The following is a 56649-nucleotide window of genomic DNA, read 5'->3' as shown; positions in this document are numbered from 1 at the left end:
TCGGGGTTGAAGGCCTTGGGGTCAAGGAAGGCGTCGTCGATGCGCCGGTAAATCACGTCCACCGGCTTGGGCCCATCGGTGGTGCGCATGAACACCTTGAGGTCGTGGACGAACAGGTCGGCACCTTCCACCAGTTCCACGCCCATTTCCCGGGCCAGGAACGCATGTTCGAAGAACGCGCTGTTGAAGCGGCCCGGCGTCAGCACCACCACATTGGGGTTGTCCAGGCGGCTGGAGCTCTTGAGGGTCTTGAGCAGCAGGTTGGGGTAGTGGTCCACCGGCGCGATGCGCTGCTTGGCGAACACCTCGGGAAACAGGCGCATCATCATCTTGCGGTCTTCGAGCATGTAGCTCACGCCGCTGGGGGTGCGCAGGTTGTCTTCGAGCACGTAGTAGGTGCCGTCGCCGTCGCGCACCAGGTCCACGCCCGAAATATGCGAGTAGATGTCGCGGTGCAGGTCCAGGCCGACCATCGCCTTCTGGTAACCCTCGTTGCCCAGCACCTGGTCCGCCGGAATGATCCCGGCCTTGATGATGCGCTGGTCGTGGTAGATGTCGGCGAGGAACATGTTCAGTGCGTTGACGCGCTGGATACAGCCGCGTTCGATCACGCTCCATTCACTGGCGGGGATGCTGCGGGGGATGATGTCGAAGGGGATCAGGCGCTCGGTGTCTTGCTCGTCGCCATAGAGGGTGAAGGTGATTCCGGCGCGGTGGAACAGCAAATCGGCTTCACGGCGACGCTGGGCCAGCAGTTCCGGCGGCGTATTCGCCAGCCAGCGGGAGAAATCCTGATAATGCGCACGGCACACGCCATCTGCGTCATTCATTTCATCGAAGAAACATCGAGCCATTCCAGTACCTTGTCAGTGCCGAGGGACGCTTGGGTGGCACTGCCGTTTCAAAAAACGCATTTTTATAAGGGCCGTGGCTAAGGGTGCCAACGGGCCTGGTCCTTACTTTCTTATGGGGTCGGCTCTGGGTCGGGGGGTAACGAATGCTCCTGTATCCGGGCAGATGAAAGGATAAAGCAATGCCTGTGCCGGAACCGTACATTCCTTGTAGTGAGCGCGCTTGCCCCGCGCTGGGCTGCGCAGCGGCCCCAGAAAGCGAGGGAGCGCTGCGCACTCCAACGCGGGGCAAGCCCGCTCACCACAAGGGGGCAGCGCCTGGCAGGCGCCCCGACTTGGTGCATGAACAAACTTGAACTTCACCTACCCCCGATTCTTCTAACGGGACTCGAACCTGTGTGGAGCACTGTCGTGCCCAGAATCATCTCGCCCAACACGCCGGAGTCGGCCCTGACCGACCACAGCGAACACAACGCCAAGATCTTCGGCTCGCCCAAGGACCGCCTCGATTTCTACCGGCGTGAAATCCAGTACGAAACCACCATCCTCGCCAACCGCACTGACGCCTACCTCACGGCGCAATCATTCCTGGTGATCGCCTTTGTGTCCGGCATGGGCAACCTCAACCCGGAGTGGGGCAAGCTGTTCACCCTGGTGGTGCCGGTGTTCCTGGTCTCGCTGGGCATTCTCAGTTCCCTCAATGCCTGGCCGGGCATCCGGGCCGCGTATGAAATCATCGACCACTGGCACTACAAGCAGAGCGAACTGCTGCGCAGCGAGCCGGTGATGGGCATGGCCTACGATGAATCGCCGCTGTTCTCCGAAATGGAGTCGTCCCACAAGGGCTACCGCAAGTCGCTGCTGTTCTCCATGCGGGCACCGTGGCTGTTCATGGTGTTCTGGCTGGTGCTGGGGATCTACGCGTTCTATATCCAGGTCGACAATCCGATCCGGTGAGCAATCGGACGGAACTTCGCCGGTCAGCCCGGCGCCTTACCTTCAGGCCCTGCTGATTTCCCACCGGCCTAAATTGAGGTGACCCATGAGCACAAGCAAAGACCCCCAACTCGATAACCGTAACGATCCGGCCATCGACGGCGGCGAACCGGCCCCGGGTACCGCTGCAGAAGCGCCGAAGGACCCGGTTCCAGCCAAAGACCCCAAGGCCAAGGAAAACGACTACAGTCCAGACTTCAAGCCCGAGCGCGAGCCCAAGCCTGAAACCGATGCTGATATCGACACCCAAGGCGGCTAGAGGAGACGGTCATGTCCAAAGAACTCGACGAAGAACTCAACGATCCGGGCAATGAAGACCCGGGTTCCCTGATGGATGATGCAGAAGTGCCGCTCAACGACCTGGATGAAGCGGCAGACGTTGGCAATACCGAGCGTCAAGACTGAGCGTTCGCCTTGGCTCGTCGTTCATACCACACCAGCATCGGCTGGGTACTCAGGCCATGAACGACGATGCTCAGGGCAATCACTGACAAGGTCAGGTTGACCGCCACCGCGCTGCTGGTGCCGATCAAACCGTGGTTGAGCGCGTAGAACAGGTAGTAAATGCTGCCGATCCCGCGAATACCAAACCACCCCATCAGCCCGCGCTGCCGCAGATCGATCAGGCGGCCCCAGGGCATTGCCAGCACGCCCATCGGGCGGATGACGCAGAACAGCAACGCCGCCACCGGCAGTGCACGCCAATCCCAATGGCTCGCCAGCACGATGCCCAGCACCGTCACCAGGAACACCTCCATTGAACGCTCCACCAGGCTGCCGAACGAGAGCATGTCGCCCATCATCACGCCGGCGGCGATCTGTGTGTCTTTCAGTTCGCTGACATCGCCTTGCAGTGCGCGTTCTGGCTCAACCTCCAGGTGGCCCACCACCGGCAGCGCCAGATGCTCCGACGGTGTCTGCGAATTCCCGGTGGAGCGGAACTCCGCCTGGCGCAGACCAAGCCCCGCCGCAAACACCGACAGGAAGCCATAACCGCCCACCGCCTCGGCGACGACGTAGGCCAACGCGATCAGCGCCAGCGTCAGGTAGTCATTGGGCGAGAGCGTGCTGTCACTGTTGGTGATGCGCATCCACAGTGTCACACGGCCAATGCCGCGGCCCATCCAGTAGCCGATCAGTAACCCGGCCGGCACAGCCCAAAGCAGATTCTTCAGCACCCAGCCGCCCAGCCAGTCCCCGTCGAAACCGCCGTGCTGCATGAACAGCAGGGCAAAGATCACAAAGGGGAAGGCCGTGCCGTCGTTCAAACCGGCCTCACCGGACAGGCCAAAACGCAGCGCGTCATAGTCCTGGGCGTTATTGACCTGCACCAGGCCTGCCAGTACCGGATCAGTCGGCGCCAGGATTGCGCCCACCAGCAGCGACACGCCCCAAGACAACGCAAACAGGTAATGCAGCGCCAGGCAGATGCCGAGGATGGTCAGCAGCATCACCGGCCCGGCCATGCCAAATGCAATGCGCCAGGTCCGGTGCTTGAGCGGCAGGCGCAGTTTCAACCCGCTGACGAACAGCGAAAACAACACCGCGACTTCCGTCAGGTGTTCCATCCAGCGTGCGGAGTTCTTGATATCCAAGTGCAGCAGGTCGACGCCCAGCGGGCCGATCCCCACACCCAGCAGCAGGCACACTGCCGAAGTGGTGACTGGCATCCAGCGCAGGTAGGAGGAGGTGAGGGCAAGGGTGAGCAATACGGCGCCCAGAACGGCCATCCATAGAATAAAAGTCATCGAGCGTGTACCGAGGCCGTGGTCTGTTCAGGTTGGAGGACCGTGGCCGGTCACGGGTTCAATGTGATTGGATCAACTGCGAACCGATGGTTTTCAGGCGAATCATGTCCATCAACTGCCGCAACCCCGGCTGCGACTGGCGCCGGCTCGGGTAGTACATGCACAGGGGTTCACCCAGGCAGGCCCAGTCGGGCAGCACCTCCACCAAGCGCCCATCCTTGAGTTCCCGCTCGACGCGGTTGGACAGGCAGTAGGCAATGCCCACGCCTTGCAGCGCAGCGTTGACGATGGTCTCGGTGTCGGCCGCGCTGAAGTGGCCGGGCACATCGATACGCTGCTGACGCGCGCCGTTACCCAGCTCCCACTTGAAGGTGGTCTTGTCGCCCAGGTACATGCGGATGCAGGCGTGTTGCAACAGGTCTTTGGGCACCTGGGGCATGCCACGGCGAGCCAGGTAGGCGGGGGACGCGACCATGATCCAGCGCAACTCACCGGTCAGCGGCACCGCGACCATGTCCTGGGGCACGGTGGCGCCGTAGCGGATACCGGCGTCGTAGCCCTCGGCGATGATGTCGATCATCTGGTCTTGCACGATCAGGTCCAGGCGCAGTTGCGGGTAGGCGGCGCAGAAATCCCCGAGGATTGGCGCCAGCAGCAACACCGCCGCATCCCGTGGCACGTTGAGGCGCAGGCGGCCGATGGGGGCTTCGCGATACAGCTCCAAGGTGTCGAGGCCGTCCTTGATAGTGGCAAAACCCTGGGTGAGTTTTTCTGCCAGCAGCGAGCCGGCATCGGTGGGCTCCACGGCCCGGCTGGTGCGATACAGCAGCTTCACCCCCAGGCGGGTTTCCAGGTTACGCATGGTGTGGCTCAACGCCGAAGTGGTCACGCCCAGTTCGTGGGCGGCATGGCGGAAGCTGCGGCGGCGGATGATGGCCATGAACACGTTGAGATCAGCCAGTTCGGAACGATTGAAGGCAGCCATTTCAAGTCTCTAATGCAGGAGTTCGGCTGCATGCGGCGTTGAGCCCGATTCAACCGTGGATGACTTAGAGTAATTGTTTTTCTAAGCATTATTGCCGCCCACAGGATTTTTTTATGCACGTTGAGACCATCAGAATTGCCGGCATTGACCAAGCGGTCTCGCGCATCGCCCTCGGCACTTGGTCCATGGGCGGGCACCTGTGGGGCGGGGCCGATAACGAGCAGGCCATCCGCACCCTGCGGCATGCGCTGGCCATCGGCATCAATTTGATCGACACCGCACCTGTCTACGGGTTTGGCCTCTCTGAGGAACTGATCGGCAAGGCCCTGCGCGGCGTGCGCCACAGTGCGGTGATCGCGACCAAGGCCGGCCTGCAATGGGACAGCGGCAGCGCCCGGCGCAACGCCACGGCCCAGCGCATTCGCAAAGAAGTCGAAGACTCCCTGAAGCGCCTGGAAACCGACTACATCGACCTGTACCAGATCCACTGGCCCGACCCCTTGGTCGCCCAGGAAGAAACCGCCGATGAACTGGAGCGCTTGCGCCGCGAAGGCAAGATTCTGGCCGTCGGTGTGAGCAACTATTCCTCTGCGCAAATGGACGATTTCAGCCAGCACACTGCGCTGGCCACGGTGCAGCCGCCCTACAACCTGTTCGAACGCGCCATCGACAGCGAGATCCTGCCGTACGCCAAGCAGCATGCCCTGGTGGTGCTTGCCTACGGCCCGCTGTGCCGGGGCTTGCTCACTGGCAGCATGCACTCGGCCACGCGCTTTGCCGGTGATGACGTGCGCAAGCTCGACCCCAAGTTCAAGGCGCCACGCTTCGACCAGTACCTGGCCGCTGTTGCCGCGCTGGACCTGTATGCCCGTGAGTGCCACGGCAAGTCGGTGCTCGCCCTGGCCCTGCGCTGGGTGCTCGACCAGGGCCCAACCATCGCGCTGTGGGGCGCCCGGCGGCCGGAGCAGTTAAAAGGCTACCAGGAGGCCTTCGGCTGGCACCTGACCCCTGAAGACCTGACGCATATCGACCGTATTCTGGCCAGCACGATAAAAGATCCGATCGGCCCGGAATTTATGGCCCCGCCCAAGCGTTAACGACCTCTTTGGACCATAAACGACACGGCCGCAAACTTACCCATTGAACGACTGTTCAGTTTGAACTATGTTGACCGCATCCGCCCGTTTGCCACTCGACGGGTTCGCGCTGTTTCTTCTTGAACAAGAGGCTCTGGCATGCGGTTTTCCCCCTTCGTCGATCGAATTGCAGGGCAGGGCGTCGCCGCCTGGGACATCCACCACGCGGCCTACCAGGCTGCCAGCCAGGGCGAAGACATCATCATCCTCAGCGTCGGCGACCCGGACTTCGCCACGCCAGGTTTCATAACCGAGACCGCCGTAAGTGCCCTGCGCGAAGGCGACACCCACTACACCGAGATCCCTGGCCGCCCGGCACTGCGCGACGCCATTGCCGCGCGCTACAGCAAGACCCTGCAACGCCCATTGGATGCCGCCAACGTCATCACCGTCGCCGGTGCGCAGAACGCATTGTTCGTGACATCGCTGTGCCTGTTGCAGGCCGGTGACGAGGTGCTGGTGCTCGACCCGATGTACGTCACCTACGAGGCCACGCTCAAGGCCAGCGGCGCAACGCTGGTGCGTGTGCCGTGCTCGCCGGAGTCGGGCTTTCGCCTGGACGCGCAGTTGCTGGCTGCGGCGATCACACCCCGCACACGGGCGATTTTCTTCTCCAACCCGAACAACCCGACCGGCGTGGTGCTGAACCCGCAGGAGTTGCAAGCCATCGCCGACCTGGCCGTCGCCCACGACCTGTGGGTGGTGGTGGATGAGGTCTATGAAAGCCTGGTGTTCGACGGCGAATACCACAGCCTCGCCGCACTGCCGGGCATGGCCGAGCGCTGCGTGGTGATCGGCAGTTTGTCCAAGTCCCACGCCATGACCGGTTGGCGCATCGGCTGGATCATCGCTGCGCCGCAAATGGTCGCCCATGCTGAAACCCTGGTGTTGAGCATGCTCTACGGGCTGCCCGGCTTTGTAATGGAGGCTGCGACCGCTGCAGTGCTGGCCCATGACCAAGTGACCCAGGGCATGCGCGAGATTTATCGGCGCCGGCGCGACCTGGTGGTGACGGGGCTCAGTGCTTGCCCAGGCATCAAGGTGCAAACGCCGCAAGCCGGGATGTTTGTGCTGGTGGATGTGCGTGATACCGGCCTGGGCTCGCTGGATTTCGCCTGGCGTTTGTTTCGCGAAGCTGGGGTGTCGGTGCTGGACGCCGCCGCGTTCGGCGAGCCCGCCCAGGGTTTCGTGCGGTTGTCGTTCACCCTCGGGGAAGCGCGTTTGGCCGAAGCCTGCCAGCGCATCGCGCAGTTCGTCGCCAAGCTGGCCGGTGAGCCGCGTATCGCCGCAGCACCCAGAATCGAGGTGGTGCAACCGGCGCAAGCAAAGAAGATGATCGAGGTCATCGACCTGCATAAACGCTTCGGCAATATCGAGGTGCTCAAGGGCATTTCGCTCACGGCCCACGAAGGCGATGTGATCTCGCTGATCGGCGCCAGTGGATCGGGCAAAAGTACCCTGCTGCGCTGCATCAACATGCTTGAAGTGCCGGACCAGGGCAGCATTCATGTAGACGGCGAGAGCATCAAGCTCAACTACGGCCGCCCTGGCGCACCGCTGGTGGCGGACGCCAAGCAACTGGTGCGCATCCGTTCGACCCTGGGCATGGTGTTCCAGAACTTCAACCTGTGGCCACACCGCACCGTGCTGGAAAACCTTATCGAAGCCCCCACCCAGGTGCTGCGCGAAAGCCGCGCCGAAGCCATCGAACGCGCCGAAGCCTTGCTCGACCGCGTCGGCCTGGCCGCCAAGCGCAATGAGTACCCGGCGTTCCTTTCCGGTGGCCAGCAACAGCGTGTGGCGATTGCCCGCGCGCTGGCCATGCGGCCCAAAGTCATGCTGTTCGACGAACCCACCTCGGCCCTCGACCCGGAACTGGTGGGCGAAGTACTGCGGGTGATCCGCTCCCTGGCCGAGGAAGGCCGCACCATGATCCTGGTCACCCATGAAATGGCGTTCGCCCGGGATGTGTCGTCGAAAGTGGCGTTCCTGCACCAAGGCATGATCGAAGAAACCGGCTCGCCGGATGCGGTGTTTATTGACCCACGCAGTGAGCGTTGCCGGCAGTTCGTCAACGCGCATCAAACTCGCTAACTCCAGAAAAAGACGGGGCAAAAATCATGAAATCCAAGCGTATGGCAACGTGGTTGAGCAGTGCAGTGTTGATGGTGGTCGCAGGTTTCACCTGGGCAGCAGACAAGCCCATCGTGTTTGCGGTGGCGGCCGAACCCTATCCGCCCTTCACCGTGAAGGGCGGCAATGGCCAGTGGTCCGGCTTTGAGGTGGACCTGATCCACAAGCTCTGCGAAGGCATGAAAGCCGAGTGTCAGATCAAGGAAGTGGCGTGGGACGGCATCATTCCCTCGCTGCTGGCGAAGAAGATCGACGTGATTTTCTCCTCGATGTCGGTGACCGATGAGCGCGAAAAACAGATCGCTTTCAGCCGTGCCTACTACGACTCCCTGCTGGGTGTCGCCGGGCCCAAGGGCAGCGAAGTCGAGATCTCCCCGGCGGGCCTCAAGGGCAAGTTGATCGGCGTGCAGATCTCCACCGTCAGTGCCAATTACCTGAAGAAGTACTACGAAAACATCGCCGACCTTAAGTACTACGACACCCAGGAATCGGCCAACGCCGACCTGATCGCCGGGCGTATCGACTACATGATGGCCGACGACACCGCCATCGCTATGATGGTCAAGACCCCCGAAGCCAGCGGCCTGGCGCACATTGCCAGCGTGCCCTACGACCCGATCATCGGGCGCGGCGTCGGCGCCGGTTTGCGCAAGGAAGACACCGCGCTCAAGGCCCGGCTGGACAAAGCCATCGGCGAGTTGCTGGTGAGCAAGGACTATGACGACCTGTCGCAGCACTATTTCGGTTTGTCGGTGAGCCCGTGCAAACGCAGCGATACTCCGGCGTTTGTTAGCAAGACCTGTGACAGCCCGTACCAACAAGTCGCCCAGAAGAGCGAATGATGTTCGACCTTCTCAGCTTTGGCGAACAAGGGTGGGGCAATGCGCTGCTCAAGGGGTTATGGATGACCCTGCAGATCTCCGCCGGCGCCTTCGCGGTCGGCTTGCTGATTGGCCTGGTGGTGGCGTGCGCCAAGCTCAGTGCGCCGCGCCCCATCGCGCTGCTGATGCGCGGCTACACCACAGTGTTTCGCGCGGTGCCGGAGTTGCTGCTGATCCTGCTGCTGTATTACGCAGGCTCCATGGGCCTTAACGCGTTGATGCTGTGGATGGGCTTCGAGCAAGTGAATATCAGCGGCCCGCTGGTGGCGATCCTGGTGCTGGGCCTGGTACAGGGCGCCTATGCCTCGGAGATTTTCCGCGCGGCGATCCTGGCGATTCCCCACGGCCAGATCGAAGCGGCGCGGGCCTTCGGCCTCAGCGGGCTGGGCCTGTTCCGGCGGGTGACGCTGCCGATCATGGCGCCGTTCGCCCTGGCAGGCATGTCCAACCTGTGGATCAACCTGATCAAGGACAGCGCCTTGATCAGCGTGGTCGGCACCAACGAATTGCTCTATACCGCCAAGCAGGCGGCCGGCTCCACGCGCCAGTACCTGCTGTTCTACCTCACGGCCGCCGCCTTGTATTACCTGGTGACGCTGGCTTCCAACTACCTGTCCGGGCGCCTGGAGCGACGTATCCGTCGCTGGATGCCGGTTGTCGAGTGAGCGGCCCATGCCTGAATGGATAAGTTATTACGCCGGCTTGATCGCCAAGGGGTTGCAGACCACCTTGTCGTTGCTGGTGGTGTCGGCGGTGCTCGGATTTGCCCTGGCGGTGCTGGTCGCGCTGGCGCGGTTGTCGCGGCGCAAGTGGCTGGCGCGCGGGGCGCTGGCCTACACCAGCGTGCTGCGCGGCACGCCGCTGCTGATCCAGATCTACATTTTCTACTACGGCCTGGGCAGCCTGTTCGCGCAGTTCCCGATGATTCGCGGCAGCTTCCTGTGGCCGTACCTGCGCGACGGTTACTGGTACATGGTGTTTGCCCTGGTGCTGTCGGTCGGCGCCTATGTGGGCGAGGTGATTCGCGGCGGCCTGCTGGCCGTGCCCAAGGGGGAAATGGAAGCCGCCTCGGCCTTCGGCATGACCCCACGCCAGGCGCTGCTACGGGTACGGCTGCCACGGGCGATGCGCCTGTTGCTACCGACCCTGGCCGGGGAAACGGTGATGCTGCTCAAGTCCACCGCGCTGGCCTCGACCATTGCCGTGGTCGACCTGCTGGGTGCGGCCAACGTGGTGCGCGCGCAGACCCTGCAGATCTATCAGCCATTGCTGCTGGTGGCGGGGGTCTACCTGTGCCTGACCTTCGTGATTGAAGCCGTCTATGCGATTGCCGAACGGCGCGGCACGCCACTGCGCAGGTCGGCCGGATGAAACAGGACGGCTCGCTGCAAGGGATTGCCCTGTGTTCCCTGGCCTACGCATTCCTGGCGCTGCAGGATGCGGTGATCAAATGGCTGGTGGCCGATTACTCGGTGTTCACCATTCTGTTCTGGCGCAGCCTGGTGGTGGTGTTCGCCTGCGTGATGGCGGGGCGCATGGGGCTGTTGCGGCGCGCGTGGACGTCGGTCAGCCGCCGCTTGCTGATCATTCGCGGGCTGTTGTCGTTGCTGGCGTGGTTGCTGTACTACACCGCCGCCAAGGACCTGAGCCTGGCGGAAATGACCACGCTGTATTTCTCCGCGCCGATCATGGTCACGCTGCTGGCGGCGCTGATCCTCAAGGAGCGCGCCAGTCGCGGCCAGTGGATCGCGCTGATCATCGGTTTTGTCGGCGTGGTGATCGCCTGTCGCCCCAGCCATCTGCTCGATCCGGTGCCCATCGCGCTGACATTGGCCGCCGCCTTGTGCTGGGCGTTTACCTATATCCAGTTGCGCCAGGTCGACCCGAGCACCTCGGTACTGGAGCAGATGCTGATCACCAACATGGTGTTTGTGCTGTGCATGGCGGTGACCTTGCCCTGGACCCATACGCCATCGCCCACGCCGGCGTGGCTCGGCATGCTGGCGGCGGGCCTGGTGGGCGGTATCGGCCAGTTCCTGTTGTTTGCGAGTTTTCGTCGGGCCACCGCGACGTTGCTGGCGCCGTTCGAATACACCGGGTTGATCTGGGCGTTCCTGCTCTCAAGCCTGGTGTGGGGCACGCTCATGGAAGGTTCGCTGATCGTCGGCGCGGTGTTGATCGCCATCAGCGGTACCCTGGCCATGCTCAGTGCGCGGCACCCGGTGTCACAGGATGTGGTCGGCGCCGAATGCGCCGTGACGCAACCCCTGTACCCAGCAGCGGCAGATGTGCAGGCCGTTGGCGGGGCTGAAGGTGCCGGGGTTGAGGCACCCCTCGAGCCAGAGTCCGTCGAGCATCGCCGATAGGCCAATGGCCGCCAGGTGGCTGTCGTGGATCACCAGGCGTTCGCTGCGGGCCAGGTCGTCCAGCAGTTGTTGGATCAATGCCAGGTAGGCGTGGTAGCTGTTTTCGTGGGACTGGTTCACGTGGGGCGAGTGGCGGATCAGGCTCCAGAACACCACCCACACGCCGAGCAGGTCGGGGTCCATGACCCTGGGCGAAAACGAGGCAGTGAGGAAGGCGTCGAGCCGTGCGGCGGCGCCATCCGCCAGCTCGACCTGTTCCCACAGGGCGGTGGTCAGCTCGTTGGCGAGCTTTTGGTAGGTCTCGGCGATCAGCGCGTCGATGCTGCCGAAATGGTGGTTGAGCAACCCCACTGACACCCCGGCTTCGGAGGCGATACGCCGCACGGAAATCCCGGCGTGCCCGTCACGGGCCAGGCAGGTGAGGGTGGCGGCAATCAGCAGGTCGCGGCGCTCGTCGGGGTCGGCACGGCGCAGTTTGGAAGGTTCGACAGTCATGGACAGGCCTTTGAAGAAACACCACAGCGCTCAGGTTAGTTGAACACGTGTTCAATCTCTACCGATTAATTGATGAGAGGAGGGCAAGGCATGGCAAAAGACCTTTCGTGGCAGGAAACCGGCGACGCCGGCAATGCGCTGCACGTCGGCGCCTGGCGTTTCGACGGTGACGGCAGCGGGCCCAGGGTGCACCTGCAAGCGGGTGTGCATGCGGATGAAATCGCCGGCATGTTGGTCCTGCATCAGTTGTTGCCGCGCTTGCAGGAGTGTCAGGACCAAGGCCGCCTGAAGGGCAGTGTCACGGTGGTGCCCCAGGCCAACCCATTTGGTATCGGCCAGTTCCGTCAGGGCCGTTTGCTTGGGCGTTTCCATGAAGCCACCGGGCAGAATTTCAACCGTGCCTTCGACCATTCCCTGGCCATGGAACGCCCAGCCAGCAACCTGGCGCAGTGGCAGAAACGCCTGGTGCAACTGGCCGTCGAGGCCGACCTGGTACTGGACCTGCACACCGATGACGAGGCGTTGCCGTACCTCTACATCCATCGCAGCTTCTGGCCCGACCAAGGCCTGGCGCTGGCGGCGGCGTTGCAGGTGGACCTGGTGATTGTGTGGGACGAGGGCGGCGATGGCTCCTTTGAAGAAACCATCATCAACCACGCATCGCCGCAACTGGCGGCCACCCTGGAGCTGCGCGGGCAAGCAGACGTCAGCGACGCCCTGGCGCAACAGGACGCCGCTGGCCTGTGGGCCTGGTTGTGCATCAATGGCGTGATCGATGAGGTGGCGAGCATCGCCGAATGGCCAGGCGACGTGGTCGACATGGGCTGCATGGAAACCCTTCTCGCGCCCTGTGCCGGGGTGCTGGTGTTCGAGAAAGGCTTGGGTGATTACGTCGAAGAAGGCCAGCGTTTTGCGCGCATCATTGGCCGCCCCGGTGACCCCGCTTCGGAAGTGACCCTGCACGCAGCCCAGGCCGGGCGCATGGTCACCGCCCACCGCGAACGCCTGGTAGCCCAGGGCGCGGTGGTCGCCAAGTTCACCGGCACGCGCTTATCCGAAAGCTACAGCGGCGGCGTGCTCGACCCGTAGCGGCGCCTGCGAATGCAGCCATTCACGCGGGCTGGTGCCGATCTTGCGCCGAAACGCACGGGCCAGCGCCGAGGGGCTTTCGTAGCCGACTTCATCGGCAATCAGGGCGATGGGCCGGCCTTCACGCAGGCGTTTCTGCGCCAGGCTCACGCGCCAGCTCAGTACATAGTCGGCTGGGGTCTGGCCGACTACCTTATGGAAATGCGCGGCAAAACTGGCGCGGGACATGTTCGATTCCGCTGCCATTTCCTGCACGGTCCACGGGCGTTCGGGATGGTTGTGCAGCAGGGTCATGGCCCGCGCCAGGCGCAGGTCCGCCAGGCCCGACATCATGCCGGTGGTCATGCTGTGATAGGCCATCATGTGGCGCAGGAACTGGATCACCATCAGCTCGAACAAGCGGTTCATCACCGCCTCGCGGCCACAGTGTTCGGCAAAGGCTTCACTGAACAGCCAGTCCAGCGTACCGGCGATCATCGGGATCTGCTTGAGCGGCATCACGATGGTGTCGGTCAGCGCTACGGACAACGGGTTATCCAACCCACCGTCAAAACGCAGGGACGCCGCCACCACCTGGGCACGGTCAGCCTTGGTCGCCAGCAGGCGATGGGGCAGGGGACGCGGCACCAGCACCAGGCTGGGCTCGGGAATACGCAGGGTGGCGTCGGGCATTTCCAGGCTGGCCTGGCCGTCCTTGAGCAGATAGACCCGGCCCCGCTGCTGCACGTCGCGGGTGTCGAGGGCGCCGTGCAGGGGCCCACTATGAAAGGTATCGGCACCGATGCCGAAGTGCACCAGCAGTGTGGACAAACGATCCATGACTCACCTGAATTGAAAAAGCGACCTTGTTTAGACGATCTGCGCCATATCGTCGACTATTAGCCTCCATTTGTAAAACATGCTTCGGCATCATGGCCTCACGTTCAACGCCTTGAGCGCCAACCCCAACGGAGCAAACGTCCATGAAAACCTTCAAGTTCTCCCGCGTCGCCGCCGCCCTGATCACCGGTGCACTCGCCCTGGGTGCCAGCACCGCCAGCTTTGCCGCCCCGCAAAAAGCCACGGTGGTGCTGGTGCACGGCGCGTTCGCCGATGCATCCAGCTGGAACGGCGTGATCGCCGGTCTCAAGGCCGAGGGCTACCCGGTAGTCGCTGTGGCCAACCCGCTGCGCAGCGTCAAGACCGACTCGGACTATGTGGCCGACATCGTCGAACACACCCCGGGCCCGGTGATTCTGGTCGGCCACTCCTACGGTGGCTCGGTCATCACCAACGCCGTGCATGGCAGCAACAAGGTCAAGGCCCTGGTCTACGTGGCCGCCTTCGCCCCTGAAAAAGGCGAAACCGCGTTCGAACTGTCCGGCCGCTACCCCGGCGGCACCCTGGGCCCGACCCTGGACAAACCCGTGGTCTCCAAGGACGGCGTGACCGACCTGTACATCCAGCAAGACAAATTCAATAGCCAGTTCGCCGCCGACGTGGCAGCCAAGGACGCCCAACTGATGGCCGCCGGCCAACGCCCGATCACCGAGGCTGCCCTCAAGGAACCGTCCGGCGACCCGGCCTGGAAAACCGTACCGTCCTACTTCATATACGGTTCAGCCGACAAAAATATTCCCGAGGCCGCGCTTAAATTCATGGCCGACCGCGCGGGCTCCAAGGAAACCGTGGATGTGAAAGGTGCGTCGCACGTGGTGATGGTGTCGAACCCGGCGCGGGTGGTAGCGATCATTAACGACGCGGCCAAGGCCAACGCGCAATAACCCATCACTGTAGGCGCTGGCTTGCCGGTGATGCAGGCGGCACGGTGCAACAGGCAGACCGAGTCGATGCCATCGCAGGCCAGCCAGCGCCTACATTTGAACCGAGAACGGCTTGCCATATCGGTTGCTGCCTAACGGATAGGTACCCAGTTCACTGATCAAACCGCGACCCCATCCCCCTCAACCGCCGCATGGCACTGTCCAAATGCGCCCGCGCACTCGCCGGATCACCCTCACGCATCTGCTCATACGCCACCTGCGCCACCGCCGGGTCAATCGGCTTGAGCGCCTGCCCACTGGCCATGGCCTTCAATTGCACTTCAGCCGCGCGCTCCAGGTAGTACAAATCATCCCAAGCCTCGGCAATATTCGGCGCAGCCACCATCACCCCATGATTCTTCAAGAACAGAATATCGGCATCGCCCAACGCCGCCGCAATGCGCTGGCCCTCGCGGTTATCCAGGGCCAAGCCGTTGTAGGCCTCATCCACTGCCGTGCGCCCATAAAACTTCAACGCCGTCTGCCCCAGCCACAGCAAGGGCGGCCCTTGCAGCAGGCACAGCGCGGTGGCGTTGGGCATATGGGTATGAAAGGCGGCCTTGATGCGCGGCTGGCATTGATGCAACGGGGCATGGATATAAAACGCCGTGGCTTCCGGCGTGCCATCGCCGTCGATCACATTGCCGGCAAAATCACACACCAACAGACGGGATGCCGTGATTTCCTCGAACGCATAGCCGAACGGGTTGACGAAAAACAAGTCGTCATGCCCCGGCACCGTCGCCGAAAAGTGATTGCAGATACCTTCTTCCATGCCATGCAGCGCCGCCAGTTGCAGGCACGCGGCAAGCTCCACCCGCGCGTCGATGGCGGCAGGCGTGTCGAGGTTGAAGCGCCCGGCACGCGGGCCCAGGGAGGAGGGCGTGAACGTATGGGCCATGGTTCACCACCCCAGGGACTTGAACAGTTCGGGCACGCCGTCGAGGGTCGGCAAGATGGCATCCGGGGTGTAATCGGCGAGCAATTGCCGGCCGGTGCCCCGGTCGATCCACACGCAACGAAACCCCATGTCCCGCGCGGCGGCGTGGTCCAGGTGCGGGCTGGCGCAGATGTGCACCACCTGGTCGAGGGTCACGCCGAGCTGCCCATGGGCATGGTCGAACAGGCGACGGTCGGGCTTGTAGGCCCCCGCCTGCTGGGCGGTGATGACCCGGTCGATATGGCCACCCAATTGCGCCACATTGCCGGCGATCACGTCATCGTCGGTGTTGGAGACAATGCACAGCTTGTAGCCTAGCGCCTTGAGCTGCTTGAGGGTATCTACTACCTCTGGAAACGGAGGCATGGCACTGATGCTGTCGGTGAGGATCGCACCGTCCTGCGCGTTGGCCGGCAGGCCCAGTTCCTCCAAGGCCAACTGCAAGCCCAGGCCGGCGAGGGTGCGGAAATTACGGTGCGGTGGGGTTTGCTCCAGGGCGTGTTCGTGGTGGTCGTAGACGCTGATCAGGGTTTCAGGGTCGACCTGATGCCCGCCTTTTTCATCGAGGATCCGGTCGACGGCGGCGCGCAGGCCTTCATCCCATTGGATCAGGGTGCCGTAGCAATCAAACGTCAGCCACAGCGGGCGAGGGGAGTGTTCGAGCGGCATGGGGCACCTTTAACAAAGAGTGGGCGAGCGCTTGAGCATAGGAAACCTGGTGGTCAGTTGGAAATTAAATTAACCTCTGTATCACAGTTGAATTATCGATATGTAGGTCGCCGCCATGTTTGATCTCGAACTCCTGCACACCCTGGTCTGCGTGGTGGATGAAGGCAGTTTCACGCGTGCCGCCGAGCGCGTACACCGCACCCAATCCACCGTGAGCCAGCAGATTCGCAAGCTCGAAGAAAGCGTCGGGCAAGTGCTGTTGGTGCGCGACCGCTCGGGCCAGCAAGTCAGCGCCACCGAGCACGGCGAGTTGCTGACCCATTACGCGCGGCGCCTGTTGAACCTGTCCCGGGAAGCCCGCGACGCCCTGAACACCGAGGCCAGCGTGGTGGCGGTACGCCTGGGCGTGCCCGAGGATTTTGATGCGACGCGCATGGCGTCGGTGCTCTCGGGTTTTGTCCGCGCACGCCCCGAAGCGCGCCTGGAGACGGTCAGCGGCATGAGCACCGACCTGCGCCGGCAGCTGGACAGTGGTGAAATCGACATCGCCTTGGTCAAGCGCGAAGCCGGCAGCGGCGAATGCCATGCCAGTTGGCCGGAGCCGCTGGTGTGGGTGTGCGGCCAAAGCCAGGACCTGCAGGCCGAAACCTTGCCCCTGGCACTGTTCCCCCAAGGCTGCATCTACCGCCAGCGTGCCATCCGCACCCTCGACAAGGCCCGGCGCAGTTGGCGCGTGGCGTTTGGCAGCCATAGCCTCACCGGCATCCAGGCCGCGGTCACGTCCGGATTGGGGATCAGCATCCTGCCGAAAAGCGCCGTGCTGCCCAGCCACCGGATCTGCACGGAGCTGCCGCCGATACTGCCCTCGGAATTGGCGCTGGTCAGCGGTGCGGAGCGGTTGAGTGCGACCCACCGAGGGTTGATCGAGTGTTTGCGCGAAGACATTTCAAAGACTCTCTAACCGCTCCAGCAACAGGCGCTCCAAGGTGTCCGCCGGCAACGGCCGACTGAACAGATACCCCTGGATCTGATCACAGCCGGCCTCTTTCAAGAACGCCAGTTGTGCCTGGGTTTCCACGCCTTCGGCCACCACCCGCAGGTTGAGGCTGTGGGCCAGTTCTATGATGGTGCGGGTAATCGCCGCGTCCTGGGGGTTGCTGGTGACTTCGCGGATAAACGCGATGTCGATCTTCAACGTGTCGATGGGAAACCGCCGCAGGTACGCCAGGCTCGAATAGCCGGTGCCGAAGTCATCGATGGAGATCTTCACACCCATGGCGTGCAGGCGTTGCAGGCTGGCGATGGTGTGCTGGGTGTTTTCCATCAGCGAGCCTTCGGTCAGCTCCACTTCCAGCCAATGCGGCTCGACCCCGGTTTGCGCCAGGGTGTGGGCGATATCGGCAATCAGGTCGCCTTCGATCAATTGATGGCCGGAGACGTTCACCGAGACTTCCACCGCACCGATGGCGCCGCGTTGCCATTCGGCAATCTGCTGGCAGACCTGTTCGATCACCCAGCGCCCCACGGGCACGATCAAGCCGATGTTTTCCAGGATCGGCACAAACACCGCCGGGGACACCGCGCCGTAGTCCGGCCTTTCCCAGCGCAGCAGCGCCTCCAGCGCGCATATGCGGCCAGTGGCAACCTCGACCTTGGGCTGGTAATGCACGGTGAATTCCTCACGCTCGACCGCCAGGCGCAAGGCGTTTTCCAGGTCCTGGCGGGCCAGGTCATGCACATTCATGCCGGTTTGCTGTGGCTTGAGTTCGCGTGAAGGGTCCGCGCGATCGCCGCGCGCCTTGAGCCGTAACAGGTTGCGCACCCGCAGCCACAACTCGACACGCTCCACCGGTTTGCTGATGAATTCCTCGGCACCGGCCTCCAGCCCGCTGACCCTGGCGCTCGGTTCACTGAGGGCCGACAGCATGATGATCGGTATGCCCGCCGTGGTTTCATCGCCTTTGAGCTGGCTGGCGACTTCGTAGCCGTCCATGCCCGGCATCATGATGTCCAGCAGGATCAGGTCGGGTGGCCGCTGCGCCACCAACTGCAGGGCCTCTTCACCACTGCCGGCGGTCAGGGTCTGGTAGCCCTCGTGTTGCAGCAGGGTTTCCAGCAGCTTGCGCACCTGGGGTTCATCATCAACGATCAACAGCGTTGCGGGTTGGCTGGCCATGGAGAGGACTCATAGGAGAGGGCGGATGGACTGTTGCAGCAAGGTATCGATCACCTGATACAGCTCTTTGTAGCGCAGTGGCTTGATGATGTACGCGTCGCAACCGGCGAGCCGGGTTTTTTCGCGGTCTTCTTTCATCGCCATGGCCGTCAGGGCGATGACCGGGATGTGCGCGGTGAGTGGGTCGCGCTTGAGCAGGGCGGTGGCGGCCAGGCCGTCCATGCCCGGCAGCTGGATGTCCATCAGGATCAGCGCCGGTTGCTGTTCGCGGGCCAGGGTCAGGCCGGTCTCGGCATCGGGCGCCCACAGTACGCTGTGACCCGCATTCACCAGCAACAGGCGCGCCAGGCGCATGTTGGCTTCATTGTCTTCAACGATCAGGATGTTGGCCATTCGGCCTCCAGGGCGCGGTGCAGCGGCAGCCAGACCACAAACCGTGCGCCCTGGCCTTCGCGGCTGGCCACGGCGACGCTGCCGCCATGCAGGTCGGTCAGGCGCTTGACCATTGCCAGCCCCAGCCCCGTGCCTTCGAATTTGCGTGCCAGGCTGCTGTCGATTTGGCTGAACGCCTTGAACAGCTTGTCCATATCGTCTTCGGCAATGCCGATCCCGGTGTCGCTGACGCTCAGCTCAAGGAATTGTCGATGGGGGCCGGCGGGCAACTCAAAGGTGTACACCGGCCAGTCGCCGGGGATCTGCCCGACCTGTTCGCGGGTTACCTGGCGCACGGTCAGGGTCACTGAGCTGCCGTGCTCGCTGAACTTCACGGCGTTGGCCAGCAGGTTGTAGACGATCTGCTTGGTCTTGCGCAGGTCCAGCGCCAGGCAACCGAGGTCCTCGGGGCTTTCCAGCTTCAATTGGATGCGTTGCAGGGCTGCCTTTTCGCGCACGATCAGCAGGCTGTTGGCCAATAATCCCGCCAGTTCCACCGCTTCCAGCTCCAGCGCCATCATCCCGGCCTCGACCTTGGACAGGTCGAGGATGTCATTGATCAACGACAGCAGGTGCTGGCCACTGGTGAAGATGTCGCCGATGTATTCGCGCTGGGTCTCGCTCATGTCGCCAACCAGGCCGTCCTTGAGCGCCTCGGAAAAACCGATCACCGCATTCAAGGGGGTGCGCAGCTCGTGGGACATGGTCGCGAGGAACTCGGACTTCATGTGGCTGGCGTGCTCCAGCTCCAGGTTCTTTTCTTCCAGCGCGCGCTCGAAGCCCTTGCGCTCGGCTTCCTCCTGCTTGCGCGCGGTATTGTCGGTGCCGATCAGCAGGTAGCCGATGATGGTGTCATGCCGGTTGCGCAGGGCGGTCACCGAGACCATCGCCGACAGGCGACTGCCGTCCTTGCGGATGTAGGTCAGCTCGTAGATGTCTTCAATGCCCCGGGAGGCCTTGAATACCAATGCCTCGAAACCCGGCGTGATCGGCGTGTCCAGCTCCAGGCTGAGGGCAGCGGCGCGGGTGATCAGTTCGACAGGGTCGGAGATGTCGGCAGGGGTGATGCGGTTGACCACGTCGGCGGCGGCATAGCCAAGCATGCGTTCGGCGCCGACGTTGAAAATCTGGATCACGCCTTTCTCGTCGGTGGCGATGCTGGAGAAGTAGGCGCTGTTGAAAATCGCGTCTTGCAGGGCGCCGGTCTTGAGCAGGGTTTTCTGCCGTTTGAATTCGACGATTTTTTCAGCACGCGACTGCGGTTCGGGTAACGGTGTGTCCATCGCTTGGGCGTTCCGTGACGTTCAGGCCCGCCGTCGTCATTGGGCGAGGGCGCAGAGCATGCTCACAGAAGATCGCTTGGGGGCGATGAGGAGGAGATGAGGTGCTTGGACAATAGCAGAGATTGTGGCGTTTTGATGGCGGGGTGCGGGTTATTTCCCTCCGAACGGATATCTGCGTGCAAATAATCAGGGTTTTCGGAGTTACGCTGGATGAAACGTTTCATCTAGCGATAAATGGTCAACGCAAGCGCTTGCGTAATGAAATGTTTCTACATTAGAGTCGGGCCACGCAATGACAAAAATAATAAAACCAGGAGCTCATTCATGAGCCTTGAACCCTTGCTTGAGATGCAGGGCATCAGCAAAACCTTCAACGGTTTGCGCGTGCTCAAGACAGTCGGCCTGAAGGTCTACCCCGGCGAAATCCATGCCTTGATGGGGGAGAACGGCGCCGGCAAATCGACGTTGATGAAGATCCTCTCCGGCGCCTACCAAGCCGACCCCGGTGGTGAAATCCGCATTGCCGGCCAGCTCATCCCCACCTTCGACCCCGCCACCGCCAAAGCCCTCGGCATTGCCGTGATCTACCAGGAATTGAGCCTGTGCCCGAACCTGAGCGTGGCCGAGAACATCTACCTGGGCCGCGAACTGCGGCGCGGCTGGACCATCGACCGCAAGGGCATGGAAGCCGGTTGCGTCGAAGTGCTGCAGCGCCTGGGTGCGGAGTTCACCCCGGCAACGCGGGTCAGCAGCCTGTCGATCGCTGAGCGCCAACTGGTGGAAATCGCCCGCGCCTTGCATGCCCACGCCAAGATCCTGGTGATGGACGAACCCACCACGCCCTTGTCATCCCGCGAGACCGACCGTTTGTTCGCGTTGATCAAGCAGTTGCGCAGCCAGGGCCTGGCGATCATCTATATCAGCCATCGCATGGCCGAGATCTATGAGTTGTCCGACCGTGTGTCGGTGCTGCGTGACGGCCAATACATCGGCGAACTGACCCGCGAGGCGCTGTCGGCCGAAGTGCTGGTGAAAATGATGGTGGGCCGCGACCTGTCCGGTTTCTACAAGAAGGAACACGCCGCCTATAACCCCGGCAACGTGGTAATGCGCGTGCGCGACATGGCCGATGGCAAGCGCGTACGACACTGCAGTTTCGACTTGCATGCCGGTGAAGTGTTGGGCATTGCCGGGCTGGTCGGGGCAGGGCGCACCGAACTCGCGCGCCTGATCTTTGCCGCCGACCCGCGCACCTCGGGCAGCCTGGAAGTGGTCGGCAAGCACGTCACGCACTTGCGCACGCCGGCAGATGCGATTCGCGCCGGCGTCGTCTACCTCACCGAAGACCGCAAGGCCCAGGGCCTGTTCCTGGACATGAGCGTGGCGGACAACATCAATGTCTGCGCCTGTGTACCGGATGCTTATGCCGGCGGTGTGCTGGATCGCGGGCATGCCGCGCAGCGCGCCACCGACGCGATCAAGTCGCTGTCGATTCGGGTGGCCTCGGGCAAGGTCAATGTGGGTGCCTTGTCCGGTGGCAACCAGCAGAAGGTGCTGTTGGCCCGGCTGCTGGAGGTCAAGCCGCACGTGTTGATCCTCGACGAGCCCACACGCGGCGTCGACATCGGCTCCAAGTCCGAGATCTACCGCATCATCAATCAACTGGCCCAGGCCGGCGTCGGCATCGTGGTGATCTCCAGCGAGCTGCCGGAGATCATCGGCACCTGCGACCGCGTGCTGATCATGCGCGAAGGCCAGTTGGTGGCTGAAGTCGGCGGCGCGTCAGGCCAGGTTATTTCCCAGGAACGCATTATTGACCTCGCCACCGGTGGCGATCAGGTGGTTGCCCATGGCTGAGTTGACTATTGCAACAACAGGTAAGGCTGAACGCGCACGCGAGTTGATGCGCACGGTGGGCATGCTGCCGGTGCTGATCCTGCTGCTGGTGGGCTTTGCCCTGGCCAGCGAGAACTTCCTGACGGTGCAAAACCTGTCGATCATCACCCAGCAGGCCTCGGTGAACGTGGTGCTGGCGGCCGGGATGACTTTTGTGATCCTCACGGCGGGTATCGACCTGTCGGTGGGCGCGATCCTCGCGGCCTCGGCCGTGGTCGCGCTGCAGGCCTCGATGTCGCCGCAGTTCGGCATGTTCGGGATTGCTGCCGGTATTGGCTTTGGCTTGCTGCTGGGCTTGGTTAACGGTGGGTTGATCGCTTTCATGCGCCTGCCGCCGTTTATTGTCACCCTCGGCGCGCTGACGGCCATGCGTGGTCTGGCGCGGCTATTGGCGGATGACAAAACCGTATTCAACCCGGACCTGCCGTTTGCCTTTATCGGCAATGACTCGGTACTCGGCGTGCCCTGGCTGGTGATCATTGCCGTGGCGGTGGTGGCGCTGTCGTGGTTCATCCTGCGCCGAACAGTGATGGGCGTGCAGATCTACTCGGTGGGCGGCAACCCGGAAGCGGCGCGCTTGTCTGGGATCAAGGTGTGGAAAGTGCTGCTGTTCGTCTATGCCATGTCCGGTGCGCTGGCCGGGTTGGGCGCGGTGATGAGCGCGTCGCGGCTGTTTGCTGCCAATGGCCTGCAACTGGGGCAATCCTACGAGCTGGATGCGATTGCCGCGGTGATCCTTGGCGGCACCAGTTTTACCGGCGGCGTCGGCACCATCGGTGGCACGTTGATTGGTGCGCTGATCATCGCAGTGCTGACCAACGGCCTGGTGCTGTTGGGTGTGTCGGATATCTGGCAATACATCATCAAGGGCATCGTGATCATTGGCGCAGTGGCGCTGGATCGTTATCGCCAGTCCGGTGCGCGGACCTGAGTTCACTCCTACAACAATCACAAGAGAGACCCGCATGAACCTTAAACGTATCTTTCCCGTCATTGCCTTGGCTGCCTTGATGTCCCAAGCCGTCGAAGCCCGTGAGTTGAAGGCCCTCGGCATCAGCATGGGCTCGCTGGGCAACCCGTATTTCGTGACCCTGGCCGACGGCGCCACCGCCCGCGCCAAAGAGTTGAACCCCAGCGTCAAGGTCACCTCGGTGTCGGCCGACTATGACCTGAGCAAGCAGTTTTCGCAGATCGATAACTTCATCTCGTCCAAGGTCGACCTGATCCTGATCAACGCCGTCGACCCGTCTGCCATGGCCTCGGCGATCAAGAAAGCCCGTGACGCCGGCATCGTCGTGGTGGCCGTGGATGTGGACGCCAAGGGCGTCAACGCCACCGTGCAGACCGACAACGTCGAGGCCGGCAAGCTGGCGTGCCAGTACCTGGTGGACAAGCTTTCCGGCAAGGGCAATGTGATCATCCAGAACGGCCCGCAAGTCACCGCCGTGACCGACCGCGTCAAAGGCTGCAAGGCCGCGCTGGCCGCCGCGCCGGATATCAAGGTGCTGTCCGATGACCAGGACGGCAAAGGCTCCCGCGAAGGCGGACTGAACGTGATGCAGGGCTACCTCACCCGCTTCCCGAAAATCGATGGCCTGTTCGCGATCAACGACCCGCAAGCCATCGGCAGCGACCTGGCGGCCAAGCAGCTTAAGCGCAGCGGCATCATCATCACTTCGGTGGACGGCGCACCGGACATCGAGAACGCGCTGAAAACCGACTCGCAGATCCAGGCATCGTCCAGCCAGGACCCGTGGGCGATGGCGCAGACCGCAGTGAATGTGGGCAATGACATTCTCAACGACAAAGCCCCGGCCGAAGCGGTTACCCTGCTTACGCCAAAATTGATTACCCGTGACAACGTTGCGACGTACAGCGGTTGGTCGAGTAAACATTGATCTAGCCAGAGGAACAGCGTCGTGGTCACCATGGATGACGTGGCAAGCAGGGCGGGGGTGTCGACGTCGACGGTGTCCCACGTGTTGAACGGCACCCGCAAGGTCAGCCCGGCCACGGTGCAAGCGGTGCAGCAAGCGATCCAGGCATTGGGCTACATCCCCAACACCCTGGCGCGCTCGCTGGCCCGTTCGAGCACCAGCACGATTGGCGTGGCGATTTCGGCGCTGTCCAACCATTACTTCAGCGAGACGGTGCACGCGATTGAAACCGAGTGCGCCAAGCACGGCTACATGATGCTGTTTGTCGACACCCACGACGACCCGGTGCAGGAGCTGCGGGTGGTCACGGCGCTGCACCATCGGCGGGTGGACGGAATCTTGCTCGCACCGTCCACCGGCTCCAGCGCGCTGGAGTACCTGCGGGCCAACGAGGTGCCCACGGTGCTGGTGGACCGCATGATGAGCGAGCAATTCGATCAGGTCGGGGTGGAGAACACACAGTCCACCCAGGCCCTGGTCACGCACCTGATTGAACACGGTCACCGGCGCATCGGCTTTATTGCCGGGCGAGCGGGGCTGGGGACTACCGATGAGCGCGTCGCCGGTTACCGTGCAGCATTAGCGGCGGCGGGCCTGGCGTTTGACCCGCAGTTGCTGGTCAACGGTGGCTCCAGCAGTGAGCCGGCACATGCGGCTACGCGGCAGTTGCTGGCCTTGACGGCGCCGCCCACGGCGATCATGGCGGGCAATAACCTGATGACACTTGGCGCCATGCATGCCCTGCGCGATGCGCGGATAGACGTGCCGGCGCAGATGGCGCTGGTGGGGTTTGATGATTTTGACTGGGCGGACTTTTTCGTGCCGCGCCTGACCTTGATCGCGCAGCCGGTCCAGGCCCTTGGCGCCCAGGCCGTGAACCTGCTGTTGCAACGCATGGCCTTGCCCGGCGCGCCGACCCACAGCGTGCGCCTGGCGCCGAGCCTGCAAGTGCGTAATTCATGTGGCTGTATTGGATTGGAATGACCCACGTATGAGCAACCCCGTATCCCTCGGCATCGACCTCGGCACCTCGGAACTCAAGGCCATCCTCATGGACCTCGACGGTACGGTGTTGGCCCATGCCGGCGTGCGCCTGAATGTATCGCGGCGCCACAGCGGCTGGTCCGAGCAGGCACCGCAAGACTGGTGGCAGGCGTGCGTGCAGGCGCTGGCCGAATTGCGCGGGCACGAGGCGTTTACCCGCGTGGCCTGCATTGGCCTGTCCGGGCAGATGCACGGCGCAGTATTGTTGGACGCGGATAACCGCGTGTTATACCCGGCCATCTTGTGGGACGACTCCCGTGCCATCGCCGAGGCCGAGCAGTTGGGCGCAGGCTTTGCCGACGTCACCGGCAGCCTGCCCATGGCCGGCCTGACCGCGCCGAAGCTGCTATGGCTGCAACAGCATGAGCCAGAGGTGTTCAAGGCCATCGATTGCGTGCTGTCGCCCAAGGACTATCTGCGGTTGTGCCTGAGTGGCGAGCGCATCAGTGAGATGTCCGATGCAGCCGGCACCTTGTGGCTGGATGTGGCCCGGCGTGAATGGTTCGCCCCCCTGTTGCGCGCCACGGGCCTCTCGCCCGCGCAGATGCCCCGGCTGGTCGAAGGCGGCGCCGCAAGTGCCGTGCTGACGGCGCAGGGGTTAGGCTTGCCGCCCTCGGTGGTCATCGCTGGCGGCGGTGGTGATAACCCGGTGGCGGCGGTCGGTATCGGTGCGATCAATGCGGGGGATGGATTTATCACCCTTGGCACCAGCGCGGCCATTGTGGCCATCACCGACCACGCTGCCGGCAACCCGGCGAGCGCGGTGCACAGCTTCTGCCATGCCTTGCCCAACCGCTGGTACACCATGGGCGCCATGCTGGCCGGCGCCAGTTGCCTACGCTGGGTCACGCGGCTGACAGGCACCCTGGACGAGCAGACATTGCTGGACCAGGTGCAGACGCAATTACCGATAGAACAGACCGTGCCGCTCAGTACACCCTTGTTCCTACCGTACCTGGCCGGTGAACGCACACCCCATAACGACCCGCTGCTGCGCGGTGGCTTCATGGGCCTGGGCCACGACTGCACACCCGCGATGCTCGGTTATGCCGTCATGGAAGGCGTGGGGTTCGGCCTGCTGGACGCGTTGCGCGCCGTGCAATCGGCCGGCGCCGACGTGGGCGCGTGCGCACTGGTGGGCGGTGGTGCGCGCAGCGGGTATTGGGCGCAGTTGCTGGCGAATATCCTGCAACGCGAAATCTTCACCCTGCACGGCAGTGAACTGAGCGCCTGCATTGGCGCCGCGAAGCTCGGGTTTTTAGCGATTGACCAAGGAGAGGCTCTGGTGCAAGCGGGGATGCCAGTGAAGGCGCGGTACCTGCCGGACGCCAGGCAGCAAGCCGTGTTGGAAGCGCGCTACGGCAAATTCCAAGGGCTGCTGGCCGCAGCCAAGGCACTGCACGACTGAGCAAGGAGGCTTTACAGGCGGGCTTGCCTGCGATGGCATCTCCACAACGAAACCACGATGCGAAGCGAGCCGCTCTTGATGTTGCTCTTGATCTGCTTTTGATGTGCTTTTGATCTAAAGCGCCCCATCAAACACGCTGGCCGGAATCTGACAGGGATTTGGGGGGTAAACCGGCAGGGATGCCGGTTTAGCCGCCCCGCGCCATGGATGGCGCGTGGCGGTGGCCCCCCAAATACCTGTCGGATTACGGGCACACCGAGCCTAGGCGAGGTGCCGAGTGTTGGGGCAAGAGCCTTTTGCTTACTTTTGGGCTTTTCAAAAGTGAGCCGCTGTAAGAGCGGAACCATAAGCAGCCGTTACCCAAATAACGGATATGTACACCGCACCACCGCCTTCGCAGGCAAGCCAGCTCCCACATTTTGGATCGCGGGGGTAACAGTTAGATTGTGGTGGCTGACAGGCCGCTTTCGCAGGCAAGCCAGCTCCCACATTTTGGATTGCGGGGGTGACAGTTAGATTGTGGCGGCTGTCAGGCCGCTTTCGCAGGCAAGCCAGCTCCCACATTTTGGATTGCGGGGGTGACAGTTAGATTGTGGCGGCTGTCAGGCCGCTTTCGCAGGCAAGCCAGCTCCCACATTTTTGGATCGTGGGGGTGACAGTTAGATTGTGGTGGCTGACAGGCCGCCAGCGGGCTTAAGTCCAACACCCTACCCAGGACTATGCAGACACCAGTCCACCCAAGACAGTCAACAGCGTCGTATTGCCCTTGAGCACCTGGCCATGCTCAAAACAAATCCACCCCTCATTGAACCCATCCACCATGCGCATACGTGGCATCGGGTTCTGCGCACCTTGCGAACGCAGCAGGGTTTCCCAGGTATCACGCGCGACCACCTCGGCGCGAACGTCGCGGCCCAGCAATTGCGCCAGGGTAAACGCGATATCGTTCGGGCTCACCCATTGGCCCTCAAGCTCCACCACACGGTGACCGGCCCAATCCTGTTGCAATAACTGCGCAGCCACCGTGCCGATATCCGCCGTGGCGACCATTGGCACAGCCTTGTCCAGCGGTTGCAGGAAGCTGTGGATCACCCCGGTTTCACGGGCGCTTGTCACGTCGTACAGCGCGTTCTCCATGAACCAGGCCGGGCGCAGGAAGGTCACGGGGATGTCGAGGGTGCCCAGGGCGTGCTCCATCAAGGTCCGCTGGGTCAGCAGGTTGAGCGGCTCGGCCTGGGCACCGATGGTCGACAGGCACAGCACCTTCTGCGGCGCGGCGGCCTGCAGGGCCTGGGTGACCGCACTGATCACAGCGCGGGCTTCGGGAAAGCCGGGCTGAGGGTCGAAGCCGGGTGGCGGCAAGATGAATACCCCGGTCGCACCCTTGAACGCGGCGGTCAGCGCCTGGGCGTCTTCCATGTGGGCGAATACCACTTCGCAACCCTGGTCAGCCCAGTAGGCCGCCTTGCCCGCATCGCGCACCACGGCGCGAACGGGCTGGCCTGCCTTGATCAGATTGTGCGCCAGGGCGCCGCCGACTTTGCCTGTGATTCCGGTAATGACATACATGAGCTGCTCACCTGTTGGTCCAAAGAGTGGAGCCAGGATAAAGACCGCCCAGTGGTGACAGAATACCTATTCAGGCATTGCGCTGATGACTCGAAATCACGAATCCCCCAGGGGCGGCAAGCGCCGTTTCACCGGGGTTTTCTTGACGATGGCCGTGTTGGTTTCGGCATAGGCGTTCAGTTTATCGAGCAGGCTGTCCAGGTGATCCATGGTGCGCACATGCAGGCGCGCGATAAAGCAGTCGTCACCGGTGACTTTGTCGCACTCAGTGAATTCCGGGATCGCCTGGATCTGCCGCTCCACCTCATGCAATTTGCCGGGCAATGGGCGGATGCGCACGATGGCCTGGAGCAGATAGCCGAAATGCTTGGGGTCGATGTCGACGGTGTAATGGGTCAACACGCCGCGCTCTTCAAGGCGGCGCAGGCGTTCGCCGACACTGGGTGAGGACAGCCCGGTAATCCCGGCCAAGGCCTTCAGGGACAGGCGCGAGTCGTCCATCAAAGCCGCGATCAGTTGCTGGTCGATGGTGTCAATCATGGTGTTCACCTAATAAGTAAAGGCAACCCTGGCCTTTGGCCTTTTTTAGTCGCTGGAGCCGGTCCCAAGCAGATTGCCATAATTGAGCCTCACTTGAGGAGCCTCATACATGGACACATCCATCCGTCGCGGGTCGTGGGAAATGATCGCCGCCATGCTGATCTCGGGCACCATTGGCTGGTTTGTACTGGTGTCAGGCGTGTCGGTGATCGAAGTGGTGTTCTGGCGCTGCGTGATCGGCGGGCTGACGCTGTTGCTGGTCTGCGCGTTGCTCGGTTACCTGCGCCTGGACCTGCTCAGTTGGGCCAAGCTGGGCCTGGCGATGCTCAGTGGCGTGGCGATTGTCGGCAACTGGTTGCTGCTGTTCGAATCCTATTCGCGCGCATCTATTGCTATCAGCACGGCGGTGTACAACGTGCAGCCGTTCATGCTGGTGATGCTGGCGGCGGTGTTCCTGGGTGAAAAGATCACCGTGCAGAAACTGGCGTGGCTGAGCGTGGCGTTCCTGGGAATGTTGGCGATTGTGACTGCCCATGGCGATCAACAGACCGGCGACGATTACCTCACAGGCATCGCGTTGGCGTTGGGCGCAGCCTTCCTGTATGCGATTGCGGCGCTGATCATCAAGCGTCTGAAAGCAGTGCCGCCACATTTGATGGCGTTGATCCAGGTGACCACCGGCGCACTGTTACTCGCGCCGCTGGTGCCGTGGAATAGCCTGCCGGTCACGACCAATGCCTGGGCGGCACTGGTGACGCTCGGCGTGGTGCATACCGGCCTGATGTATGTCTTGCTGTACGGCGCGATCCAGAAGTTGCCGACAGCCCTGACCGGCGCGCTGTCGTTTATCTACCCGATTGCGGCGATCTTCGTCGATTGGATCGCCTTCGGGCATCGCCTTGGCTGGCTGCAATGGCTGGGGGTGGTGGCGATCCTGCTGGCGGCCGCCGGGTTGCAGCGGGGCTGGTGGTGGCCCCGCTCCCAGCGTGTCAGTGCGTACCCTGGAAAATGATGTTTTCCGGGTTGAAATGCTCCACCACGCTGCCCGGCTGCGGCAGGCCGAGGATATGCCCCTTGATTTTGCCCACCACGTGCATCTCGCAGGGTTTGCAGTCGAACTTCAGGGTCAGCACTTCATCGCCGTGGATCAACTGCATCGGCGCGACCTTGGTCTTCACGCCCGTGACCCCCTTGGCCTGTTTAGGGCACAGGTTGAACGAGAAGCGCAGGCAGTGCTTGGTGATCATCACCGGGACTTCGCCGGTTTCTTCGTGGGCTTCGAAGGCAGCGTCGATCAGCTTCACCCCGTGACGGTGGTAGAAGTCGCGGGCTTTCTGGTTGTAGACGTTGGCCAGGAACGACAGGTGCGCGTCCGGGTAGACCGGCGGCGGCGAAGTCTCGGCCTTGCGGCCACCGCGTGGGTGAGCGGCGACGCGGGCAGCGGTCAGCGCCTCGATCACTTCGCGGCGCAGGGCCTTGAGCTGTGAGTTGGGGATGAAGAACGCCTGTGGCGCATCCAGCTGGATATGGGTCGCGTGGTACTCGGTGGTGCCCAGTTGGCCGAGCAAGTCGCGCAGGGTGTCCAGCGCCTGTTCCGGCTTGTTGGCCACGCCGAACGGGCCGGGCAGGGTGATGCTGGCGCTGATGCCTTCTTCGCTGGTGGCGGTGACGTCCAACTGCGCTTCGCGCAGACGTGCTGTCCAGGTCAGGCCGATACGGCGCTCGGATGAGGTCTTGAGCAGCGCCTGTTGCCAGTTGTGGTCCAGGTTACGGTTCAGCGGGTGGTTCGGGCGCAGTTGATGCAAGCCCGCCGGCATTTCATTCGGCTCGACGCGGTAGCGGTAGCGCTTCTCGCCGTCTTCCTCGAACTCGCCTTTAGGCTCGGCGATATTGGCGCGGAAACCCACCACTTCACGCTTGACCAGCACGTTGAGGCCATCGCCGTTGGACAGCGGCTCATGGGTGACCACCTGCAGGTCGCGCTTGCCGGCTTTTTCCACCACACCCACCGGCAGGCCGGTGAAGGTCGGGGTGTCGAAGGCGCCGATGTCGACCTTGCGGTCAGTCACGAAATAATCGGTGCTGCCACGGTGGAAGGTCTTTTCCGGGTCGGGCAGGAAGAAGTGCGCGGTGCGCCCGCTGGAAGCGCGGGCCAGGTCCGGGCGGTCTTCAAGGATCTCGTCGAGGCGCTGGCGGTAATAGGCGGTGATGTTCTTCACATAGCCCATGTCCTTGTAGCGGCCTTCGATCTTGAACGAGCGCACCCCGGCTTCGACCAGCGCGCGAATGTTGGCGCTCTGGTTGTTGTCTTTCATCGACAGCAGGTGCTTTTCAAAGGCCACGACGCGACCTTGATCGTCTTTGAGCGTGTACGGCAGGCGGCAGGCCTGGGAGCAGTCGCCACGGTTGGCGCTGCGGCCGTTCTGCGCGTGGGAGATGTTGCACTGCCCCGAGAACGCCACGCACAGGGCGCCGTGGATGAAGAATTCGATGGCGGCATCGGTTTCGTCGGCGATGGCACGGATCTCTTGCAGGTTCAGCTCACGGGCCAATACCAACTGCGAGAAACCGGCCTGGTCGAGAAACTTGGCGCGGCCCAGGGTACGAATGTCGGTCTGGGTGCTGGCGTGCAGCTCGATGGGCGGGATATCCAGTTCCATCACGCCCAGGTCCTGCACGATCAACGCGTCGACGCCGGCGTCGTAGAGCTGATGGATCAGCTTGCGCGCGGGTTCCAGTTCGTTGTCATGCAAGATGGTGTTGATCGTGGTGAACACGCGCGCGTGGTAACGGCGGGCGAATTCCACCAGTTGAGCGATGTCGCTCACATCGTTGCAGGCGTTATGGCGCGCGCCGAAGCTCGGGCCGCCGATGTACACGGCGTCGGCGCCATGCAGGATAGCCTCGCGCGCGATGGCGACATCGCGGGCAGGGCTGAGCAATTCCAGGTGATGCTTGGGCAAGGACATAGTTTTTTTAGTCAGGCTTGTCACGGTTGAGGCGCGCATTGTAGCTGTGAAATGCCTGACCGGCACCCACTCAGGCCTGAGCGGCCATCGCGGTGACTTCCACGCGCATACCATCGACCGCCAACGCCGCCACGCCAACTGCCGCGCGCACGGGCCAGGGCTTGGCGAAGAAGCGTTTGTAGACCTCGTTAAAGGCAGCGCGGTCGGCCATGTCGGTCAGATAAATGGTCAGGTGCATCACCCGGTCCATGGAGCTGCCGGCCTTTTCCAGGGCGACTTTCAGGGCTTGCAGGGTGCATTCGCTTTGCAGGGTGATGTCGCCCAGTTCCAGGCTGCCATCGGCGCGGGTCGGAATCTGGGTGGACACCAGGATGCCGTTGAAGCCGATCACGTCCGAAGAGATCGAGTCGGCATCGGGGTCCGGGGTGTAGTGCAGGTCGTGGTTGGCCATGGGCGCCTCTCGTTGGCAGGTTCAGAAAGGCGCCCATGGTCCCCGAAAAATACCGCAGGGGCAAACTACGCCCAGCGGCGGAACAGCACGCTGGCATTCACGCCGCCAAAGCCGAAGCCGTTGGACAGCGCGTATTCAATGGGCATCGGCCGGGCTGCACCGCGCAGCAGGTCCAGGCCATCCGCAAGCGCGTCGGGGACTTCCAGGTTGAGGGTGACCGGGGCGACCTGATCGCGCAGGGCGAGTACGGTGAAGATGGCTTCGATACCGCCCGCAGCGCCCAACAGGTGACCGGTGGCGGATTTGGTCGAGCTGATCGCCGGGCTGCCGTTAGCGCCAAATACCGTCCTGATCGCCGCCAGTTCGCCTTTATCGCCCACTGGTGTGGAAGTAGCGTGAGCGTTCAAGTACTGCACCTGGTCGGCATCGATACCGGCCTGACGCAAAGCCTGCAGCATCGCGCGGCGTGCGCCGTCGCCGTCTTCCGGGCCGGCGGTCATGTGATAGGCGTCGGCGCTGGTGCCGTAACCCACCAATTCGGCAATCGGCTGTGCGCCGCGCGCCAGGGCGTGCTCCAGGTCTTCGATCACCAGGATGCCGGCGCCTTCGCCCATGACAAACCCGTCACGTGCCTGGTCGAATGGCCGCGAAGCCTGCGCCGGGCGGTCATTAAAGTCACTGGACAACGCCCGCGCCGCCGCAAACCCAGCCAGGCTGACGCGATGGATCGCCGCTTCGGCGCCCCCACACACCGCCACATCGACTTCACCGGCCCGAATCATCCGTGCCGCGTCACCAATCGCCTGCACGCCTGCCGCACACGCGGTCACCGGCGCGCCCAGCGGCCCCTTCAAACCGTAGTTGATCGACACATGCCCGGCGGCCATGTTGCTCAGGAAGGAGGGGATGGTGAACGGTGACAACCGCCGCGGGCCCTTGCTGTCGGTGGTGCGCACCGCATCGGCAATTGCCGGGAAGCCGCCGACGCCCGAGGCGATGATGGTGGCGGTGCGTTCCTGCGCTTCGGCGGTAACGGGTGCCCAGCCGGCCTGTTTCAAGGCTTCATCTGCCGCCGCCAGGGCGAACAGGATGAAGCGGTCCATCTTGCGCTGCTCCTTGGCCGCCAACAGCCGGTCGGGATCGAACCCGGCTTGCGGATCCTGCTGCACGCTTTGCACCTGGCCGCCGATGCTCACGGCCAGGTCTCCGATCAGTTCTTCCGGCAGGCGACGAATGCCCGACTGCCCGGCCAGCAGGCGTTGCCAGGTTGACTCCACGTCAGCGCCGAGCGGCGTCAGCGCGCCCATGCCTGTCACAACGATGCGTTTACTCATGATCAATCGACTCCGGTTGCGTTGAGGGAACAGACCCTATGGACGTCACTATCATCATGAAAGTAACATGGCATCACGTAAATAGGCACCGGCCCAAGGAAACGCCCATGCAACGCAAGTCCCTCACCCGCGACGAATGCCCCATCGCCCGCAGCCTCGACCGGGTAGGGGAGTGGTGGAGCATCCTGATCATGCGCGACGCGCTGCAGGGCCTGCGCCGCTTCGATGAGTTTTCCCGCAGCCTGGGCATCGCGCCCAATATGCTCACACGCCGCCTGAACGCGTTGGTGGAGGCCGGCATGCTGGAGCGCCAGGCCTACAGTGAGCGGCCACCGCGCTATGAATATGTGCCGACGGCAAAGGGCGAGGATTTCCGCATGGTGCTGATGTCGCTGGTGGCCTGGGGCAACCGGCATTACGCCGAGGAGGGCACCAGTGTGGAGTTGGTAGAGCGTGCGACAGGCACGCCCGTGCAGCCGATGTTGGCGCGTGCCGACGGCCAGCAAGTACCGCTTGATCAGTGCGTGTTGCAGGCCGGCCCGGCGGCGAGTGCCGGCATGCGCGAACGCCTGGCGTTGCTTGATGCAAAGCGCTGATCACGCAAGTATTTGACGCCAGAAAATAATCCTGAGAGGGCGCGTAAAGTCGCGTATTTCCCAGCCGATAGCGAGGTGAGACAGAGGGTTCTCCGCACGGCTGAGGGTACGTCCATGTTCAACACAGCACTCAAGACAGCACTGTCGGCCAGGACGGCCGAAGTCACCGAGTACAAAGGACTGATCGCCGCACTCGAACGCTCCATGGCCGTGGTCGAATTCGACCTGAACGGCAAGGTATTGCGGGCCAACGACAACTTCCTCAAGACCCTGGGTTACAACGCCAGTCAATTGGCCGGTAAATCCCACCGCGATTTTTGCCCGTCGGCGCTGACCGGCAGCCCGGCCTACAGCCAGTTCTGGAGTGATTTGAAGGCCGGCAAGTTTGTGTCCGGCACCTTCAAGCGCGTAGACAGCAACGGCAATACGATCTGGCTGGAGGCCAGTTACAACCCGGTGCTGGATGAGCGCGGCCAGGTATTGAAGGTGGTCAAGTACGCGCTGGACGTGACCAGCAAGGTCGAGCAGGAGGCCGCCACCCGCAGCAAACTCGCGGCCGTGGACCGGGCGATGGCGGTGATTGAGTTCGATTTGAGCGGCCAGGTACTCGACGCCAACGCGAACTTCCTCAACGTGATGGGCTACAGCCTGGCGGAAATCAAAGGCAAACAGCACCGCCTGTTTTGCGAGCCGGCGCTGATCAACAGCCATGAATACGCCGACTTCTGGCGGCGTTTGAACAACGGCGAATTCTTCACGGGCCAATTCAAGCGCCTGGGCAAGCATGGGCATGTGGTGTGGCTGGAGGCGAGCTACAACCCGGTGTATGACGGCGACGGCAAGCTGGTCAAGATCGTCAAATTCGCCAGCGACATCACCGAGCGCGTGGAAAAGTTCGAAGAGGACTCCCGTGGTGCGTCGCGGGCCTACCATATCTCCTCCGAAACCGAGCGTTTTGCCGAACATGGCACCCAGGTGATCCAGGAAACTGCCAGCGAAATGCGCCGCATCGCCGACAACATCGGCGCTTCTGCACGGCTGGTGGGGCAACTGGGCGATCGTTCCGAGCAGATCACCGCCATCGTCAACACCATTCGCGGGATCGCCGACCAGACCAACCTGTTGGCGCTCAATGCGGCGATCGAGGCAGCGCGCGCGGGGGATCAAGGGCGGGGCTTTGCGGTGGTGGCCGATGAGGTCCGGCAACTGGCCGGGCGCACCAGCCGCTCGACGGCGGAAATTGCCGAGATGATCGGCATGATCCTCTCGGAAACCCGTGACGCGGTGACCAGCATGAACGCCACCCAGGAAGGCGCGCAACGCGGCGTCAGCCTGGCTGATCAGGCCGGTTCGGTGATCCTGCAGATTCGCACCAGCACCAGTGACGCGGTGGAGGCAGTGAGCATGTTTGCGTCGAAGCTGGATGAGTCGGAAGTCATTCCCAAGACCGCAGTGGGTTGGGTGGGCTGATGTAGCCCAGTGGTGAGGGAGCTTGCCCCCTCACCACAAAGGCCACTTACAGCAGGGTAAAGGGATAGTCGACGATCAACCGCAGCTCATTGAGATCACCATCGCGCTGGTCGGCGTTTGAGGCCACGATCGCATCACGCAGGCGCAACGACAGGTTTTTCGCCGGACCGCTCTGGATCACGTACTTGGCTTCCACATCCGTCTCGTGGTGGGCGCCATCGGCACCGTAGTCACCTACGTAGGCGCTGTGGTCCGGTGTGTGGGTGCCATTGATGTCGGAACCGTTGATGTAGCGCGCCATGAAACTCAGCCCCGGCACGCCATAACTGGCCACGTTGAGGTCATAACGGATACCCCACGACTGCTCGCCCGGGCCGTTGAAGTCGCCCCATTGCACCGAGTTGGCCAGGTACACCGAATCACCGCCTTCGCCCGCACCGTTGTTGCCAGTGCCGATGTAGTCGAACGGCGTGTCGCCATGCACTTTCTGGAACGACAGCGTCAGCGTGTGCGCCTGCAGGAACGAGTAGGCTGCCGCCACCGAGTAGGTGGTGTTGTTGATCGCCCCGGCCTTGGCGCTGCCCGTGTCGAGGGTGCGGTATAGGTTGCCGTCCAGCGCCAGGGACTGGTCATGCGCCAACGCAATCACGTAGTTGAGGTTGGTGTAGTACTGGCGCCAGATGTCTTCCAGCTCGCCGGCATACAGCGTGGCGCTCAGGGACGGGGTAAAGGTGTATTTGCCGCCGACAAAGCTTGCGCTGTTGGCGGCGATGTTGGCGTAGGTCGCATAGATATCGTGGTCATGGTTGCTGGTCATGCCGCTGTTGGTGCTGGTGAAGTGCCCGGCTTCCAGGTCCAGGCCGGCGATTTCGCTGCTGGTCAGGTCGAAACCGGTGGCGGTCTGCGGCAACAGGCGCGTGCCACCGGTGGCGAAGACGGACGCGGTGGGCTGCATGTCACCGAATTTGAGTTGGGTCTTGGACACTTTGATTTTCACGGCAGCGCCGACCGAGCCGTAGGCGTCTTCGGGATCGCCGTGCCGGTCGGTCGGCAGGTTGCCGGTGCCCGCGTATTCATGGGTGGCATCCAGTTTCAGCCCGCCGTAGGCATAGGCATCCACCCCGAAACCAATGGTGCCTTGGGTAAAGCCCGAGGCGTAGTTGAGCATTGCGCCTTGGGTCCAGTCGCGGTTGTCAGCCCGACCGCCTTCACGGTTGCGGTTCATGTAGTAGTTGCGCAGCAGCCCGGTGATGCTGCTGCCCTCGATAAACCCCTTGGCATCTGCCTGGTCGCTGACGGACTCTGCAAAGGCCATTTGGCTGATACCGGCACACACCGCCAGTGCTAACAGGCTCGACTGTTTAATCATGTTGTGACTTCCCCGGAATAATGAACGCGCGCACAGAAACACCGCACTTATTGGATGGTGCATAACGTGGTATGGGCAGATGTTTGCAGGTGAGCTGTTACGGTTTTTTATTGTGTTCGGCATGGTTGCCGAGGTTGATTCTAAGCCCAGTCTGCGCGGCCTGTAGCGGTGTTCCGGATGAAACTCGATTAATTAAACTTCACGGTATTTAACCTGCCGCGGGTGTAGCGTTGGGCCTGTCTTAGCCGCTCTGCTTCGACAAAATCCTTTGGTTGCCGCCGCAGACTCTGCGGCGGATTTTTTTGCGTGGGCAGTATTTTCAGTGGGCGGCTTAGTTGAACTCACTTATGCTGCGCAACACTGTTGGCTTAACCCGTTGAGACGCCGCATGAGCCTGAAATCCACCCACTTGCCGGCGCTGATCGCGTTCGAATGTGTGGCCCGTCATCTGAATTTCGCGCGGGCGGCAGCCGAGATGGAGGTCACGCCGACGGCCATGTCCAAGACCATCAAGCAGCTTGAAGCGCAATTGGGTGTGCGCCTGTTCAACCGCACCACCCGCAGCGTGGCGCTGACCGAGTCCGGCAGCCAGCTGCTCGACACCCTGGCACCGGCACTGGAGCAGATTCGCTTCTCGGTGCAGCAAGTGCACGACACCGCCAGCCGCCCTTACGGCGCGTTGAAGATCAACAGTTCCTACGTGGCCTATGCCTCGCTGATCGAGCCGCACGTGGCGGCATTCCTCACGCAGTACCCGGATATCACCTTGGATATCGCCCTCGATAATGGCTTGAGCGACATCATTGGCGAAGGTTTCGATGCCGGCATTCGCCTGGGCCAGGCCTTGCAGCGCGACATGATCGCCGTGCCGCTGGGCACGTCGCAGCCGATGGTGGCCGTGGCGGCGCCCGCGTACCTGGCGCGCTCGGCACCGCTGGACACACCCGAAGACCTGCTGGCCCACGACTGCATCCACCAGCGCCTGAGCAGCCGCGGGCCGTACATGGATTGGACGTTTCGCATCGGCAAGGCCACTGTCGCGATCGAGGTGAAGGGGCGCCTGGTGCTGGATGAAATGCGCACCACCTTGTCGGCTGCGCGCCTGGGTTGCGGCGTGGCCCTGGTGTTCCGCCCGTTTGCCCAGGCGGATATCGCCAGCGGTGCACTGGTGGCGTTGCTGGAACATTACGCGGCGCCCGCCGAGACCTTCCACCTGTATTACGCCAACCGTGCGCAAATGCCCGGAAAGCTCCGGGCATTTATCGACTTCTTCCAGACCCGTAACCGTCAGGCCACCGAGTAGCCGCCATCTGCCAGCAAGGCATGGCCGGACACGTAGCTGGCATCTTCCGACCCTAGGAACGCCACCACCGTCGCCATCTCTTCGGCCGTGCCAAATCGGCTGGCCGGGGTGCTGGCGGCGAAAGCGTGCTGGGCGTCCACCGACGGCCAGATCCCGCGATGGTGGAACGGCGTCTCGATCAGGCCCGGGCACAGCGCGTTGACCCGCACGCCCCGCTTGAACCATTCGATGGACGCGGTCTTGGTCATACCGACAATGGCGTGCTTGGTGCCGATATACAGCGCGGCATTCTCGAAACCGATCACGCCGCCCATGGACGCGTTATTGATGATGCTGCCAAAACCCTGTTCGAGCATGACCTTGGCTTGGTACTTCATGCAGTTGAAAACCCCGCGCACATTCGGCTCGAACACCAGGTCGAAGCGTGCATTGTCCTGTTCGACCAGCGGCGCGAACACGCCTTCGGTGCCGGCATTGTTGAAGGCGATGTCCAGCTTGCCATAGGTGTCCACGGCAAATGTGACCATGGCGATGATGTCGGCTTCGCGGGTCACGTCGACGACGATGGAGGACGCGGTGCCGCCATTGGCAGTGATCTCGGCAACCACGTCGTCCAGCTCGCTCTGCCGGCGGGCAGCAGCCACGATCTTCGCGCCGCGCTGGGCCAGGACGACAGCGGCCGCGCGACCAATGCCGGAACTGGCGCCGGTGATCAGCGCGACTTTGCCTTCGAGTTGACGGGTGTTGGAAAGGGTCATGGGAAGCTCCGTTTGTGTGCTGCGCAAGGCGGTGTGCTTGCGCTTCGGAGCACAGGTTACGGCGCGTGATTACCCCTGATAATCCACGCAAATACACACGAGTTATGCGCTATGGGTTCACAGTGCTCAACGACACATAATGGCTGGAGGAGGAGGGCAGTGATGGTTTTCAACGTGATGTTCCCGTGGCTGCCGGGAGGCTTGAATGACGTTGTCGACAAGGTGGTTCCAGCGCTGCAGGCACGCGGGATTTTCCGTCGCAAGTATGAGGGCACGACCTTGCGCGAGAACCTGGGGTTGGCTCGGCCGGGGAATCGGTGTTTTTACCTGAGCGGGAAAGGAGGGGTGTTGCACCCCTCGTCCCGGCTTGCGTATTACTCTTTGACGTCCATGAACTCTTCGGCCCAGGCCACGTAGTTTTCAGGCAAGGTATAGGTGTGCGTCAACTCGGTAGCACTGAGGTTATCGGTGCTGTGGGTCAACTGGCGCTGGGCACGCAGGCTGTCGTAGGTCGCCTTGATCGCGGCAAAGTAGGCACCATGGCCGGCAACCACCACACGCACACCGAGGCTGGCCAGACGCTTGGCGTCATTGAGCTTGGGATTGCCATACGTCACCAGCATCAGCGGTACGGTCAGGTTCTCGGCGATCTTCTCCAGGTGCTCGAAGTCAGCCACACCCACCATGCAAATCCCATCGGCACCGGCTTTCTGATACGCCAGGGTGCGCTCGATCACAGCCTCGGTTGGCAACACACCGGCGTTGGTGCGGGCAATGATCGACAACTCTGGATCAACACGGGCTTCCAGCGCCGCGCGGACCTTGCCGATGCCTTCTTCAATGGAAATCAGGTCGGTGGACTTGCGCCCGAATTGCGCCGGCAGCAACGTGTCTTCAATGGTCAACGCGGCCACACCGGCACGCTCAAGCTCTTCGACAGTGCGCATCACGTTCAGCGCGTTACCGTAGCCATGGTCGGCATCGGCGATGAACGGCAACTGGGCAACACGGCCAATACGGGTGGCTTGCTCAACGAACTCACTCAGGGTGATCAACGCGAAATCGGGCGCGGCCAGTACCTGCAACGAAGCAACGGAGCCACCGAGGATGCCGACTTCGAAACCCAGGTCAGCGGCAATACGCGCGGACATCGGGTCAAAGACGGACGCGGTTTCAACGCAGGTTGGGGTAGCAAGCAATTCACGGAATTTGCGGCGCAGGGCTGAGTGAGAAATCTTTGGCATGGGCTTTCCTGGTTCTGGTCATCGTCTTGTGACGATCAATGTCTATTCGTGGTGGAGCGAGATTAACATGCAGAACAGCGGGGGATGATGACGTTTCAGCATTAGGGTTATGGAGAGGCGGGAATGGCTCCAGAGCAAAAATGGGGTTAGCATTCCGCTTCACTCGGCTTAAACAGCCTGTTTTTCAGATCAGGGTCGTATCGTGGAAAAGCTAAAACGCCTTCAAAGTGGAATCGAAGGGCTAGACGCTCTGCTCAAGGGTGGGCTGGTAGCAGGCGCTTCATACATCATCCAAGGGCGCCCAGGGTCTGGAAAAACGATCCTTGCCAACCAGCTTGGGTTCCATCATGCGAACAATGGAGGAAGGGTTCTGGTCGCCACGCTGCTGGCCGAATCACACGACCGACTCTTTCAATTCCTTTCGACTCTGAGCTTCTTCGACGCTTCCAAGGTTGGCGCCGAAATCCAATTTGTCAGTGCGTTTGACACGTTGGAAAACGACGGACTGGACGAGGTGGTGAAACTGCTGCGGCGCGAGATAAGCCGTCAAAAAGCCACAGTGATGGTAGTAGACGGCTTGCTCAATGCGCGCTCCAAAGCAGATTCGCACATCGATACCAAGAAATTCATTTCCGAGTTGCAAGGGCATGCCGCTTTCGCAGGTTGCACAGTGCTGTTTCTCACCAGTTCCCGTCTGGACGACGGCAGCCCTGAGCACACCATGGTTGATGGGGTGATTGAGATGGGCGAGGAGCTGTTCGGCACTCGGTCAGTACGTCGAATTCAGCTTCGTAAAACTCGCGGCAGCTCAGCAATGACCGGTCTTCACGAGTGTGAAATTACCGAAAATGGCTTGGTGGTTTACCCGCGACTCGAAAGTCTCTACAGCCACCCGTCCTCTCCCGACAGCGCCGACATGACCCGTATCGCCAGTGGGATTGAATCACTGGACGACATCCTGGGCGGGGGGCTGCACAGTTCCAGCGTGACTCTGGTAATCGGCCCTTCCGGTATTGGTAAAACCACCCTTGGCCTCAAATTTCTGGCTGAGTCGACTGTGGAAGCACCGGGCCTGCATTTTGGCTTCTACGAAAGCCCGGAGCGGTTGCGACTCAAAGGCCAATCACTCGGTATCGATATAAAGGGCATGGAAGGCAGCGGCGCCTTGAGCATTGCCTGGCAGCCTACTACTGAGGGGTTGCTGGATGGGTTGGCCACACGACTACTGAGTCTCGTAGAAGAGAAGGGCATCAAGCGCGTGTTTCTCGATAGCCTTAGCGGTATGACGCGAGTCTCGACGAATCCCGCACGGATTACTGACTTCTTCAGTGCACTGATGAACGAGCTGCGATCCAGGGGCGTTACGGTATTTGCCTCCTGGGAAATGCGCGATCTATTTGGTTCCGAGGTCAGCGCACCAAACTCTGACCTGTCTAGCATCGTCGACAACCTGATGCTGATGCGGTTTTCTGAGAATCACTCTGAACTAAGCCGGACGCTATCCATTCTTAAGGTAAGAGACAGCTCTTACGATCCCTCACGATTTGAGGTCATCATCCGTGATTATGATGTTTTCCTGAAAAAGGCTTCAAGACATGAACCATCGGTCCCCGCTGAGTCATCGCCCGGTTCAATTTCTTAAGCTTTTGTGTGGGTTGAATTAACATGACCACCATCCTGGTCGTCGACGACGAGTATTTGATCGCTGATATCCTTAGCTTCGCGCTGGAGGATGAGGGGTACATGGTCGTAACGGCGAGCAATGGTCGAAAAGGACTCGAGGTTCTCGAGAGAGAACGGCCTGCTTTGATCATTACCGACTATATGATGCCGGTCATGAGTGGCGAGGAATTCGCCACCGCCATTCGAGCGCTGCCTGCGGCAAATAAATTGCCGATCATCTTAATAAGCGGTGCTCAGGCGCATATCGGAATAGAGAGATCGGATCTTTTTGATGCTGTATTGGCCAAACCCTTCAACATCGACTTGATCATCGCCGAAGTCAAAAAGCTCCTGGCAGCTGATTAGTCAGCTGCTGGAGCAGGGTCAGCTTTTGCTGCGCCGGCAACGCTCCGAGCAGTAGCGCACTTCATCCCAGCAGCGTGCCCATTTCTTCCTCCACGTGAAGGGAAGTCCACAGGTCACGCAGGTTTTTACGGGAAGCTCACTCTTTTTCACAGATATAACTACCGGCTGGGTCGATCACTCAATCACGTCGACAAGAAGAGGCGTGGTTATCATTATCCTGATCACTGTGTGACAAATGAATATTCCGTTTTTTGTTTCCCTGGATGGGCCCAAAGGCACCGGCAAAACTACGCTGTTGGAGGCTGTAACGGCAACGCTGAGGGCGCACAACAAGAAAGTCATCCGACTTTGCGAGAGAAAAAGCGATCCCTACAGAAGGGAAACCATGGCCCTGGTTAACGAACTTGCCAGAAATCCCTCGCGGGATCTGGAATGGGCTGTGTGCGAGCGTTTTGCCGAGAGTCGCAGCTGGATATCCCGGAACGTACTGACTCAGCAGCCGTTGGACAGCATTATCCTGATTGATCGCTGGTATCCGTCCGATGCTGCGTTTCGACACACCATCTCGTTTGCAGAGATTCTCCAGTTGAACCGGGAGCGGGACGTGCGAGTGCCGGATGTGCATGTCGGCGTTGTCACCGCGCCGGATATTTCGTGGGCAAGGGCAGCTGCACGGTCGCGAGGATTGGGCGGTACGGTAATCCAGAAGTATGCAGAGCATGTTGCATGCACAGAGATGTTCGAGCAGGCCGTTGCGGAGCATGGCTGGGTGATGTGCCGGAATGAAGGTGCGATCGAAGACGCAGTGAAGCAGGTGGTTGCTGAGATCTACAAAGTCGCTGGGTGACACGCATAGCGTAATACATAATTTAACATAATATACATTATGCGAAAGCCGAGCCTGTTCGTGTGTGTTGCGTAACACAGGAAATTACCTAGGCTCAAATGCAACGCTTCCTGCACATCAGTACTGGCCCCCTGACGCTTGAATGTACAAGTAATAAGATATATAGCGTTGAGCCACCAAGCGATATCAAGTGACGCTTGTATCAAATGCGATTACCGCAGGCCAGCAGTGACATGCCTATCAGGTTTTTTATGGAATCACCCTTTTCCGGTCAGGGGATCTTGTCTAAGCGCACGTCAATGGATTTTCTCGCAGTGCATATTGCGCCTCAGAGGTCCTTGATGCAATGCTCCACTAAAACCTGAAGTGTTGTCACATTCGGCTACGGTGATCCTATCAATTCTTGCGCCATCATCACTAGGCCGAAAAACCCTAACCTGGTTTACCTACGAGATCATAAAGTTTAGCCTATTAAATTGAGGTACATCTTGCGCGACGCCACCCATCAAAATGAGAGTTTTGCTATCGAATTCAAGGACAGAATCGCAGCGTTTTCAGAACAGCAGGCGGTTAAGTTTTTCAATCTTGTATTGGATTTGGGAGAAACCTACGGTACGGGCTATCAGTTTGAAGGTGCAATTCATTTAGTGCTGGATAACAGTGTTATACAGTCATACAAGCACAGGAATACTCAGCCACATCGTGAGTTACAAGCTTTGGCATATACGGCATTCTGCCGCTTTGTGACTGGATGGGGCGATCGCGAGACTTACTTGGCGCTATCGCCGGCGGCGATTTACGAACACTTGGGGCGTCCTGACCAAGTCACCAGAACTCAAATAGAAAGGGCTTGCGCTGAGCTATCTGAATATTTTTCAGAAACAGGGCTAAAAATAAAGATGATCGGTTTTAGAAGCCCTTCGGAACTGATGCAACACCTCCAAGCAATAGCCGCAGATGACAAATACTTAAGCGATTATTTTAAAGAAGTGGAATTTTCCGATTGGAAGACTGATTTGCGAGCGCCATTTGGCGTGAAAATCCCGCTAAACATCGCTTTTTCTAAAATACCTGACAACCTGCCACTCCAATACTTTAGCCCATGGTACGTTAAATTTGTTCTTTCTAGTCGAGTGGAACGACTGATTGCGCAACAGTCTCAACAAAACATTGAGGCTCGACCGATCATGAGTGGTGAGCTATCAGAATCACTTGCAGCAATGAATGATTTTACTAAGAAAGGTGTTTTAAGAGGGTTGGGTGACATTGACATGCTTCAACTGTGCGATATAAACAGCCAATACCAGAGCAAAGCCAGTCAAGTGCTGCTTGGACAAACTTTTGATAAAGGCCTATCTAAAGTCCTTCACCATAGAACTGTTTTTTTTGAAAGCAGCTATATCGAATATGGAACTGCACAGACAGAGGCACAAATAGAGGCCTCTGTGAGACTAATGACATCTAATCCATTCAAAGCCCAAGACGCTCGTGCTGAAAAATTTAGCGAATATCTATCAAGTTTCTGTGAAACGCTTAAAACAACCTGTATTGAGGCGCAAAAAAAAGCGCGCTAGTTAATTGTTTCGCTTTGCTTTGTTCAAGCAGCCTCCTGCACATCGTATGACTGTGCGAGGGCAGCAGGTTGTTACTGTATACGAAAAACTACACTTGCAAACACCTGATGGCGCAAGCCAGTGAGATCCTCACTGCCAAACTATCTCGCAAGCCTGTCGACACGCGTAGGGTAAATAAAAAATCCCTTTTTGCTCTCATGCCATTTAGCAACCTAGCTCGGGGTTCGATGCATAGGCTTGTGAAACGAGGAGGAGTGTTTTGGAAGCAACAGCATAGATAACTGCCAAGCCCGTTATCATAAATGTTAAGAACCACAGCATGCTATTAATAGAGGCTGGATCCATAAGGTTCGTAACGCCAATCATCACCATACCGTACAGCAGCGGGATCAGAGAGAGGCAGATCGCAAGCTTGGTTAGTCTTTCATACATAAAAATAGACCCAATCCTTTCATTGCAACGAGACGAGCTGTTAGCGGACTTTAATGTCAGCCTGGCACGAATCAGATCGTAAATTGAAGCTGCGCCCCCTACGAAGCAAACCCAAGCCATCGGATCGTTTAGCATAAACTTCGACTGAGATCCAAAAAAATAAAGGATGAGGTAGCCAGCAGGTGCTATCAGCAGGAAAAGCACCACCCCGTAGATATCGAAGGCCGCCTCGATGAACTGTTTCTTAAAATCTCCTTTCAATCCTCGGCCGATACGCCAATACATCAGAGGAGTGAATAAGATCGCTATTATAAGGACGAAGGCTGTGGACACTTGGACCCATTCCTTGGCATAAAAACTTTCGAACATCAAGCCGGTTTCCTCGCACTTAAATAACAAGTTAGTTTATTTTGATTTATACGCCAAGTTTTAGAATCAGATCTCATGCCCTTCCGTATCTCGGTCCCTATAGGCTGAATCATTCAAGTAAATAGGACCGATTCAATCTAACCCAACGTTTGGTCGAAAGGATCCTGAGATTTCAAAACAGCCGACTAAGTCGTCGGATTATCCAGCTTCATAAGGCAGCGGGATTTACAGCCTACTTCAGCCACTTGTAGAAACGATAATAACCATAACAAGAAACCGCTATTGCACCCGCAGGCCACAGTCATTTCCTGTCTGGTAAAAATCGAAGGGCTCGAAGCGTCGACGTTTTGTCTAGCCGCGTTTCAGAAACAAATCGCGTCAGATTCAAGCATCCCAGTTGGACCTGCCTTGGTCTCCCGCTTCAATCCAATCCAATCCAATCCAATCCAGGTTCCTCCCCTCCCCTAACTGGCGGCAACTGACATTCCTTCCATCGGATAAACGGTACTCAGCCGGATCCCGCTTCGACCATTCCCGTCGAGTTCCAGTATTCGGAGAGGCGGCTGCCGCCCATTTGGTGTTTCTACCAAATCCACACCAGAAAACTTTTCTATTAGGTGACGGGCCAAAACTCGACTCGACGTGGTAATAACGAGATTAAGCGTATTACTGCTTTCTAAGACAGTTGCTCGCAAAATGTCGAGCAGGCCGACGCGATTCAAGTCGTCTAAATGGACGATCGGCTCATCAAGAAAGAAAGTCCCACCAAGGCTGCGCGCGCGCGCCAGGAATAAAGCAAGTGCAAGGTCCTGTCGCTGCCCTTGGCTAAAGTCTTTGCCGGGATCGAGTTGCTGACCACCCGCGTCGGCGAGCCAGTGAAGAAAATCACTATCCGCACCGAGGTTTATCCGGTCAAATACACGATTAGCGTGCATGCGTGCGAAGAGCGGATTTACCACGCGGCTAAGGTCTTGAACCTTTTGACGGCTAATTGTGGTGTAGGCCTCATAGAACACTGCGCGCGCGCGATTCGCGGCATCCAACCGCCCTCTCATCACCCTGGCTTCATCTACTAAAAGCTGAGTTGCTTGCTGGAGTTCCAACAGACGAGAGCGACGAGATTCTGCTGCCCATGCTGCACGAGCTGCCTCAATGTGTCCTTCAATCAAAGTAAGGCGAACGCCTTCCTTTGAGAGTTCAGACATCAATTTATCAAGTTCTGCGTTCGACCAGTCAATATCAGGTGAGGCCTGTTGCCATGCCGATTGTAAGGAGGCGAGTTCCGCTGATTTTTGCTCTAAAACTGAACGGCACTCCTTCAAACTTTGCTGCAACGCAGCATATTTTGCGCGTAGTTCGTCACGATTATTGCTCGCAGCCTCGATAGACTTTGCTAGTTCAGCAAGCTCGAGTTGTAGTACACGGTTTCTGGCCTCGAAGACGGCCTCCAGGTGTTGGTGGAGGTCGGCGACACGGACTCCCGAAGTGGGCATGCGAAATTCGGAGCCGAAAACTGTAGGAGAAATTCCATCACGGGCTGATAGTAGTGTGGCAATAGCATCGGCTACATCCAGACGCCATGCGAGAGATTTGAACTCTACTTCCGTTGCACCTTTTACGACGCCTAGCCTCTCCAACTCGCGAAGCCGAACAGCATTCGCCAACTGCAGATCAGAACGTTCTTTTTCCAGCCTTTCTAGATTTTTTTGCTTTTGCAGGGCCGCACCGAGTTGGATTTGTGCTAGTTTGGCCGCATCCTCTGCTGCGGCCACTCCAGCCCTGGCTGCCACGACTAAATCTGGCGCGGCCGAAAGAGTTGCATCGATCGCAGATCTTAGATTTTCGACGCCCTCCCAGTCATGTGAGCAAAGAGGGCATTTGCCCATTTCCACGCCGTGGTCATGCCCCAAAAGATCCCTCGCAGCGGCTTGTAAGCGAGCCACAGGGCTCGCAACAGCATCCAGCAGATTCGCAGTAGCTTTGGCGTTTGAGATGGCCTCAGCAGCTTGTCGCTGCAAACGCTCCAGCTCTTCACGTGAGGGAGCGTCGGTGCGGGCAGCATCAACCTCAACATCCAACTCCTTTAAATGCTTGGTCTCATATGCGGATCGGGAACTGGACAACTCAAGTGTTTTTAACTCTCGACGACGTTGTTGTCGTGCATTAGGAGTCCATTGGTTTTCCGGATATTTGTGAGAAAGCTCTATTAGGCTTAGAGAAAGATCATCGACAAAACCGCCATCCAAAAGAGTGGCGACGACCGTTGCACTCAGATGAGACAGTTGGTCCTGAGCTTCCGCAAGTTCTTGCGCCAACAGATAGGTGGATTCACGCCGAGAACTGAAATCAGTGAGTGTAGTAGCAGCTTGCCTTCCATCCAGTTCAATCTGGGCTAAAGACTGCGCCAATGCGGTTTCAAGGTTGATGCCGTCAGAGACAGCCACTTCGAGGCTGTTCCGAATACTCCATTTTGCCTCGACATGCTTGGCTGCGTGTGAGCGTGCATCGAATAAGTGCTTGTGACGGCGGTGCAACGCAGTAAGCGAGGCGAGTTGATCGTCGAGGTTGGGCTGCTCGACGAACCACTGAATATCTTCGGGGGCAAAGAGATTCGCGGCAGTATCAGCCTCGAAACGCGACGAGCTCGAGCGCGAATCCCCGGCAGTCTCATCAGGGCCAAGAGCGATCTCCAGATCAGCGACCTCCGCTGATTTGGATTCAGTCATATTGGTAAGGTTTCGCAGGCGCCTACTGATTTCAACAATGTATTTCTCACATTGACGCTCAGCATCAAGCAGATGGCGAATTCCTAGCAGATCCGCGAAGACTTGAGTTCGTCGCTCGATAGTTTCTTCGTCGGTATCGACCAGGGCTGCTAGCGCTTCAGAACTCAAAAAGCGCGTTCCTTTAAGCCACCGCTGTCGTAAATTTATAGCCGTTAACGCGTGTGCTTCGTCGGCCGCGGCTACCGGAGCCAAGAGCGCTAGAAGTTCGTTGGGGCGAAGGATAGCTGCGGCACCTTCATCTGCACCAAATGCTGCAGATGATTGTGATCCATTAACAGCACGTCGAATGAATTGTTGCGCTCCATCGATATAGAGATTTGCAGCTGCTGAAGTAACAGCGTCATTTTGACTGGGAAACTTCGGGTTCAGGACCAAAGCATCAAAGCCGCTGCCCTCCTTCAATCGTTCTACCTGTCCTGTGAGCAGCCATTCAGCAGCCTCACACATTGTTGTCTTGCCGGTGCCGTTTGGGGCGTATACCACTGTCAATGGCGAGCTGAAATCAAAGCGGACAGCGTCGTTGATTCCGCGAAAGTGAGACACATTGAGAGAATTAAGTCTAATTCCGCGCATTCGGCGCCCTCTCATGAAGTAAAACTGTTCCATTTACGCCAAGCGTTGATAGCTCAGTCCAAAGTGCCTGCGCTTCAGAGTCCAGCTCTGGCCATCCCAGTTCGCTACTTGAGGGTGCAGAAGCCTCTGGCAGCCCCAAAACTGTTATGTCGGCTACGCGTTGCCATAGGCCCGGTTCATGACTTTGGTCTGCAGGCGTCGAAGGCCAAATTATGTGCTTGCGGCATACCTGAGACGAGAGCTCCAGTCGGCGAATTTTCTCTCGAGCATCCACCTCAGGAGGCTGCGGCAGGGCAAGCACCAGATAGCCATCTATCAGCCCCCCAAGTGAACTCCGTTCTTTTCGGACAAGAACTTCATCAAACCATGCTTGACCTTGCGCCGCTGCATGCTCAACGGAAGCATAGTCACCCCCACGACAAGGCCATAGCAGGACAAGTGCGTAAGACGAAGACCAGAGCGCTGTCCCAGCAGGGGCGGAGATCGCTATTCCTGGAGAGGGAAGATCCGCAGCGCGGTCGAGACCTACCTTTATGCATAGCTCATTAAGCTGCTCACGGGCGGAGGTCCAAGACTCGGAGTTTTCAATCATACTTCCTAATCCCTAAAAAGTGAGGCGATCTGACCGAGCAACTCCTCGACTCGCTCGTCATCTTCTGATGCCTCGTAATCGGCGTAGACCGCTGCGGCTTTCGACAATCCGAGACCGGCCACTCGACGCATACCTCGAAGCCCCCCAATGTCGCCTAATACAGGTGCAAGTGACCCACCTGCACGGAGGTCGGCGTTACCTTTTGGAGAAATGCTGAAATCATCACGCCTCTCGGGATGAAATTCGCCGTCCGCCAGGTCTCCATGGGGAGTTGCTCCAAGCACGACCAAATGCGGATGTGGACCGCCTGAGTCCCTCCATTCTCCGAGAATACGTCTAAGCGCCCTAGGTGACTCTTTATGAGAGCGCCATACCAGTAAATGCCGGTTTTGAGAGCGAACAATGAGCTGACCTGTGGCACCAGTAGAGTCTTGCCAATCTATGCCATCAATCGATTTCAGCGTTGCCAGCGCGTGAAGTCCGGCTCGGAGAGCGCTGATCACTTCCGGATCAGCAATCGCGTCAGGATCAACCTTCTTGTTGAAATCTGTTCCCTCCAAAATGGCGTTGAGTATGGCACCTGAGTCGGCCAATGGATTGGTGCGTAAGTGCACACCGATTTCGGCGATGCCTGCGCTTAGCCTTGGGGCAGCGTCAGTAGCTGGCGGATACCTACGTAAAAAACGTTCAATCTCATAGGTGACTTTATTAGGCACGGACGTAACAGGGACCATCATCCCCGTGCTCTGGAGAAGACAAACCATATTACCCCGCCAAATCAACAGACTGTTGACAGGGTTGTATGGCGGCCAGTGCACAATACCCGCAGTAACGGATGGGTACGTCCCTCGTACTACTGCTCCCACAATGCCCTGTGCATTCAGCGACCTGGCCGCAGGGAGATTCTTCTGACCGTGAGGCATCTCAGTCAGCGACGCAAAGACACCGCTGAGGCTTCTCCATTTGTCGTTTGACTCATCTGCCACCGGAACATCGTGAGCGACGTTGCACAGTGCAACTATTCCTTGTCGACCGGCAAGAACATGGTTCAAAAGGGAGTCGATAGCAATCCCCCAATTTTGGTTGTATCCGGTCTGAAGCAAGGAACCTACGATGAGCGCAGGACGGTCATTGTTCAGACTCTCGAGTTTGCGGCGGATACGTGACTGAGGTGAATTTTGGTTCTGCCCGGCTGGCCTTAATAAATCTGCACAGATCAGAGGAAACAGGTCTAGGTCGTTGAAACGCAAATGCAGAAGCGTGTCATGGGGCTGCACATCGTCTAATTGGACGGCCTCATAACTTTGCTGGAGAGCATTTTTAAGATAAGTGATGCAGTGCGTCTGACCGTTCGGCTCATGAATCCAACACCAGCCGCCATTCACACGCATTACGGGGCTGATACCGTTACGAGCCTGGTCCCAAGCGAGGTGTCTTACGGTGTCGCCTTCGGACGATGCCTCACACCATTGGAGAACTGCTTGACCCAACGAAAGACCAAAACCGGTAATTAGCACAAGCGACCGATTCATCGCTCTGACAAGGGCATCTACAGTACTCCAATCCACAGAGCCCAGTGCCCACTCTGGCGCAACAATGAGCACAGGGTCACCAGCGGGCGCAATCGTGGACAAAGCGGGGCCCGTCCCATCTGGATGTGCCTCGAGCAAATTGCGCAAAACGTTCAACGCAGCCGGCCGACTGTGATCGTTTAACGCCTCATTAATGGTTGCCGGCAGCTGGAGCAGGCAAAGATTAAGTCCATTGGTGGGGCGAAGCGAGCAATTGATTTGAACGCTCGTGTAGTTATCTAGAAACTCAAAATTCAGTTCAGGCACAATAGTGCAGCCATCAACCTAGGGCATCGTGGGAAGGACGGTAGAACAGCGATCCTAACGAGTCAATACGCCATCGTTCCCAGCTCCAATTTATCGTTGAATGATAATTCAACGCGGATAAAGGTCACGAACCCGAACAAAAGGTGCCCCTGTCTCCGCGGCACGGCGGACTTTGATTTTTAGCACCTGGGATAACGAAATCTCTCTATCTAGTAACTCGTACAAATCCAACCCATCCATGCAAATCACCCGCTTTCCTCGGCCGAAGGCGGCAAGACCTTCCTCTGTGAATCCACTATTGCTTAGAAATAGACCTCGAGTCCAAGCAGCCTTCTGCTCGATCTTCCCGTGAAATGTGTGCAAATCAGCGACACCAATTGCTTGGCCATGCCACTTCGCCTCGAGAAGATAAACCTCATTGTCGAGTTCAAAGCTACCGTCGATTTGCTCGCCTCTCACCCGAAAAGGCTCTCGGGCGGCAAGTTGAAATGCGTCGAAGAGATTTTTGAGAAATGCCTCGAAAGCATAGCCACGAGCGTGCGGGAGTAGCGTACCGACTTCCAAAAGGTCATTTTTGAATTTTGCAAACTTGCGGCCTTCAAGCACCATGTCTTCGGGTTTCGGCGCGGCCTGCGGTTGCCCCGACAGTCGACTCAATAACGCTTGATACCGCTGCTCTGAGTTGGGGATTGGATCTGGAGTATCAGTCCGAAGGAGATGGTCACTACGATGCTCCCAAAGTGCAGCAAGAAGCCGCACAGCATCAGCGTCGTTGCAGTTTTGCAAGAAACACTTCAGGCGTTTACCCTTTGACCCGCCATTTACAGAGAATTTTGGATCTTCGATATCGACATTGAGTTCTGCAGCAAAAAATGCCGAAAAGCTGGCGTCTGAAAAGTCCAAGACAAAGCCAGCACCGCGGACGAACTCGACGAGGTCGCCTATAAAGCGTAAATCGAGGGATCTGATTGAGCTAATGTTGGACTCCTTCCGAAGGTTCACACTTCCGTGGTTCCTGATCTTCCCTTAACACTTCAATTCAACGCAAGAAGCACCTTGGTCATTTTTACCCTGCACCAACGGTTATTAGGTCGGGGTGTAGTGGTATGTAACCCCTCCGCGGGCCTACGCTCAGTGCCGGGTTTTAGCTGGCAGGTCGCAGAGTCTCAGGGTGATGCGGCTTCATCTTCCAGAACACAGCAATCAAGTGACCGTAGGTTAAAGGCACCTATGTCGGAGCCTCTAGGTACGCACTAAGTCCCGCAGATTACTGATGATCTGGGCGGCGGCCTGCTCGGGCGGTTGTTCTCGAAGCGTCGCCAGCGCCTGTACCGTTTTGGGGATATCGGTAGCAGGCCTGGTTGGCCGTCCTTCGATTTGCACGAACGGGCCATCGGTCTCGGTGAGAAGCCGGTCAGCTGGCAGTGAGGCAACAAGGTTGCGATGCCTGGCGGAGCTCAGCATCTGCGAGTTGATCGAGAAATAGCATCCAAGCTCCACAGCCCGCCTGGCCTCGCTAGCGGAGCCGGTGAACCAGTGAAGCACCACCGTTCCCCGGTCAGTTGGAAGTAGGCGCTCGATATGGGACAGCACCTTTCCCACACTGCGTACGCTGTGGACAGTGAGGATCTTCCCGCCCTGTTCCGAGCAAGCCTCGAGCACCCTCTTGAACACCCGCTCCTGGGCCTCAAAGCTCCGATAGAATTGGGGTCCGGCATCAAGCCCTACCTCTCCAACGTATCGAGTCTCCTCAAGCAGGAGCTCCAGTAGCGGCAGCTCCGATTCACGCTCGGCCACCAGTTGGGGATGTAGCCCCAATGCCACCCGGACATGCCGAGACGATGCCGCAAGCTCACGATTGCGCCGCCATGCTTTCGGTGTAGTGGTCACGGCCAAGGTTGCGACCCCTGCCTGATCGCACTCCACGATGAGACGCTCGTGATCGGGATAGAGGTCAAGGTGGCAGTGGAAATCCACCCACTTTGGAATCGAGCTCTTCTGCGGTTTCATAGTGGTATGGCTGTCACACCCTCGAGGTAATCGTCGACTTCCAGCAATCCATCTCGATAAACCTGTTCGAAGTCATCCAAGCTGTCAGGATGGTCGATCAAAGGTCCGGGCTCATGAATTGCGAACTTGGCGCGGTGTGGAGCACGTTTGAGGCGCGCGATGGCCAGCTGGAAAGAGCGCACATGTTCGCCATCAGATTTGTTCGTGTCCAGCGCTTGCGCATGTAGATCCGGGATGACATATCGGGTTTGATCCGGCCCGCACCCACGATGAATTGCTGCCCGCCTGATAATGCAGGGGACGCAGAACCCGCAGTGCTTGGGTGATCGATTCGAGGGGTCAGGATGGTACCTTGCCTTTCCTGGCGAGGAGCACGACATCGTAAGATGCACATGATCCGCTAGGAACTCAGGGTCAGAGCACTGCTCTGCCATTTGGCCCTTGGTGAGATGGCTGAACATGTTGAATAGCCTCGTGCTCAGGCCCAAACGCCCGAAGAGCTCATTCACCCGCGCCATGTAGTATGGATGAGTCGTGCGCGTGCTACATGCACCCAGGCGGCGCGGATCCAGGGGAACGTTCAGAGAGATCAGGCCATTTTCAGGCACATGGATGGTGATCGAGTCGCCGATCGCTTCCGCTGCCATGGCCGCCAGCGCGAAGAACAGGAATGAGCGCGCTCGAAGCGTATCTTCACTACCTCCACCCTCCACGAGATCGTGCGGGAACCCCACACGGGCCTGGACGTGGTTAATCGACGTCTCGGAAAACCTCTCCTGCATCGCTGCCCGGCAGTCATTCTGATAGGTACTGGTGCTGTTGGTGTCCCAGTAATGGCTCACAAGCAATGGTTTGCCGCCGCCACTGAATAGATCGATCGCCCCAATGAAGCTGTCCATCCCCCCTGAGAACAGGCAGACGCTGTCCGACTCATCTGTTCTCAAGCTCTCCGCAGCGGGAGATAGCTCATCGATATCTGTGGGCCGCTCGCGGAAGACCAGGCGCCAGCGATCACCAGTGAGGAATTTCAATGTCGAGGCCAGCATGTCGGACGTTGCTGTCCATACTGCGGGATCTGCGACGGGGACGTAGAGATCGATCTCCCTCGTCCAGGCATTCTCCGATTCGGTGTCTCGTGAGATTCTGGTGTCCGCCGCAGTAAGGGTCGCCGCCAACAGTGCCAGGTCGACGGCAGTCTCTCCTGGGCTAAGTCCCAGGTCAGCTAATTGCTCGATGGCTTGGCCGATACCGAACTGCAGCCGTCCGTGTCCGTCGAGGAATTGGATATTGGTGATGACACTACCTGGCTCCAGCAGCGCTAGATCCTGGTCATCCGTTTCGCCGAGCCGGCAGATAATGCTGTGGTGCCTCATTCCAGCCCCTCCGCTGCACTCGCGATAAGATCGAATGCCGCCTCATAGATCGCAGATGTAACCTGATTGACCTCTTGGTCTGTGGGCGCCGGCCATTGCTCCAGCCGGTTGGCGAGCTGACCCCGCGTACAACCCGTGATGAACGAACTCAGCTGAGACTGGATGCGTTCAACCGCTTCCACATCATCTGGCATGGTGATGCCCCTACCACCCAAGTCCGCCATGATCATGCTCTCAATCGAATTCGCTACGAAGTCGAGGAAGAAGTTCTGCCGATCAGCTTGAGTCATGTCCTCGAAGCTACCGCTGCCTGCCTCGTCCAGTTCGGCGATCGTATTTAGTGCAGCCTGGCGAGCAACACCTTCGTCAATCGCGCCGCCAGGCGGGCAGATAAACTCAAGCAGTGTGAGCAGCACCTGGGAGGCCGGCTGCCCTGGCGCCACGGTGAGCTGCAACCGCCGCAGTGTTTCTGCTGCCCCGTTGCGCTGAACATCTCCGAAGATGCTGAGCAGCTTTGCCGCAGTAGCGCGAGATGTCCCCATGCGGCGCGCGCCTCTCGATGATCCCCCTACGCCTTTACGCACATAGGAAGACAGGGCATTCCCCAAATCGCTGGGGCTTCCAGTGCGGGCGAACCGGGTGAAGCTGCTGCGAGCTCCCCGAAGTGAGCCAGTGCCGTCATTGTTTACCGGCCCTGACGGAGCTGAGCCAGGCTGAGATGGCGTAGAACCGGACTGAGATGGATTTGCTTGGCTTGGCCCGTTCGGTTGAGCGGCCGGGGCGGCTGGCTGCGCTACATCATCAATCCAAGAAGGCACCAAGCCGGAGCTCGGGCCTCCATATCCTTTGGAGGTACCCATATCAATCCTTATGATTTCCCGCTAAGCGTAAGCACGCGCTTAGCTGCATTCTGAAGATTCTCGTTCTCGATCTGCTGACTCCAACCTCTCAGAATTGCATCGAGACCCTGTATAGCATTTGTATCCTTGAGGCACTCATGCCATGGGGCGGGAGCCCACATCCCGAGTTTTGGCGTGGGCAGAGACCGGATAAATTCGACCAGGCGTTTCTGCAACACGGGGCGTTGTTTGACAAGCTCGATCAACCCCGCGACACCTTTGGGTTGATCCGAAAAATCGTCCGTCTGGATTATCTGATCGCGGAGTGCGTCAAAAACATTCTCGGCATCAACCTCAGCCAATCCCACAATTTCTTTCTTCGTGGACGCTTGCCGGATCAGTAATGGTGGGCCCATTAGCTTGTCGACGAGCGCCTCGAGATGACTCACTACGACCTGCCCCATCAAGGAGCTGCGCTTATCGCGAGTCACGAAGATGTAGGGGCGCAGATCAACTCCGGTTAGCGCGGGATCGATCGCCGCCCAGTTACTGATCCAATCGCTCTTCTCCCAATCGTTCACATCGCCAGAATTGGCCACTGCCTTGAGCTTGCCAGAACTTTTCCCCTCCTCCGGCTCTGAGGCGGCTCCTTTGGACTTCTTGGCCCGCTTTTCCAGTTCAGCGATGGCCGGTACCGCGCCGTCCGCATCCAGGCTCGCGATTCGAGCAAGTTGCTCGTAAAAATCAGGGTGGAAACGCTCAGCCAGCATGATTTTCGCAAGTATTGGACGCCGGATATCCTCAACAAACCCACGAGCCTCGGCGATGGCGTAGCGCAGCATCATGGAGTTCAGGAAGCGTTTGATCTGCCGGGGGTTGCCGCGGGTACCCTCACTCAAGATCCGGGCCAGCAAGGCACTGGTATCCAACGCTTCCTGGGCAAATTCGGGAAGCGGGTTACCGAACGCACCAGCTACAGCCTTGCGGTCGAGGCCTGTGCTCTTCCAGGGCCGGAGCATGTCCTGCTGGGCGGTGTTCAAGAGCGTCTTGAATCGATCGTCATCCGTTTTGACGAAGCTCTCGAGCTGGAGCAACGTGATGTAACTACGGGTTTCTGCCAGCCCCAGGGCCGGGATGCGGAACGGTACCTGAATGAGTTTTTCGAGGTAGTTACGTGCATAGGTCACTGGCCCGGTGCCCTGAGGTAGGTCTGGGAAGTGCTCGCGCACCGCGTACTCGATCATGGCCTCATCAGCACCGACCACGAATGCTGTCCGATTGACGAAGAGGAAGAGGCGGATGGCCTCAAGCGTGGCAATGGCTGTCTTGGGCAGGCATCGATCCAGGTCATCCACGATGACCACCAACTGGTCAATGTCAGCGGCTGTTAGAAGCTCTTCGAACTCGGCCCGGAACTGATGCATGTGCTCGGGAAGTTGCTCAGACTCGGTTTCAGCATCCTTTATGAAGCCCCCAGCCTTCTCAGCAAGGCCCGTGAGGCTTTCAATGCTCAGATGG

51 protein-coding genes and 3 pseudogenes (2 of these 54 only partly in view) are annotated in these 56649 nt (G+C 59.7%); 27 read left to right on the top strand and 27 right to left on the bottom strand.

What is annotated here, in order from left to right; translation table 11 throughout:
* Positions 1-854, bottom strand: the 5' portion of a protein-coding gene (locus CWC48_RS26060) for a circularly permuted type 2 ATP-grasp protein (RefSeq protein ID WP_100490678.1). It extends 556 nt beyond the left edge of the window; only the first 854 of its 1410 coding nucleotides appear in the window; the start codon lies at positions 852-854; its stop codon lies off the left edge, out of view.
* A gap of 408 nt (positions 855-1262) precedes the next feature.
* Here CWC48_RS26060 and CWC48_RS26055 point away from each other — a divergent pair, with 408 nt between their 5' ends.
* The 3 genes from CWC48_RS26055 to CWC48_RS30645 all read left to right on the top strand — a co-directional run bounded on the left by CWC48_RS26055 (position 1263) and on the right by CWC48_RS30645 (position 2252).
* Complete coding sequence (locus tag CWC48_RS26055) at positions 1263-1808, top strand: hypothetical protein (RefSeq protein ID WP_078048430.1); 546 nt, start codon at positions 1263-1265, stop codon at positions 1806-1808.
* A gap of 85 nt (positions 1809-1893) precedes the next feature.
* The gene (locus tag CWC48_RS26050; protein WP_078048431.1) at positions 1894-2106 is read left to right on the top strand and encodes a hypothetical protein; all 213 of its coding nucleotides are present in this window, start codon (positions 1894-1896) and stop codon (positions 2104-2106) included.
* Positions 2107-2117: 11 nt separating this feature from the next.
* Positions 2118-2252, top strand: coding sequence for a hypothetical protein (locus CWC48_RS30645; RefSeq protein WP_256581760.1), 135 nt, complete (start codon positions 2118-2120; stop codon positions 2250-2252).
* Here CWC48_RS30645 and CWC48_RS26045 read toward each other — a convergent pair.
* Positions 2243-3595: a sodium:proton antiporter gene (locus tag CWC48_RS26045; RefSeq protein WP_100490677.1), complete on the bottom strand. Its 1353-nt coding sequence runs from the start codon at positions 3593-3595 to the stop codon at positions 2243-2245. The genes CWC48_RS30645 and CWC48_RS26045 overlap by 10 nt on opposite strands.
* 58 nt (positions 3596-3653) lie before the next feature.
* Positions 3654-4580 carry a LysR family transcriptional regulator gene (locus CWC48_RS26040; protein ID WP_078048433.1) on the bottom strand — a complete coding sequence of 309 codons (927 nt, stop codon included), beginning with the start codon at positions 4578-4580 and terminating at the stop codon, positions 3654-3656.
* A gap of 113 nt (positions 4581-4693) precedes the next feature.
* Between CWC48_RS26040 and CWC48_RS26035 the strand changes: the two genes are divergently transcribed.
* The 6 genes from CWC48_RS26035 to CWC48_RS30630 all read left to right on the top strand — a co-directional run bounded on the left by CWC48_RS26035 (position 4694) and on the right by CWC48_RS30630 (position 11096).
* Positions 4694-5677: an aldo/keto reductase gene (locus tag CWC48_RS26035; RefSeq protein ID WP_078048434.1), complete on the top strand. Its 984-nt coding sequence runs from the start codon at positions 4694-4696 to the stop codon at positions 5675-5677.
* A gap of 138 nt (positions 5678-5815) precedes the next feature.
* Positions 5816-7810: an aminotransferase class I/II-fold pyridoxal phosphate-dependent enzyme gene (locus tag CWC48_RS30715; protein ID WP_100490676.1), complete on the top strand. Its 1995-nt coding sequence runs from the start codon at positions 5816-5818 to the stop codon at positions 7808-7810.
* A gap of 26 nt (positions 7811-7836) precedes the next feature.
* Positions 7837-8691: a transporter substrate-binding domain-containing protein gene (locus CWC48_RS26025; RefSeq protein ID WP_078048436.1), complete on the top strand. Its 855-nt coding sequence runs from the start codon at positions 7837-7839 to the stop codon at positions 8689-8691.
* Positions 8691-9395, top strand: coding sequence for an ABC transporter permease (locus tag CWC48_RS26020; RefSeq protein ID WP_078048437.1), 705 nt, complete (start codon positions 8691-8693; stop codon positions 9393-9395). The genes CWC48_RS26025 and CWC48_RS26020 overlap by 1 nt, the downstream gene beginning before the upstream one ends.
* Positions 9396-9402: 7 nt before the next feature.
* Positions 9403-10101: an ABC transporter permease gene (locus tag CWC48_RS26015; RefSeq protein WP_100490674.1), complete on the top strand. Its 699-nt coding sequence runs from the start codon at positions 9403-9405 to the stop codon at positions 10099-10101.
* The gene (locus tag CWC48_RS30630) at positions 10098-11096 is read left to right on the top strand and encodes a DMT family transporter (protein WP_078048439.1); all 999 of its coding nucleotides are present in this window, start codon (positions 10098-10100) and stop codon (positions 11094-11096) included. The genes CWC48_RS26015 and CWC48_RS30630 overlap by 4 nt, the downstream gene beginning before the upstream one ends.
* On the opposite strand, the pseudogene CWC48_RS26005 reads toward CWC48_RS30630, so the two are convergent.
* Positions 11052-11591: pseudogene (locus tag CWC48_RS26005) on the bottom strand (TetR/AcrR family transcriptional regulator); the annotation flags it as partial. The gene CWC48_RS30630 and the pseudogene CWC48_RS26005 overlap by 45 nt on opposite strands.
* A gap of 90 nt (positions 11592-11681) precedes the next feature.
* Here CWC48_RS26005 and CWC48_RS26000 point away from each other — a divergent pair.
* On the top strand, positions 11682-12680 hold the full coding sequence (locus tag CWC48_RS26000; protein WP_100490673.1) for a succinylglutamate desuccinylase/aspartoacylase family protein: 999 nt from the start codon (positions 11682-11684) through the stop codon (positions 12678-12680).
* Here the strand turns inward: CWC48_RS26000 and CWC48_RS25995 are convergent.
* A complete protein-coding gene (locus CWC48_RS25995) occupies positions 12642-13499 on the bottom strand; it encodes an AraC family transcriptional regulator (RefSeq protein ID WP_100490672.1) in 858 nt (285 codons plus the stop codon). The genes CWC48_RS26000 and CWC48_RS25995 overlap by 39 nt on opposite strands.
* Before the next feature lie 143 nt (positions 13500-13642).
* On the opposite strand from CWC48_RS25995, the gene CWC48_RS25990 reads away from it, so the two are divergent.
* A complete protein-coding gene (locus CWC48_RS25990) occupies positions 13643-14443 on the top strand; it encodes an alpha/beta fold hydrolase (RefSeq protein ID WP_078048443.1) in 801 nt (266 codons plus the stop codon).
* A 151-nt stretch (positions 14444-14594) separates the two neighbouring features.
* On the opposite strand, the gene CWC48_RS25985 is transcribed toward CWC48_RS25990, so the two are convergent.
* The gene (locus tag CWC48_RS25985; protein WP_100490671.1) at positions 14595-15383 is read right to left on the bottom strand and encodes an aldolase; all 789 of its coding nucleotides are present in this window, start codon (positions 15381-15383) and stop codon (positions 14595-14597) included.
* A 3-nt stretch (positions 15384-15386) separates the two neighbouring features.
* Positions 15387-16091: an HAD-IA family hydrolase gene (locus tag CWC48_RS25980; protein WP_100490670.1), complete on the bottom strand. Its 705-nt coding sequence runs from the start codon at positions 16089-16091 to the stop codon at positions 15387-15389.
* A 115-nt stretch (positions 16092-16206) separates the two neighbouring features.
* On the opposite strand from CWC48_RS25980, the gene CWC48_RS25975 reads away from it, so the two are divergent.
* Positions 16207-17052, top strand: coding sequence for a LysR family transcriptional regulator (locus CWC48_RS25975; RefSeq protein WP_100490669.1), 846 nt, complete (start codon positions 16207-16209; stop codon positions 17050-17052).
* Here CWC48_RS25975 and CWC48_RS25970 read toward each other — a convergent pair.
* The 3 genes from CWC48_RS25970 to CWC48_RS25960 are packed head-to-tail and all read right to left on the bottom strand — an operon-like array spanning position 17038 to position 19982.
* Positions 17038-18267, bottom strand: a complete 1230-nt coding sequence (locus CWC48_RS25970; RefSeq protein ID WP_100490668.1) for an EAL domain-containing response regulator — start codon at positions 18265-18267, stop codon at positions 17038-17040. The two genes, CWC48_RS25975 and CWC48_RS25970, sit on opposite strands and share 15 nt — an antisense overlap.
* A gap of 9 nt (positions 18268-18276) precedes the next feature.
* Complete coding sequence (locus CWC48_RS25965) at positions 18277-18660, bottom strand: response regulator (RefSeq protein WP_078048448.1); 384 nt, start codon at positions 18658-18660, stop codon at positions 18277-18279.
* Complete coding sequence (locus CWC48_RS25960; RefSeq protein ID WP_100490667.1) at positions 18645-19982, bottom strand: HAMP domain-containing sensor histidine kinase; 1338 nt, start codon at positions 19980-19982, stop codon at positions 18645-18647. Before CWC48_RS25960 ends, CWC48_RS25965 begins: the two co-directional genes overlap by 16 nt.
* A 324-nt stretch (positions 19983-20306) precedes the next feature.
* Between CWC48_RS25960 and CWC48_RS25955 the strand changes: the two genes are divergently transcribed.
* Genes CWC48_RS25955 through xylB form a run of 5 tightly spaced genes read left to right on the top strand, consistent with a single transcriptional unit; the run spans position 20307 to position 26267 of the window.
* Positions 20307-21839, top strand: a complete 1533-nt coding sequence (locus CWC48_RS25955) for a sugar ABC transporter ATP-binding protein (protein ID WP_078048450.1) — start codon at positions 20307-20309, stop codon at positions 21837-21839.
* Positions 21832-22809: a hypothetical protein gene (locus CWC48_RS25950; protein WP_095016223.1), complete on the top strand. Its 978-nt coding sequence runs from the start codon at positions 21832-21834 to the stop codon at positions 22807-22809. The genes CWC48_RS25955 and CWC48_RS25950 overlap by 8 nt, the downstream gene beginning before the upstream one ends.
* A gap of 34 nt (positions 22810-22843) precedes the next feature.
* Complete coding sequence (locus CWC48_RS25945) at positions 22844-23776, top strand: ABC transporter substrate-binding protein (protein WP_100490666.1); 933 nt, start codon at positions 22844-22846, stop codon at positions 23774-23776.
* Between the two features lie 21 nt (positions 23777-23797).
* Entirely contained in the window at positions 23798-24799 is a 1002-nt protein-coding gene (locus CWC48_RS25940; RefSeq protein WP_078048453.1) for a LacI family DNA-binding transcriptional regulator, read from the top strand.
* 7 nt (positions 24800-24806) lie between these two features.
* Positions 24807-26267 (top strand): xylulokinase, encoded by a 1461-nt coding sequence (gene xylB, locus CWC48_RS25935; RefSeq protein ID WP_100490665.1) that lies wholly within the window; start codon positions 24807-24809, stop codon positions 26265-26267.
* Positions 26268-26984: 717 nt separating this feature from the next.
* Here the strand turns inward: xylB and CWC48_RS25930 are convergent.
* Both CWC48_RS25930 and CWC48_RS25925 read right to left on the bottom strand, forming a co-directional pair.
* On the bottom strand, positions 26985-27836 hold the full coding sequence (locus CWC48_RS25930) for an NmrA family NAD(P)-binding protein (RefSeq protein WP_100490664.1): 852 nt from the start codon (positions 27834-27836) through the stop codon (positions 26985-26987).
* Positions 27837-27932: 96 nt separating this feature from the next.
* On the bottom strand, positions 27933-28376 hold the full coding sequence (locus tag CWC48_RS25925; RefSeq protein WP_078048456.1) for an Lrp/AsnC family transcriptional regulator: 444 nt from the start codon (positions 28374-28376) through the stop codon (positions 27933-27935).
* 109 nt (positions 28377-28485) lie between these two features.
* Here CWC48_RS25925 and CWC48_RS25920 point away from each other — a divergent pair, with 109 nt between their 5' ends.
* Positions 28486-29388, top strand: a complete 903-nt coding sequence (locus CWC48_RS25920) for a DMT family transporter (RefSeq protein ID WP_100490663.1) — start codon at positions 28486-28488, stop codon at positions 29386-29388.
* Here CWC48_RS25920 and CWC48_RS25915 read toward each other — a convergent pair.
* The 3 genes from CWC48_RS25915 to fabF all read right to left on the bottom strand — a co-directional run bounded on the left by CWC48_RS25915 (position 29366) and on the right by fabF (position 33130).
* Positions 29366-31345, bottom strand: coding sequence for a U32 family peptidase (locus CWC48_RS25915; RefSeq protein ID WP_100490662.1), 1980 nt, complete (start codon positions 31343-31345; stop codon positions 29366-29368). The genes CWC48_RS25920 and CWC48_RS25915 overlap by 23 nt on opposite strands.
* A gap of 70 nt (positions 31346-31415) precedes the next feature.
* Positions 31416-31796, bottom strand: a complete 381-nt coding sequence (locus tag CWC48_RS25910) for a RidA family protein (protein WP_028616142.1) — start codon at positions 31794-31796, stop codon at positions 31416-31418.
* A 65-nt stretch (positions 31797-31861) separates the two neighbouring features.
* The gene (fabF, locus tag CWC48_RS25905) at positions 31862-33130 is read right to left on the bottom strand and encodes a beta-ketoacyl-ACP synthase II (RefSeq protein ID WP_100490661.1); all 1269 of its coding nucleotides are present in this window, start codon (positions 33128-33130) and stop codon (positions 31862-31864) included.
* 107 nt (positions 33131-33237) lie between these two features.
* Between fabF and CWC48_RS25900 the strand changes: the two genes are divergently transcribed.
* From CWC48_RS25900 to CWC48_RS30980, 3 genes and pseudogenes are all read left to right on the top strand, one after another.
* Positions 33238-33726 (top strand): helix-turn-helix domain-containing protein, encoded by a 489-nt coding sequence (locus CWC48_RS25900; RefSeq protein ID WP_099492046.1) that lies wholly within the window; start codon positions 33238-33240, stop codon positions 33724-33726.
* A 114-nt stretch (positions 33727-33840) separates the two neighbouring features.
* Positions 33841-34608, top strand: a pseudogene (locus tag CWC48_RS30985) (PAS domain-containing protein); the annotation flags it as partial.
* Positions 34609-34611: 3 nt separating this feature from the next.
* Positions 34612-35196, top strand: coding sequence for a methyl-accepting chemotaxis protein (locus CWC48_RS30980; protein ID WP_370737450.1), 585 nt, complete (start codon positions 34612-34614; stop codon positions 35194-35196).
* 46 nt (positions 35197-35242) lie between these two features.
* On the opposite strand, the gene CWC48_RS25890 is transcribed toward CWC48_RS30980, so the two are convergent.
* Positions 35243-36565 carry an OprD family porin gene (locus CWC48_RS25890; RefSeq protein ID WP_100490659.1) on the bottom strand — a complete coding sequence of 441 codons (1323 nt, stop codon included), beginning with the start codon at positions 36563-36565 and terminating at the stop codon, positions 35243-35245.
* A 388-nt stretch (positions 36566-36953) separates the two neighbouring features.
* Between CWC48_RS25890 and CWC48_RS25885 the strand changes: the two genes are divergently transcribed.
* A complete protein-coding gene (locus CWC48_RS25885) occupies positions 36954-37868 on the top strand; it encodes a LysR family transcriptional regulator (protein ID WP_099492049.1) in 915 nt (304 codons plus the stop codon).
* On the opposite strand, the gene CWC48_RS25880 is transcribed toward CWC48_RS25885, so the two are convergent.
* The gene (locus CWC48_RS25880; RefSeq protein WP_100490658.1) at positions 37853-38626 is read right to left on the bottom strand and encodes an SDR family NAD(P)-dependent oxidoreductase; all 774 of its coding nucleotides are present in this window, start codon (positions 38624-38626) and stop codon (positions 37853-37855) included. The genes CWC48_RS25885 and CWC48_RS25880 overlap by 16 nt on opposite strands.
* A 140-nt stretch (positions 38627-38766) precedes the next feature.
* Here CWC48_RS25880 and CWC48_RS30710 point away from each other — a divergent pair.
* Positions 38767-38950, top strand: a pseudogene (locus CWC48_RS30710) (LLM class flavin-dependent oxidoreductase); the annotation flags it as partial.
* A gap of 50 nt (positions 38951-39000) precedes the next feature.
* Here CWC48_RS30710 and CWC48_RS25870 read toward each other — a convergent pair.
* Positions 39001-39870: an oxaloacetate decarboxylase gene (locus CWC48_RS25870; RefSeq protein WP_028616149.1), complete on the bottom strand. Its 870-nt coding sequence runs from the start codon at positions 39868-39870 to the stop codon at positions 39001-39003.
* Positions 39871-40072: 202 nt separating this feature from the next.
* Here CWC48_RS25870 and CWC48_RS25865 point away from each other — a divergent pair, with 202 nt between their 5' ends.
* Together CWC48_RS25865 and CWC48_RS25860 are read left to right on the top strand one after the other, a co-directional pair.
* Positions 40073-41512: an ATPase domain-containing protein gene (locus tag CWC48_RS25865; protein ID WP_100490657.1), complete on the top strand. Its 1440-nt coding sequence runs from the start codon at positions 40073-40075 to the stop codon at positions 41510-41512.
* A gap of 23 nt (positions 41513-41535) precedes the next feature.
* The gene (locus tag CWC48_RS25860; protein ID WP_100490656.1) at positions 41536-41898 is read left to right on the top strand and encodes a response regulator; all 363 of its coding nucleotides are present in this window, start codon (positions 41536-41538) and stop codon (positions 41896-41898) included.
* Positions 41899-41916: 18 nt separating this feature from the next.
* Here CWC48_RS25860 and CWC48_RS25855 read toward each other — a convergent pair whose 3' ends face one another.
* A complete protein-coding gene (locus CWC48_RS25855; RefSeq protein ID WP_078048468.1) occupies positions 41917-42048 on the bottom strand; it encodes a DUF2256 domain-containing protein in 132 nt (43 codons plus the stop codon).
* 85 nt (positions 42049-42133) lie between these two features.
* Between CWC48_RS25855 and CWC48_RS25850 the strand changes: the two genes are divergently transcribed.
* Positions 42134-42745, top strand: a complete 612-nt coding sequence (locus CWC48_RS25850) for a dTMP kinase (protein WP_100490655.1) — start codon at positions 42134-42136, stop codon at positions 42743-42745.
* Between the two features lie 488 nt (positions 42746-43233).
* Positions 43234-44319: a hypothetical protein gene (locus CWC48_RS25845; RefSeq protein ID WP_100490654.1), complete on the top strand. Its 1086-nt coding sequence runs from the start codon at positions 43234-43236 to the stop codon at positions 44317-44319.
* A 204-nt stretch (positions 44320-44523) separates the two neighbouring features.
* Here CWC48_RS25845 and CWC48_RS25840 read toward each other — a convergent pair whose 3' ends face one another.
* From CWC48_RS25840 to qatA, 8 genes are all read right to left on the bottom strand, one after another.
* Positions 44524-45120: a hypothetical protein gene (locus CWC48_RS25840; protein WP_100490653.1), complete on the bottom strand. Its 597-nt coding sequence runs from the start codon at positions 45118-45120 to the stop codon at positions 44524-44526.
* Between the two features lie 464 nt (positions 45121-45584).
* Positions 45585-48512, bottom strand: coding sequence for an AAA family ATPase (locus tag CWC48_RS25835; RefSeq protein WP_100490652.1), 2928 nt, complete (start codon positions 48510-48512; stop codon positions 45585-45587).
* A 564-nt stretch (positions 48513-49076) separates the two neighbouring features.
* Entirely contained in the window at positions 49077-50909 is a 1833-nt protein-coding gene (locus CWC48_RS30260) for an ABC-three component system protein (RefSeq protein WP_157806774.1), read from the bottom strand.
* 108 nt (positions 50910-51017) lie between these two features.
* Positions 51018-51911 carry a restriction endonuclease gene (locus CWC48_RS25825; RefSeq protein WP_218261621.1) on the bottom strand — a complete coding sequence of 298 codons (894 nt, stop codon included), beginning with the start codon at positions 51909-51911 and terminating at the stop codon, positions 51018-51020.
* 240 nt (positions 51912-52151) lie between these two features.
* On the bottom strand, positions 52152-52919 hold the full coding sequence (gene qatD, locus CWC48_RS25820; protein ID WP_100490650.1) for a Qat anti-phage system TatD family nuclease QatD: 768 nt from the start codon (positions 52917-52919) through the stop codon (positions 52152-52154).
* Positions 52916-54292: a Qat anti-phage system QueC-like protein QatC gene (gene qatC, locus CWC48_RS25815; RefSeq protein WP_100490649.1), complete on the bottom strand. Its 1377-nt coding sequence runs from the start codon at positions 54290-54292 to the stop codon at positions 52916-52918. The genes qatD and qatC overlap by 4 nt, the downstream gene beginning before the upstream one ends.
* On the bottom strand, positions 54289-55152 hold the full coding sequence (gene qatB, locus CWC48_RS30705; RefSeq protein ID WP_305516104.1) for a Qat anti-phage system associated protein QatB: 864 nt from the start codon (positions 55150-55152) through the stop codon (positions 54289-54291). The genes qatC and qatB overlap by 4 nt, the downstream gene beginning before the upstream one ends.
* Before the next feature lie 8 nt (positions 55153-55160).
* A protein-coding gene (gene qatA, locus CWC48_RS25805; RefSeq protein WP_100490647.1) for a Qat anti-phage system ATPase QatA crosses the window boundary here: on the bottom strand, positions 55161-56649 show its 3' portion. It continues 461 nt past the right edge of the window; 1489 of the gene's 1950 nt are visible here — the last part of the coding sequence; its start codon lies beyond the right edge, outside the window — the gene reads right to left on this strand; it ends in the stop codon at positions 55161-55163.

This window comes from Pseudomonas sp. S10E 269 (assembly GCF_002798465.1).
Lineage (GTDB): Bacteria > Pseudomonadota > Gammaproteobacteria > Pseudomonadales > Pseudomonadaceae > Aquipseudomonas > Aquipseudomonas pergaminensis.
The sequence above is the reverse complement of the archived record's forward strand: the minus strand, read 5'-3'. Positions and strand labels throughout refer to the sequence as shown.

Excerpts from the sequence above, each read along its gene's own strand:
- CWC48_RS26050 (WP_078048431.1), top strand. The coding sequence starts at position 1,894 with ATGAGCACAAGCAAAGACCCCCAACTCGATAACCGTAACGATCCGGCC.
- CWC48_RS30645 (WP_256581760.1), top strand. The coding sequence starts at position 2,118 with ATGTCCAAAGAACTCGACGAAGAACTCAACGATCCGGGCAATGAAGAC.
- CWC48_RS26045 (WP_100490677.1), bottom strand. The coding sequence starts at position 3,595 with ATGACTTTTATTCTATGGATGGCCGTTCTGGGCGCCGTATTGCTCACC.
- CWC48_RS26040 (WP_078048433.1), bottom strand. The coding sequence starts at position 4,580 with ATGGCTGCCTTCAATCGTTCCGAACTGGCTGATCTCAACGTGTTCATG.
- CWC48_RS26035 (WP_078048434.1), top strand. The coding sequence starts at position 4,694 with ATGCACGTTGAGACCATCAGAATTGCCGGCATTGACCAAGCGGTCTCG.
- CWC48_RS30715 (WP_100490676.1), top strand. The coding sequence starts at position 5,816 with ATGCGGTTTTCCCCCTTCGTCGATCGAATTGCAGGGCAGGGCGTCGCC.
- CWC48_RS26025 (WP_078048436.1), top strand. The coding sequence starts at position 7,837 with ATGAAATCCAAGCGTATGGCAACGTGGTTGAGCAGTGCAGTGTTGATG.
- CWC48_RS26020 (WP_078048437.1), top strand. The coding sequence starts at position 8,691 with ATGTTCGACCTTCTCAGCTTTGGCGAACAAGGGTGGGGCAATGCGCTG.
- CWC48_RS26015 (WP_100490674.1), top strand. The coding sequence starts at position 9,403 with ATGCCTGAATGGATAAGTTATTACGCCGGCTTGATCGCCAAGGGGTTG.
- CWC48_RS30630 (WP_078048439.1), top strand. The coding sequence starts at position 10,098 with ATGAAACAGGACGGCTCGCTGCAAGGGATTGCCCTGTGTTCCCTGGCC.
- CWC48_RS26000 (WP_100490673.1), top strand. The coding sequence starts at position 11,682 with ATGGCAAAAGACCTTTCGTGGCAGGAAACCGGCGACGCCGGCAATGCG.
- CWC48_RS25995 (WP_100490672.1), bottom strand. The coding sequence starts at position 13,499 with ATGGATCGTTTGTCCACACTGCTGGTGCACTTCGGCATCGGTGCCGAT.
- CWC48_RS25990 (WP_078048443.1), top strand. The coding sequence starts at position 13,643 with ATGAAAACCTTCAAGTTCTCCCGCGTCGCCGCCGCCCTGATCACCGGT.
- CWC48_RS25985 (WP_100490671.1), bottom strand. The coding sequence starts at position 15,383 with ATGGCCCATACGTTCACGCCCTCCTCCCTGGGCCCGCGTGCCGGGCGC.
- CWC48_RS25980 (WP_100490670.1), bottom strand. The coding sequence starts at position 16,091 with ATGCCGCTCGAACACTCCCCTCGCCCGCTGTGGCTGACGTTTGATTGC.
- CWC48_RS25975 (WP_100490669.1), top strand. The coding sequence starts at position 16,207 with ATGTTTGATCTCGAACTCCTGCACACCCTGGTCTGCGTGGTGGATGAA.
- CWC48_RS25970 (WP_100490668.1), bottom strand. The coding sequence starts at position 18,267 with ATGGCCAGCCAACCCGCAACGCTGTTGATCGTTGATGATGAACCCCAG.
- CWC48_RS25965 (WP_078048448.1), bottom strand. The coding sequence starts at position 18,660 with ATGGCCAACATCCTGATCGTTGAAGACAATGAAGCCAACATGCGCCTG.
- CWC48_RS25960 (WP_100490667.1), bottom strand. The coding sequence starts at position 19,982 with ATGGACACACCGTTACCCGAACCGCAGTCGCGTGCTGAAAAAATCGTC.
- CWC48_RS25955 (WP_078048450.1), top strand. The coding sequence starts at position 20,307 with ATGAGCCTTGAACCCTTGCTTGAGATGCAGGGCATCAGCAAAACCTTC.
- CWC48_RS25950 (WP_095016223.1), top strand. The coding sequence starts at position 21,832 with ATGGCTGAGTTGACTATTGCAACAACAGGTAAGGCTGAACGCGCACGC.
- CWC48_RS25945 (WP_100490666.1), top strand. The coding sequence starts at position 22,844 with ATGAACCTTAAACGTATCTTTCCCGTCATTGCCTTGGCTGCCTTGATG.
- xylB (WP_100490665.1), top strand. The coding sequence starts at position 24,807 with ATGAGCAACCCCGTATCCCTCGGCATCGACCTCGGCACCTCGGAACTC.
- CWC48_RS25930 (WP_100490664.1), bottom strand. The coding sequence starts at position 27,836 with ATGTATGTCATTACCGGAATCACAGGCAAAGTCGGCGGCGCCCTGGCG.
- CWC48_RS25925 (WP_078048456.1), bottom strand. The coding sequence starts at position 28,376 with ATGATTGACACCATCGACCAGCAACTGATCGCGGCTTTGATGGACGAC.
- CWC48_RS25920 (WP_100490663.1), top strand. The coding sequence starts at position 28,486 with ATGGACACATCCATCCGTCGCGGGTCGTGGGAAATGATCGCCGCCATG.
- CWC48_RS25915 (WP_100490662.1), bottom strand. The coding sequence starts at position 31,345 with ATGTCCTTGCCCAAGCATCACCTGGAATTGCTCAGCCCTGCCCGCGAT.
- CWC48_RS25910 (WP_028616142.1), bottom strand. The coding sequence starts at position 31,796 with ATGGCCAACCACGACCTGCACTACACCCCGGACCCCGATGCCGACTCG.
- fabF (WP_100490661.1), bottom strand. The coding sequence starts at position 33,130 with ATGAGTAAACGCATCGTTGTGACAGGCATGGGCGCGCTGACGCCGCTC.
- CWC48_RS25900 (WP_099492046.1), top strand. The coding sequence starts at position 33,238 with ATGCAACGCAAGTCCCTCACCCGCGACGAATGCCCCATCGCCCGCAGC.
- CWC48_RS25890 (WP_100490659.1), bottom strand. The coding sequence starts at position 36,565 with ATGATTAAACAGTCGAGCCTGTTAGCACTGGCGGTGTGTGCCGGTATC.
- CWC48_RS25885 (WP_099492049.1), top strand. The coding sequence starts at position 36,954 with ATGAGCCTGAAATCCACCCACTTGCCGGCGCTGATCGCGTTCGAATGT.
- CWC48_RS25880 (WP_100490658.1), bottom strand. The coding sequence starts at position 38,626 with ATGACCCTTTCCAACACCCGTCAACTCGAAGGCAAAGTCGCGCTGATC.
- CWC48_RS25870 (WP_028616149.1), bottom strand. The coding sequence starts at position 39,870 with ATGCCAAAGATTTCTCACTCAGCCCTGCGCCGCAAATTCCGTGAATTG.
- CWC48_RS25860 (WP_100490656.1), top strand. The coding sequence starts at position 41,536 with ATGACCACCATCCTGGTCGTCGACGACGAGTATTTGATCGCTGATATC.
- CWC48_RS25850 (WP_100490655.1), top strand. The coding sequence starts at position 42,134 with ATGAATATTCCGTTTTTTGTTTCCCTGGATGGGCCCAAAGGCACCGGC.
- CWC48_RS25840 (WP_100490653.1), bottom strand. The coding sequence starts at position 45,120 with ATGTTCGAAAGTTTTTATGCCAAGGAATGGGTCCAAGTGTCCACAGCC.
- CWC48_RS25835 (WP_100490652.1), bottom strand. The coding sequence starts at position 48,512 with ATGGAACAGTTTTACTTCATGAGAGGGCGCCGAATGCGCGGAATTAGA.
- qatD (WP_100490650.1), bottom strand. The coding sequence starts at position 52,919 with ATGAAACCGCAGAAGAGCTCGATTCCAAAGTGGGTGGATTTCCACTGC.
- qatC (WP_100490649.1), bottom strand. The coding sequence starts at position 54,292 with ATGAGGCACCACAGCATTATCTGCCGGCTCGGCGAAACGGATGACCAG.
- qatB (WP_305516104.1), bottom strand. The coding sequence starts at position 55,152 with ATGGGTACCTCCAAAGGATATGGAGGCCCGAGCTCCGGCTTGGTGCCT.